Annotated in this window: 47 protein-coding genes and 1 pseudogene (2 of these 48 running past the window's edge); 30 read left to right on the top strand and 18 right to left on the bottom strand. The window is 40.9% G+C overall.

Going from position 1 to position 57,671, the window contains the following annotated elements; genetic code table 11:
• The 11 genes from NQ550_RS17575 to NQ550_RS17525 all read right to left on the bottom strand — a co-directional run.
• Positions 1-586: the beginning of a C40 family peptidase gene (locus NQ550_RS17575; protein WP_007037045.1), read on the bottom strand. It extends 1,484 nt beyond the left edge of the window; 586 of the gene's 2,070 nt are visible here — the first part of the coding sequence; its start codon is at positions 584-586; its stop codon lies beyond the left edge, outside the window.
• 35 nt (positions 587-621) lie between these two features.
• The gene (locus NQ550_RS17570; protein WP_006876012.1) at positions 622-1,581 is read right to left on the bottom strand and encodes a DNA-methyltransferase; all 960 of its coding nucleotides are present in this window, start codon (positions 1,579-1,581) and stop codon (positions 622-624) included.
• On the bottom strand, positions 1,578-4,016 hold the full coding sequence (locus NQ550_RS17565) for a VirB4-like conjugal transfer ATPase, CD1110 family (RefSeq protein WP_006876011.1): 2,439 nt from the start codon (positions 4,014-4,016) through the stop codon (positions 1,578-1,580). The genes NQ550_RS17570 and NQ550_RS17565 overlap by 4 nt, the downstream gene beginning before the upstream one ends.
• A complete protein-coding gene (locus tag NQ550_RS17560; protein WP_007037042.1) occupies positions 3,967-4,368 on the bottom strand; it encodes a PrgI family protein in 402 nt (133 codons plus the stop codon). Before NQ550_RS17560 ends, NQ550_RS17565 begins: the two co-directional genes overlap by 50 nt.
• Before the next feature lie 177 nt (positions 4,369-4,545).
• Positions 4,546-5,415 (bottom strand): VirB6/TrbL-like conjugal transfer protein, CD1112 family, encoded by an 870-nt coding sequence (locus NQ550_RS17555; RefSeq protein ID WP_002584320.1) that lies wholly within the window; start codon positions 5,413-5,415, stop codon positions 4,546-4,548.
• Between the two features lie 19 nt (positions 5,416-5,434).
• Positions 5,435-5,650 carry a Maff2 family mobile element protein gene (locus tag NQ550_RS17550; protein WP_002569168.1) on the bottom strand — a complete coding sequence of 72 codons (216 nt, stop codon included), beginning with the start codon at positions 5,648-5,650 and terminating at the stop codon, positions 5,435-5,437.
• 418 nt (positions 5,651-6,068) lie between these two features.
• Positions 6,069-6,239: a hypothetical protein gene (locus tag NQ550_RS17545; RefSeq protein WP_002569167.1), complete on the bottom strand. Its 171-nt coding sequence runs from the start codon at positions 6,237-6,239 to the stop codon at positions 6,069-6,071.
• Complete coding sequence (locus NQ550_RS17540) at positions 6,226-8,034, bottom strand: VirD4-like conjugal transfer protein, CD1115 family (protein WP_016289916.1); 1,809 nt, start codon at positions 8,032-8,034, stop codon at positions 6,226-6,228. The genes NQ550_RS17545 and NQ550_RS17540 overlap by 14 nt, the downstream gene beginning before the upstream one ends.
• On the bottom strand, positions 8,031-8,507 hold the full coding sequence (locus tag NQ550_RS17535) for a PcfB family protein (protein ID WP_002586631.1): 477 nt from the start codon (positions 8,505-8,507) through the stop codon (positions 8,031-8,033). The genes NQ550_RS17540 and NQ550_RS17535 overlap by 4 nt, the downstream gene beginning before the upstream one ends.
• 41 nt (positions 8,508-8,548) lie before the next feature.
• Complete coding sequence (locus tag NQ550_RS17530; RefSeq protein ID WP_002569164.1) at positions 8,549-8,770, bottom strand: DUF5348 domain-containing protein; 222 nt, start codon at positions 8,768-8,770, stop codon at positions 8,549-8,551.
• Positions 8,771-8,801: 31 nt separating this feature from the next.
• Positions 8,802-9,785 carry a DUF6017 domain-containing protein gene (locus tag NQ550_RS17525; protein WP_025577810.1) on the bottom strand — a complete coding sequence of 328 codons (984 nt, stop codon included), beginning with the start codon at positions 9,783-9,785 and terminating at the stop codon, positions 8,802-8,804.
• 324 nt (positions 9,786-10,109) lie between these two features.
• Here NQ550_RS17525 and NQ550_RS17520 point away from each other — a divergent pair, with 324 nt between their 5' ends.
• The 11 genes from NQ550_RS17520 to NQ550_RS17470 all read left to right on the top strand — a co-directional run bounded on the left by NQ550_RS17520 (position 10,110) and on the right by NQ550_RS17470 (position 24,112).
• Positions 10,110-11,498: a recombinase family protein gene (locus NQ550_RS17520; RefSeq protein ID WP_242833540.1), complete on the top strand. Its 1,389-nt coding sequence runs from the start codon at positions 10,110-10,112 to the stop codon at positions 11,496-11,498.
• Entirely contained in the window at positions 11,491-13,044 is a 1,554-nt protein-coding gene (locus NQ550_RS17515; RefSeq protein ID WP_008706407.1) for a recombinase family protein, read from the top strand. Before NQ550_RS17520 ends, NQ550_RS17515 begins: the two co-directional genes overlap by 8 nt.
• Before the next feature lie 48 nt (positions 13,045-13,092).
• Entirely contained in the window at positions 13,093-14,490 is a 1,398-nt protein-coding gene (locus NQ550_RS17510) for an AAA family ATPase (RefSeq protein WP_008706408.1), read from the top strand.
• A complete protein-coding gene (locus NQ550_RS17505; protein WP_008706409.1) occupies positions 14,468-15,130 on the top strand; it encodes an RloB family protein in 663 nt (220 codons plus the stop codon). Before NQ550_RS17510 ends, NQ550_RS17505 begins: the two co-directional genes overlap by 23 nt.
• 245 nt (positions 15,131-15,375) lie before the next feature.
• Positions 15,376-16,074, top strand: coding sequence for a DNA/RNA nuclease SfsA (gene sfsA, locus NQ550_RS17500; protein ID WP_025577814.1), 699 nt, complete (start codon positions 15,376-15,378; stop codon positions 16,072-16,074).
• Positions 16,075-16,441: 367 nt separating this feature from the next.
• Positions 16,442-17,281: a substrate-binding periplasmic protein gene (locus NQ550_RS17495; protein WP_025577816.1), complete on the top strand. Its 840-nt coding sequence runs from the start codon at positions 16,442-16,444 to the stop codon at positions 17,279-17,281.
• Positions 17,278-19,890: a hybrid sensor histidine kinase/response regulator gene (locus tag NQ550_RS17490; protein ID WP_025577818.1), complete on the top strand. Its 2,613-nt coding sequence runs from the start codon at positions 17,278-17,280 to the stop codon at positions 19,888-19,890. Before NQ550_RS17495 ends, NQ550_RS17490 begins: the two co-directional genes overlap by 4 nt.
• A gap of 97 nt (positions 19,891-19,987) precedes the next feature.
• Entirely contained in the window at positions 19,988-20,116 is a 129-nt protein-coding gene (locus tag NQ550_RS17485) for a hypothetical protein (protein ID WP_259838270.1), read from the top strand.
• A 505-nt stretch (positions 20,117-20,621) separates the two neighbouring features.
• Positions 20,622-22,586 carry an electron transport complex subunit RsxC gene (gene rsxC, locus NQ550_RS17480; protein ID WP_081026461.1) on the top strand — a complete coding sequence of 655 codons (1,965 nt, stop codon included), beginning with the start codon at positions 20,622-20,624 and terminating at the stop codon, positions 22,584-22,586.
• 1 nt (position 22,587) lies between these two features.
• Complete coding sequence (locus NQ550_RS17475; RefSeq protein WP_008706433.1) at positions 22,588-23,208, top strand: methylenetetrahydrofolate reductase C-terminal domain-containing protein; 621 nt, start codon at positions 22,588-22,590, stop codon at positions 23,206-23,208.
• 25 nt (positions 23,209-23,233) lie between these two features.
• Complete coding sequence (locus tag NQ550_RS17470; RefSeq protein ID WP_008706435.1) at positions 23,234-24,112, top strand: methylenetetrahydrofolate reductase; 879 nt, start codon at positions 23,234-23,236, stop codon at positions 24,110-24,112.
• A 205-nt stretch (positions 24,113-24,317) separates the two neighbouring features.
• Here NQ550_RS17470 and NQ550_RS17465 read toward each other — a convergent pair whose 3' ends face one another.
• From NQ550_RS17465 to NQ550_RS17455, 3 genes are all read right to left on the bottom strand, one after another.
• Positions 24,318-24,971, bottom strand: coding sequence for an RloB domain-containing protein (locus NQ550_RS17465; protein ID WP_025577822.1), 654 nt, complete (start codon positions 24,969-24,971; stop codon positions 24,318-24,320).
• Positions 24,971-26,269 (bottom strand): AAA family ATPase, encoded by a 1,299-nt coding sequence (locus tag NQ550_RS17460; protein WP_025577824.1) that lies wholly within the window; start codon positions 26,267-26,269, stop codon positions 24,971-24,973. The genes NQ550_RS17465 and NQ550_RS17460 overlap by 1 nt, the downstream gene beginning before the upstream one ends.
• A 447-nt stretch (positions 26,270-26,716) precedes the next feature.
• The gene (locus NQ550_RS17455; RefSeq protein WP_025577825.1) at positions 26,717-27,853 is read right to left on the bottom strand and encodes a site-specific integrase; all 1,137 of its coding nucleotides are present in this window, start codon (positions 27,851-27,853) and stop codon (positions 26,717-26,719) included.
• A 301-nt stretch (positions 27,854-28,154) separates the two neighbouring features.
• On the opposite strand from NQ550_RS17455, the gene NQ550_RS17450 reads away from it, so the two are divergent.
• The 17 genes from NQ550_RS17450 to NQ550_RS17370 all read left to right on the top strand — a co-directional run bounded on the left by NQ550_RS17450 (position 28,155) and on the right by NQ550_RS17370 (position 50,327).
• Complete coding sequence (locus NQ550_RS17450; RefSeq protein ID WP_025577826.1) at positions 28,155-30,239, top strand: Helicase associated domain protein; 2,085 nt, start codon at positions 28,155-28,157, stop codon at positions 30,237-30,239.
• A gap of 37 nt (positions 30,240-30,276) precedes the next feature.
• A complete protein-coding gene (locus tag NQ550_RS17445; protein WP_025577827.1) occupies positions 30,277-32,238 on the top strand; it encodes a polysaccharide biosynthesis protein in 1,962 nt (653 codons plus the stop codon).
• Between the two features lie 7 nt (positions 32,239-32,245).
• Positions 32,246-32,470: a PglD-related sugar-binding protein gene (locus tag NQ550_RS23095; RefSeq protein WP_025577828.1), complete on the top strand. Its 225-nt coding sequence runs from the start codon at positions 32,246-32,248 to the stop codon at positions 32,468-32,470.
• A gap of 238 nt (positions 32,471-32,708) precedes the next feature.
• Positions 32,709-33,179 carry a PglD-related sugar-binding protein gene (locus tag NQ550_RS17435; RefSeq protein WP_025577830.1) on the top strand — a complete coding sequence of 157 codons (471 nt, stop codon included), beginning with the start codon at positions 32,709-32,711 and terminating at the stop codon, positions 33,177-33,179.
• A 57-nt stretch (positions 33,180-33,236) separates the two neighbouring features.
• Positions 33,237-36,284 (top strand): sugar transferase, encoded by a 3,048-nt coding sequence (locus tag NQ550_RS17430; protein WP_049947357.1) that lies wholly within the window; start codon positions 33,237-33,239, stop codon positions 36,282-36,284.
• Between the two features lie 43 nt (positions 36,285-36,327).
• Positions 36,328-37,293, top strand: a complete 966-nt coding sequence (locus NQ550_RS17425; RefSeq protein ID WP_025577832.1) for a glycosyltransferase family 2 protein — start codon at positions 36,328-36,330, stop codon at positions 37,291-37,293.
• A 13-nt stretch (positions 37,294-37,306) separates the two neighbouring features.
• Positions 37,307-38,410, top strand: coding sequence for a glycosyltransferase (locus tag NQ550_RS17420; RefSeq protein ID WP_025577834.1), 1,104 nt, complete (start codon positions 37,307-37,309; stop codon positions 38,408-38,410).
• Between the two features lie 39 nt (positions 38,411-38,449).
• Positions 38,450-39,409, top strand: a complete 960-nt coding sequence (locus NQ550_RS17415) for a glycosyltransferase family 2 protein (protein ID WP_025577836.1) — start codon at positions 38,450-38,452, stop codon at positions 39,407-39,409.
• Positions 39,410-39,424: 15 nt separating this feature from the next.
• Positions 39,425-40,588, top strand: coding sequence for a polysaccharide pyruvyl transferase family protein (locus NQ550_RS17410; RefSeq protein WP_025577837.1), 1,164 nt, complete (start codon positions 39,425-39,427; stop codon positions 40,586-40,588).
• Positions 40,589-40,611: 23 nt separating this feature from the next.
• Positions 40,612-42,024: an oligosaccharide flippase family protein gene (locus NQ550_RS17405; RefSeq protein WP_025577839.1), complete on the top strand. Its 1,413-nt coding sequence runs from the start codon at positions 40,612-40,614 to the stop codon at positions 42,022-42,024.
• A 6-nt stretch (positions 42,025-42,030) separates the two neighbouring features.
• Positions 42,031-43,020 carry a glycosyltransferase family 2 protein gene (locus NQ550_RS17400; RefSeq protein ID WP_025577841.1) on the top strand — a complete coding sequence of 330 codons (990 nt, stop codon included), beginning with the start codon at positions 42,031-42,033 and terminating at the stop codon, positions 43,018-43,020.
• 2 nt (positions 43,021-43,022) lie between these two features.
• Complete coding sequence (locus tag NQ550_RS17395) at positions 43,023-44,177, top strand: O-antigen ligase family protein (protein ID WP_025577843.1); 1,155 nt, start codon at positions 43,023-43,025, stop codon at positions 44,175-44,177.
• A gap of 542 nt (positions 44,178-44,719) precedes the next feature.
• Positions 44,720-46,000, top strand: coding sequence for an IS4 family transposase (locus tag NQ550_RS17390; RefSeq protein WP_055058306.1), 1,281 nt, complete (start codon positions 44,720-44,722; stop codon positions 45,998-46,000).
• A 291-nt stretch (positions 46,001-46,291) separates the two neighbouring features.
• Entirely contained in the window at positions 46,292-47,410 is a 1,119-nt protein-coding gene (gene glf, locus NQ550_RS17385) for a UDP-galactopyranose mutase (protein ID WP_025581333.1), read from the top strand.
• A 362-nt stretch (positions 47,411-47,772) separates the two neighbouring features.
• Entirely contained in the window at positions 47,773-49,053 is a 1,281-nt protein-coding gene (locus NQ550_RS17380; protein ID WP_055058306.1) for an IS4 family transposase, read from the top strand.
• 354 nt (positions 49,054-49,407) lie between these two features.
• Entirely contained in the window at positions 49,408-49,551 is a 144-nt protein-coding gene (locus NQ550_RS17375) for a hypothetical protein (RefSeq protein WP_173704898.1), read from the top strand.
• 215 nt (positions 49,552-49,766) lie between these two features.
• The gene (locus tag NQ550_RS17370; RefSeq protein WP_259838254.1) at positions 49,767-50,327 is read left to right on the top strand and encodes an asparagine synthetase B family protein; all 561 of its coding nucleotides are present in this window, start codon (positions 49,767-49,769) and stop codon (positions 50,325-50,327) included.
• 17 nt (positions 50,328-50,344) lie between these two features.
• Here NQ550_RS17370 and NQ550_RS17365 read toward each other — a convergent pair.
• Positions 50,345-51,108 (bottom strand): annotated as a pseudogene (locus tag NQ550_RS17365) (IS5 family transposase).
• A 49-nt stretch (positions 51,109-51,157) separates the two neighbouring features.
• Here NQ550_RS17365 and asnB point away from each other — a divergent pair.
• On the top strand, positions 51,158-52,525 hold the full coding sequence (gene asnB / locus NQ550_RS17360; protein WP_025579261.1) for an asparagine synthase (glutamine-hydrolyzing): 1,368 nt from the start codon (positions 51,158-51,160) through the stop codon (positions 52,523-52,525).
• A 184-nt stretch (positions 52,526-52,709) separates the two neighbouring features.
• On the top strand, positions 52,710-54,404 hold the full coding sequence (locus NQ550_RS17355; protein ID WP_025579259.1) for an IS1634 family transposase: 1,695 nt from the start codon (positions 52,710-52,712) through the stop codon (positions 54,402-54,404).
• A gap of 139 nt (positions 54,405-54,543) precedes the next feature.
• Here the strand turns inward: NQ550_RS17355 and NQ550_RS17350 are convergent, their stop codons facing one another.
• The 3 genes from NQ550_RS17350 to NQ550_RS17340 all read right to left on the bottom strand — a co-directional run.
• Positions 54,544-55,407 carry a carbohydrate ABC transporter permease gene (locus tag NQ550_RS17350; RefSeq protein ID WP_022380254.1) on the bottom strand — a complete coding sequence of 288 codons (864 nt, stop codon included), beginning with the start codon at positions 55,405-55,407 and terminating at the stop codon, positions 54,544-54,546.
• 14 nt (positions 55,408-55,421) lie between these two features.
• On the bottom strand, positions 55,422-56,330 hold the full coding sequence (locus NQ550_RS17345) for a carbohydrate ABC transporter permease (protein WP_025579256.1): 909 nt from the start codon (positions 56,328-56,330) through the stop codon (positions 55,422-55,424).
• A 78-nt stretch (positions 56,331-56,408) separates the two neighbouring features.
• Positions 56,409-57,671, bottom strand: partial view of a type 2 periplasmic-binding domain-containing protein gene (locus NQ550_RS17340; RefSeq protein ID WP_025579254.1) — the 3' portion only. It continues 66 nt past the right edge of the window; 1,263 of the gene's 1,329 nt are visible here — the last part of the coding sequence; its start codon lies beyond the right edge, outside the window; it ends in the stop codon at positions 56,409-56,411.

The following is a 57,671-nucleotide window of genomic DNA, read 5'->3' as shown; positions in this document are numbered from 1 at the left end:
CGAAAATACCCGCTTCCTGTGCGGGGCGGGATAGCGGGTTATTGTGGGGCTTATTCCTTCCTATGGGCTTTTCCTGTTCCTCAAAATGTAGGCGGGTCTTGCCTTTCCCGGTGGCTTCATCAAAGGTGCGCTCCCGTACAAGTTTCTTTTCTTTGGGGATAGCCGCCTTTGCCGCGTCCAGACGGTCGGCTGCTTTGTCCGATTTTCGGATATACCTTTCAAGCTCCGGCGTTGCCCGTTCCTCGTCGGTAAACTGCAAGCGGGAAGATTTTTCTTTTGCTGTGGCTTCTGCCTGTGCTTTCCTCGCCGCCTTTTTGCTCGCCTTTCTGGTACGCGCCCCGTCGATACGCTCCAAGACGCGCTCGGCTGCGGCGGTGTCCTGTTCCCGTTCTGCCCCCGGCGCATGGGGAAGCGGCGGCGCGGCGGCTGTGGGCGCGGGAGCTGCGCCGCCCGGTATGGTCTGCGCTGCCTGTTCCGGCGGCTGCGGTGCTTCGGTCTTTGCAAAGTCCGCGTCCCTTATCCGCTTGCTGATACGTTTCTTTTTCCCGGTGGCGGCGTTTACCTCGACAGCCCCCTCGCGGGTCATTTTCTGCGTGACTTTCTCACGCGCTCGATACTGTTTTATTTTTCTGTCCCTCCAATCCGCGCCCTTGCAAGGGCGCAATACTCGGCGTTTATCTCAATGCCTATATAATGCCTGTCAAGCTGCCTTGCGGCTGCTCCCGTCGTGCCGCTGCCGAAAAAGGGGTCAAGCACAACGCCGCCTTTCGGACAGCCCGCCTTGATACAGGTTTCGGCAAGTTTTGGCGGGAACGCGGCGAAATGCCCGCCCTTGTAGGGTACGGTATTGATAAGCCACACGTCCCGCCTGTTCCGCATGGTCGGCATGAGGGCTTCGTCGTAGTAGCTGCCGCTTCTCGCCCGGTTAAGCCCCTGTACTTTCCCCTGTCCGGGTACTTCGTCCGCATATTTCTGTCCCGCGCTGCGCCCGGTGCGGTACCGCGCCGCCGTTGTGGGGGCTAACGGCTCGGCTATGGCGGCTGCGTCATAGAAATATTTCTTTGACTTCGTAAGCAGAAAGATATGTTCATAGCAGCGGGTAGGGCGGTCTTTCACGCTCTCCGGCATGGGGTTTTCTTTCTGCCAGATAATGTCGCTCCGTAAATACCACCCGTCAGCGCGTAGGGCAAAAGCTAAAAGCCAAGGGATACCGATTAAGTCCTTTTGTTTGCAGCCGGAAACGCGGTTGTTTTTTGCAATCTGCTGTCCGTTTCTGCCTTTCGGGTTCTTCGGGTCTGCATGGTAGCCCTTGTTCCCTGTGCCGCAGTAGGTGTCCGCGATATTCAGCCAGAGCGTACCGTCAGAACGCAGTACCCGGCGCAGCTCGCGGAAAACCTCGGTCAGCCTGTCAATGTACTGCTCCGGCGTGTCCTCCCGCCCAATCTGCATATCAAGCCCATAATCCCTAAGCGCATAGTAGGGCGGGCTTGTGACGCAACAGTGTACGCTTTCCTCTGGAAGCTCCCGCAAGGCATAGAGCGCGTCCCGGTTGATGATGGTGTCAGTTTTCAGCCCGTTCATGCTTCGCCCACTTCCTCCGGCTTCGTCGTCATTACCCGGTAAAGCTCGGTGTCTTTCGGGAAGCGGTCTACAAAGGGCAGCACCACGTTCCCGTAGAAGATAAGCCCCTCGCCCGCTTCGGTGTGGGTGACATATTTCATCTGCTGCGGGGAGATGTTGAGCTGCTTCGCAAGGATAGCCCGGTCGCCCGCCGCCTGATTGAGCATGAGGACAAAATCAGAGTTTTCAAAGATATTCTCCACTTCGCGGGAAGCAAGCAAATCCTTGACATTCTGCGTAATGGCTGTGGGTATGCCGCCCCATTTTCTGAAACGCTTCCAGATTTCAACGGAATAGGCGGCGGTCTGTTCCTCTTTCAAGAGAAGATGAAATTCGTCCATAAAATACCGGGTGGATTTCCTTTCTGCCCGGTTGACGGTGACGCGGTTCCATACCTGGTCCTGCACAATGAGCATACCTAACTTTTTGAGCTGCTTCCCAAGCTGCTTGATGTCAAAGCAGACAAGGCGGTTGTTCAGCTCCACGTTGGTACGGTGGTTGAATACGTTAAGGCTCCCGGAAACATACAGCTCCAACGCCGCCGCAATACGCGCCGCTTCCGGCTCCGGCTGCTTCAAAAGCTCGTTGTAGAGGTCGCCCAAGATAGGCATTTTCTCCGGGTCGGGGTCTGCAAGGAAAGGGCGGTACACGTTCCTAACGGCGCGGTCAATGACGGTCTTATCGACGGGCTGCAAGCCCTCCTTGCCGCCTATGACAAGCTCGCAGAGGGAGAGGATAAAGTCGGATTTCAGCGCAAGGGGGCTGTCGTCCTCGCTGTAATTGAGGTTAATATCCATAGGGTTCACATACTGGGGCTTCCCGTCAATGCCCTTGCCCGTAGGGGATAAGCGTATCACTTGCCCGTCAAGCCGCTGCACAAGAGAAAAATACTCTGCTTCCGGGTCGCAGATAATTATGTCGTCGTCGGTAATGAGGAAAGCGTTTGTCATTTCCCGTTTGGCGGCAAAGGATTTCCCGCTTCCCGGCGTACCCAAGATTAAGCCGTTGGGGTTCTTTAGCTGCTTGCGGTCGCAGAGTATCATGTTGTTACTAAGGGCGTTTAAGCCGTAGTACAAAGCCGCGCCCGTCTGGAAAAGCTCCTGTGTGATAAAGGGGATAAAGATAGCGGTGCTTGACGTGGTAAGCCCTCTTTGAATGGGGATAAGGTTCTCCCCAAGCGGTACAGAGGACATAAGCCCCGCTTCCTGTTGGTAGTCAAGGCGGGTTAAGGCGCAGTTGTTCTTCTGTGCAATGCCCGCCGCCGCGAATACGTCATTTTCCAGTTTCCGCTTCGTGTCCGCCATGTTCACCACAAGGAACGTCAAGAGGAACATTCTTTCATTCCGGCTCTGCAAGTCCTGTAAGAGATTCTTCGCTTCGCTGCCGAAAGTGGCAAGGTCGGACGGTATAATATCCATGTCATAGCCGCTGCGTACCGCTTTCTTCTGTTCCTCGATTTTCATTTTGTCAAGGTCGGTAATCTTGCGCTTGATTGTCTTTATGGCTTCGGTCTGGTCGATACTGTGGATATGCAGATTGACGATAACGCCCGTTTCCAAGTCCAGAATGTCAGATAAGATACGGTCGTTTAATTCCGGCGCAAGGATTTCAAGGAATGAAACCGCGCCGATTTTGCGCCCCATGCGGAAATAACGCCCCTCGCCAAAACGGAAAGAGGACGGGGCGATAAAGTCCTTTGTGGAAAGCCCGGACGGGGCAAGCCATGAAAAATCAAAGGCAAACTGCCCGCCCTCCGGGTGGAAAATGCCATGCAGCATTTTAAGGCGTTCATAGCCTGTCATGGGGCGGGCAGACACGCCCAAGAGCTTAAAGTTGTTGAGTACGTCCGTTTCGATACGGGCAAGGCGGGATTTCGCCGCGCCCAGACTGTCGGCTTCAATGGCAAAGGTGATATATTTTGCTTTGACAAGCCCGTTGTTGCCCTTTGCAAGCTGGTTTTTCAGCATATCCCGGTATTCTGTGCGGATAGAATTGAAAGCGTCCTCCTGTGCCGGGATATTGACCGCCTTTTCCGCTTCGCCGCGCTGCGTCCCTTGATTGATGAAAGAAAGCTGCACCGAAACGGAAGCGTCAAAGTAGTTGAGGAAGTCGCACCAGTTCTCAAAAATGGCGGTCTTGTCGTCTGCCTGTGCAAGCTGATAGTTAATATCTTCAAAGGCGACGGTCTTTGAGTATTTCCGTCCCGTAACCTTGCAGATACCGTCCGGGTACATCTGGATATAGGGGATTGTCTGCTGCGCGGTGTGGGCTTTCCCGTCGCCCTTTGCCTGTCTGATGATTTCCGCAATCTGCTTTTTCTCGGCGCGGGTGAGCTTGCGGGGCGGGTTAGGCTTTGTGCTTCCCGCCGCGCTGTTTCTTCGTGTTTCCTTTTGCAATCGCTGATACCTCCTTTTCAAGTTTTCTCTGCCGTTCTAAGACGGAATAAAAGTTGTCTGTCCTGTATGGTCGTTCTTTGGGGGCTATGAATTTTGTCCGTATGATGTTCTTCACCACCACTTCAAGGGGCTGTCCATGCTTCTCATACATGGCAAAGAGGAAACAGGGCAGCATGACGGCAATCATAGCCATAGACGCAAGGCTTGTGCCTGTGCTGTCTTTGAGCAGAAAGAAAAGCGGCAAGCCGAACAGGAGAGCCGCCGCAAAACATACAATCTGCCGTTTGGTAAGGTTGAAAGCTACTTTTGTCTTGACTTTGGATAAGTCTTTGGGTACGGGTACATACGCCAAGTGAAAACCTCCTTTCTCTGGGTTTGGTGTTGCTGTAATTTTCCATAAGGGTAATCAAGGCAAAGGTCAATCTATGCCCTTTGCCCGCCCGTATTATATGGGGGTTATCCGCGTCAAGGTCGGGTCGTATTTTCGCCGCTTCGCTCTGAAAATCTCCACCCTGCCCTTGACACGCCGCTAATGCGCGGAGAATATCGACTTCGCCAGTGCGCCGGATTTGAACAGGGAGAAACAGAGGATAACGGTATAGGCTGCAAGGGAGAATATCGCGCTGTGCAGATTGTCCGCTATTATCATGTTGTTTACCAGAACCGCGTAAATGCCGACGCATATCATAATGAGGAAGCCTTGAAAACCGATAGCGAACAGGGATTTTAGGTAGTTGTTTCCTATCTGCCCCCATTCCCGGTTCGTCATAGTTGCAAACGGGATAGGCGATACCGAACAGTAAAGGTAAATTTCTATCATGCGCCCGTAGAGGATAACGGTTATCAGTACGGACATGATTTTCATGCACAAGCTCACAAGGCTTGTTTCCATGACAAGTAAGAGCAGTTCGGGGATTTCCATAGCGTCAAGCCCGCTCTGCATGGAAGCAAGGGCGGCGGCAACATCAATCTCTGTGCTGCCGCCGATTACCCCCGCCGCGCCGGAAACAACGTGCTGCGCCATATCGAACACCGCCATAGTAATGTCAAAGGTGTGCGTCACAAGGTAGACTGCCACAAACGCCTTGAACACCCACTTGAAGAACATGGAAGTGTCAACGTCGTGCATATTGTTCTTTTCCGTTACCATGCTGATAAGCTCATAGCATAGGACGTAGGTAATGACAAGCCCCGCAATGGGTACGATTACATTTTCACTAAGGGTCTGTATCATGGAGAATATATTTGCGTTCCACCCTTGCGGGGTCTGCCCTACCTCTGCGGCGATAGTGCCGACTTTTTCGTTTACGTCCCCGAACATAGTTGACAGATTACCGTTTATGGCTCCTATGAGGATTTCCTTTATCCATTCGTTAATCGCGTCAAGTATGCTCTGCATAAGCCTTTACCCGCGCTTCTTAACCGAACAAGCCGGAAAGCAGCGGTACAAGGGTCATGCCGATAAGGGCAACGCCGCCGCCCGCCATAAGCTGCTTCATGCCCTGGCTCTTCGCGCCCGGATTGTCGTTGCCGTAGCCCTCCATGAGATTGATAACGCCCCAGATACCAAGCCCGGCTCCAAGTGCTACAACAAGGGTCTGCAAAACGTCTACTGCGCTATTGAAAAATGCCATAAATAAATCCTTTCTGCCGCGTCTGCGGCTGTCCGGCAAGCGGACAAAAGGCGGTCAGCGTATGCCGCCGCATAAAAAAACCGCCCTCTGGTAAAGGCGGCTGTCCCCGCGCTGCGTAAGTTCTGCGGCGCGGCGGTATTCAGTTGTAGGGGGGTGCGGCTCCTGCCGCTGTGTGCTGCGCCGGAAAGTAGGGGCGCGTATCATGTAGCCGATATTGATATATGTGATTGCTTCGATTCCTCCTTTCGGTGTCCCGCTGTGCTGCCGGACGGGTATTATTCAGACTTGCGGGAAGTGAATAGCTTGCATAGCAAGGTGTTCGCTTCCCGCAAGTTCACAAAGGGGTAGCTGCCGCAAGGCAGCGTAGGGGAAGTGTAGCTTCCCCTGTCCCCCCCCTCCCCGGCGGTCTGCCATGCTGTCACTGTTGAGGGATAAGCCCCCGGCGCGTGACATACTCCGTTGCAAAACGGCGGTGTTCCGCTTCCTTTTCCCGCCAATACTCCCATAATGCAGCGTCGGCGGCTTCCGCAACATTCATTAAAAACCGTTCAAGCTGCTTTTGTTTTTCCTCTGCGCTACGTTTCCTCATGGTCTGCGTCCTCCTGTAAGTCTGCTGCGTCAATCTCGTAATAGTCAAAAACCTCGTCGGGCTTGACAATGGCGGGGCGGCGTTTAAGGTGCTTTTCCATGTCAAAGGCGTTCTTCGGGTCTGCGTCGGATAGGTACTTGTATTTCGGGTGTTTCGTTATGTCGAATTTGTCCGAAAAGAACGGGCGCACCCCGCGTAGCTGCAAGATACATTTCCCTCCGTCCATGACTGCGATTTCATCTTCCGTCATAAGCTGCTTTCCCAATTTCTGATAGTTCAGCCCATGCGAAAGCTCCCGCCCCCTTGTTTCGGAAGTGTTGAAGCTGTCTATCGTTTCCTTGCCTAAAATCTCCGATATTTCTTTGAGCGTGGTTTTTTCCTTGCCGCCCAAGAAAAGCGTGGTGTCGCAGTTGCCGACTATGGTATCGGCGTTGTCCTTGTAGATTGCCTTTAGCTGTGACTGGCTCTGCAAGATGATTGACGCGGAGATTTCCCGGCTCCGTATGGTTGCGATTAGTTTCTCAAATTTGGGGATTTGCCCGATATTCGCAAATTCATCAAGTAAGCACCGTACATGGACGGGAAGCCGCCCGCCGTATTCATCATCTGCTTTGTCGCACAAGAGGTTGAATAGCTGTGTGTAGAGAATACTCACGACAAAGTTAAAGGTGTCGTCGGTGTCGCTGATAATCACGAAAAGGGCGGTCTTTCTGTCACCTATGGTGTCAAGCTCCATTTCGTCGGTTTCCATAAGCTCCCGCAGCTCCTTAATGTCGAATGGGGCTAACCTCGCGCCGCATGAGATAAGTATGCTTTTTGCGGTCTTGCCCGCCGCCAGTTTGTATTTTTTGTACTGCTTGACTGCAAAATGTTCCGGGTCTTTTTCTTCCAGACGTTCAAACATGAGGTCAACCGGGTTCTGGAAATCCTCGTCGTCCTCGCGGGCTTCCGACGCATTTATCATTTCAAGCAGCGTCGTGAAGTTCTTCTCGTCCTCTGGGGCTTCATACCAGATATAGCCGATTAGTGCGGTGTAGTAGAGCTTTTCCGCTTTCACCCAGAAATCCTCGCCGGATTTTTCCCCGTCGCCTTTGGTGTTGGCGATAATGGTATTGACTAACTTCAAAATGTCCTTTTCGCTCCGCAGATAGGCAAAGGGATTGTATTTCATGGATTTTTTGAAGTTAATCGTATTTAGCACTTTGATACGGTATTTGTACCGCTGTAACATTTTCCCGGTTTCCAAAATCAGTGTTCCTTTCGGGTCAGTGACGATATACGACGTTGGAAAATCCTTTGACGTACATTGCATGAGCGACGGTTTCACAAAGAACCGGGTCTTGCCGCTGCCGGAACCGCCGATTACAAGGATATTTTTGTTTCTTGCGTATTTCGGCTGCTTCGGGCGGCTGTTCATGGTGAGCCGTTCCGTCTGCGTTAGGGGGATATTGTTCTCAAATACCGGGTCTGTGTACGGCTTTATGTCGTCAGCCCCGCCCCAACGCGCCGAACCGTATTCTGTCCCGCGGCGGTATTTCTTCGCGTTCTTGCCTTTGGTGTAGATAATCAGCCGGACAATGACCGCCCCCGCAATGCCTAAAGCTAAGTCTGCCGGGTGGAAGCTCGGCGCGATACTGGAAAAGGCGGCGGTAAAACCGTCCCCAAGATGTAGCAGCTTTGCGCTTGCGTCCGCGCCGGGGGAGAGCCGGACAGCCGCGCCCACTTTATCAAAGAGCCAGACAAAGAGCAGATACGGGAGATTTAGGATAAGCAGCTTCTTGATTTCCGGCTTCATAGCGATACCTCCCTGTCCTTGTTCTTGACCTTTGCCCGTTCCGCGTTTCTGCCCTGTGCAGCTTCTTTGAGGGTAGAGAGCAGCTTTCGGATTGAGGGCTTTTTCTCCTGTGTCAGCTTTTTTGCGGAAAATTCCTTAAAGGCTGCGGTCAGCACGTCCGCGTCCCGCCCCTTGAAGAAAACCAGATAGCGGGGCGGGCTTTCCGTCGCGTCCTTTTTCAGCGCAAAGTCGATACCGTACTTTTTCGCCGTACTCTCAAAGGCTTTGATATTGCCCTCGGTAATCTCAATGTTGGAAACGCCCGCGTTCTGCTTCATAAGCTGCTTTAAGCTCTGCTTGCCCTGTGGCGGTTTGGAAAGCTGCTTTTTTCCCTTTGACAGTATGGCTTTCATTGCCTTTTGGAGCGTCTGGGCGGTCAGCTTCCCGGTCTTGATGTAAAGGGCTATGGTCTTTTCGTTTACTTCGTCCTGCAATTTCTCGCGTCCTCCTTTCGCTTTTCTTTATGGGGCGGCGGTCAGATACGCACCCGCAGCCCGTTCAAGTCCTCGGCTCTGATACCCACAAGATACCAGTTGTCGCCGTACTCAATCCGGGTCGGCTTCCACTTGCCCCGCACGAATACGTCAAAGCACTCGCCGCAATGCAAGCCCCCGTAGTAGCTGTTTAAGTCAAAGCGGATGTCGTAACGGTCGGTGCGCTCGTCAAATACCAATGCTCCTGTCATTTTCTGTGCCATAATAAAATCCTCCTTTTGTGGTTGTGGGTGGTTACAGGCTTTCGCCCTCGTTGCATGAATAATAGTCCGGGTCGCCGTACTGCGGCTTCTTCGGTGACAGTGCGCCGCTTGCCATGTCATGGGCGACAAGGGAAGTGTAATAATTGCCGATAGTGGACGGGGCGTTGAAAAGGGCTGCTTTCAGATATTGCTTGATGTTGCGGATTTTCGTTGTGTTCTCCCGCATACAGTCAAGCACAAAGCGGATATGCTCGCCGTCCAGTTTCATAAACTTAGATTTCACAAGCTCTGCCGGGTAGTCGTCCCCTGCAATCCGTACCCGCTTTCTGGCGGTGCATACGGTTTCAAGCATGAGGTCTACAATCTCGTCAAGCCTGTCACTGTCAAACTTCATGTCCTGTTTGAGAATGTGGTAGTCGATATTGTCCTTGATGATTTCCCGGTATATATCAACTGCGCTCTGTGCTGTCGCTTCCGTTCCTTTCCGTTCCGGCGGCGTAGCCGCTTCTCTGCAAGGAGAGGGGGTAGGGGAAAGGATAGGAATGGAATGGGTACTTTGTTCATCAGTAATTATTTTTTCTTTTTTTGGTAAGTCAGTTCTTTGTATATCTTTATTTAATTGCGTTGGATTTTCCAACGTAGGTTTTTCCAATGTTGGTTTTTCCTGCGTTGGATTATCCAATGTTGGATTTTCCAATGTAGGTAAATCCGGCGTAGGCGGCTGCGGCTGCTCGAATATCACATAGTCCGCGCCCCGCAAGCATCCTTTCTCGTCGCGCTCCCTTGAACGGACGATATACCCGGCGCGTTCAAGCTCCTTAATGGCTTCGCGGATAGCGTCTATCTTCTCCCGGTTGATAAGGGATAAGCCTTTCAAGGTGTAGTCCCAATCTTCGGGGAGTGACAGCATTTGCGACAACAGCCCCTTTGCCTTTAGGGAAAGCTCCTTGTTGCGTAGGTGGTGGTTGCTCATTACGGTGTAGCCCTTGTTCCGTTCCACTCTGAAAACTGCCATAGTTCATAGCTCCTTTGCTTTGGATTTGTTACGCAGTAGAAGCGCGGTTTCGGGGAATAAGGTATAAATCCCTTGCCGCGCCAGATACACACCCGCAAAACCGCTTGTAGCAAGGCTTTTTCTGCCCCTACTGCGTAACAAAGGGCATGAAAAAAGCGGCGTTCCTGTTCTCCCATGTAGAGAGTAAGAAACGCCGCTTCTGCGTCGTATTCAGTTTTTAGTACAATACCCTGCTTGTCCGTCGCTCGAAAAACCTTGATTTTCCAGTGTTTTCAAAAGTATCGTTATCTAACGTCAGCTTTTGACAGACCGGGATTTGAACGGATGATGAATGATGTCAGGGCAGGTAAAATAAACTGTATTCTGGTAAAGGATTTCTCACGATTTGGAAGAAATTACATTGAAACTGGTAACTATCTGGAAAAGATTCTTCCTTTTATGAAAGTGCGATTTATTTCTGTATGTGACAACTATGATTCATTTGCACCGGGTGCTAAGAATCAGGAATTATCCATGAATATCAAGAATTTGGTGAATGATGCTTATGCAAAAGACATTTCCGCAAAAGAACGGGCGGCGAAACGTATTGCACAAAAAAACGGTGAATATGTGGGATCTACAGCTCCATACGGATATTGTGTGGAAAAGATAAATGGAATTTGTAAGTTGATTGTGGAACCGGAAGCTGCAAAGATTGTCCGCAGGATTTTTGAAGAATATGCTTCGGGAGATGGCATACAGAGCATTATTGACAGGCTGTTTGAGGATAGGGTACATCGGATTTCGGACTATAACCAATATCATCATGTGTACTGTCAGGATGGAGAGAATCTTCATCAGTGGGGAAATTCTTCGATACGTGCGGTTTTAAATCGAAATAATTATTATGGTGATCTGGTTCAGAGAAAATACGAATCCAGATTTCAAAGAGGTGAAAAATGGTGTGACATACTGGACCAGAGTCAGTGGATTATTACGCCAAATGCTCATGAGCCGATTATCAGCAGAGAACTGTTTGACAAAGCACAGGTCAGGTTAAAAGTAGCACAACAGAAAGCAACAAAAACTACAGTAGGATGGGAAGAGGATGAAAGAGCATTTTACAATGTATTGTATTGTGGAGATTGTAAGCGAAAAATGTGTACACGTAGATACAGAGGCAATGTGTATTACTTTTGCAATGCTGCCTGGTATCGGGATGAAAGAAAATGTAGTCACAAATCTATTTCCGAAGAGAAGCTGCAGAAAATTGTCCGTTCAGAGCTGACCAGACAGTTTCAGTTATCTGACTTACGGAAAAAGGATATGTCTGCTATAAGCAGTGCAGTATTTCTTACCAAAATCAAAGAAATTCAAGCAGAGATCAGGAAACTGGATGCAGATATGGAAAGACGTTCAGAAAAACTGGCACAGGCATTTATGCAATATAAAGAGGGCGAACTTTCCAAAGAAGCCTATATAGAAATGAAAGATGACCGTAATAACTGGAAAGTGTTCTGTGAAGAGAGGAAGAAGTCTCTGGAGCAGACTATACGTAAACTGGAAAAACAGCAGAAAAAAGAAGCCAGATTTTTACGAAGTCTGTTGGAACTGGATGGGACAACCAGAATCAATGCGGAACTTGCGGAGAGCCTGATTGAAAGTATGTATCTATATGGTGATAACAGACTGGAAATCAACTTCGGGTTTAAGGGGGCGGTAGAATATGAGTAATCAGAAACTGATTATTGGATATTACCGTCTTTCCATGGAAGATGATTCAGAGGGAGAAAGCAACAGCATTATCAATCAGAGAAAACTGGTAAAAGATTATATTTCCAATATTCCGGAACTGGCTTCTATGCCATTTCAGGAGTTCTACGACGATGGATATTCTGGTTCTAGTATGGAGCGTCCGGCAATTAAACAGGTTTTGGAGCTTGCCAGAGAGAATAAAGTGCAGTGCATTGTGGTAAAAGATTTTTCACGTTTTGCCAGAAACTATATTGAGATGGGAACTTATCTGGAGCAGATTTTTCCATTCCTGGGAGTACGATTCATTTCTATCTCAGACCGATATGATTCTAAAGATTATAAAGGAAAGAGTTCAGACATCGAAGTACAGTTTAAAGGATTGATCGCAGACTTCTATGTGAAAGATCAGTCTGTAAAGGTAAAGGCAGCAGTCAACACCAGACGGGGAAAAGGTGAGTATTGTTGTGGTTCTGCACCTTATGGGTATCGAATCAATCCAGAAAATAAGAAAGAACTGGTGATTGTAGAGGACGAAGCGGAAGTGATTCGCAGAGTATTTGAACTGACCAATCAGCGATATTCAAAGATGGAGATTTGTCGGTTGTTTAATGAAGAGGGGGTACTGACTCCCTTGCAGTCTATGAGTAGACGACAGAAATCAGACAGCAAGAAAGCTGCATCAAGAGGACTGCAGTGGACGAGTGATATGATACGGAAGATTGTGGATGATAAAACTTATATAGGCTGTATGGTCTATGGAAAAACAAAGATTCCAGATCCCGGAACTGGGAAAGAAGTACCGGTACCGAGAAATCAGTGGAAAGTGATGGAAAATCATCACGAGCCGATTGTATCAAAAGAAGTTTTTGAAAAAGCACAGTCCCTTCAGATCAGATACACCAAGAAAAGCAAATTTGACAGGGAAACAACACTATTAGGTGGCTATGTAAAATGCGGGAATTGTCGCAGAAGCCTGACTTCAAGCAGTCCGATTCATGGTCATATTCTTTATAGCTGTGCTTACAGTAAAGGAAAAGAAGATACAGGATGTTTCGCCGGGAAAGCGGATAACAAAATGCTGGAGCATATCGTGCTGGCAGAAATAAAGGCTTACTTACGTCAGAATATCAGCCAAGAACAGATGCAGCAATCCATGAGAAAACAGCATGAGGACAGTATAGAAGCCTATAAGACGGAAAGTGCAGATTGTGAAAAGTGTCAAGAACAAATAAAAATCCAGAACCGCCAGAACTATGAGAAGTATCACGAGGGACAGATGAACCAGAACCAGTTTATGGAAGCCAAGAAGCAGTTGGAAGAAGAAAGAGAACGACTGCAGAAACGTGTACAGGAACTGGATGAGTTGATAAACGACGAGAAAGAAATCCTGATGAAAAAGAATGTTCCGGTGGAGCAAATGTTGAAGTATTTAGGCTATGAGAATCTGACACGAGAGATGCTGGAAGAATATGTGCAGGGAATATATGTGTATGATGACGGGAGAGTGGGGGTGGAGTATAAATAGCAACAAATTAGCATATAATAACAATAAAATTGTTGATAAAAAGCAATAATGATGTATAATTATATAAAGAAATGGAAAGGAGATGCAAAAAAAATGTTGTTAAACTTTAAAATGGAAAACTTTAGGTCATTTAAAGATGAGACTTTTTTTACAATGCTTTCAAGTAAACAGAAAACGCATAATGATTATGTGATAGATAAAAGTGTAAATGGTAATAAGTTAAGAGTATTACCAATGACTGTCATTTATGGAGCAAATGCATGTGGAAAATCCAACATTGTGTTGGCAATGGATATATTAAAAAAAATGGTTATGAAAGGAACCTTAAATTGCAAAGAGCTGGAATCTTATAAAAGTATGTTATCTTTTATTAGAGATACAAGTTGGTATGATCCGGTTTCTTTAGAAATTACATTTTCCACTCAAAATAATATTTATAGATACGGAATTAAGTTTACGGATATTGATGTATATAAAATTGAAGAAGAGGTTCTTTATGTTAATGATGACTTGTTCTTTTCACGAGATGATGAAAATCAAATTTATGTGGATGTAAAGAAATTAGTAAAAAAAGGTTATATTAATAAGGATGATGCGGATTTTTCTGAACGCTTGATTCACAAATTGAACCAGACATTGGATAAACAAAAGTTAGTTGTAGCAGGTGCAATTAGCAATTTGTTTGATAAAAAATATTTTGAGGATTTTAATTTATGGTTTGAAAAATTTAATGTTATTATGAATGCAAATGACATGAATTTTAGACAAAAAGACTTAAAGACGATATTTAATAAAAAACCAGATAAAGATATTCGTAGAAATATTTTCGAAAGTGCCTCAGTTAAAGAAGTTATGAATATAGCTGAGTTTGGAAATCAAAAAATTGGATTTATGGCAGAAACAGATAATGATGAATTATCTATGTGTTCAATGTATCAAGTACCATTAAGAAAAGATGAGCAACCACAAAAAAAATATGCAATATCCATGATTGTAGATTCAGAGCTGATGGAATCGAGAGGAACTATCCATTTGATTAGATTGTTACAACCGTTTATAGATGTTTTAGATAATGGCGGGGTCATTGTTTTGGATGAAATGGATGCTTCATTGCATTTTGAAATTGTTGTATCGCTGATAAGAATTTTTAACAATAAAGATATCAATAAAAATAATGCTCAGTTAATTTTCAATACGCATAATCCAATATATTTAGACGGTGAATTGCTTAGACATGATCAAATTGTAATGGTTGAAAAGCGAAGGAATGATATGGTGAGCGAGATATATTCTTTAGCAGATTACAAATTACGTCCAGAAGAAAGAATATTAAAAAATTATTTGAATGGAAAATATGGAGCATTGCCACATATGGATTTGGAAATTGCATTTAAGCACATATTGGAAAGAGAGGCGAATAATCTTGAATCGTCCAAAGAACAATAAAATACGAAGACCACAATTCCTCTGCATTGTAGGATGTGAGGGAAAAAACCAGGAAAGAATATATTTTGATAAAGTAGCAGAATTAGTGAATTGCGTTGAAGAAAGAACGCATGATTTAGTATTTGATTATGCGGAACCATATGGCGGAAATCCTAAGTGTGTGGTAGAACGAACTATTCAGAAATCTATTGGTAAGGAAAACAAAGTATCTGTTTTTGATTATGACGGAAAAAAGGATAAGTATGAAGAAGCAATAGATTTGGCAATAGAAAATAAGATTGAATTAGGATATACAAATTATTGTTTTGATTTATGGCTGATTCTTCATAAAGAAGACTATTTTGATATAGTACAAAATCAGGATGCATATGCTGATAAATTACGACAAGTTTTTGGGTTAGCAGCAGATGCAAACATAAAAAAAGAAAAAAGGGTAACGGAAATAGTCAATCAAATCGGATTATCTGATATAAAGAATGCAATTCAAAGGGGTAAAAAAATATCAGAGGATAATCAGGGTAAAGAGGCAAATAAAACGCCAAAAGAAAACAGATATTATGATAATCCAGATACGCAAATGCATGTGTTGCTACAATTTTTATTTGCGAAAGTAGGAATAAATATTGACGCATTAGGATAGAAAAGATGTAGCAATGACGTTACATCCTCCCCACCTACTTTGTGACAATTATATAACGTCCTCTATACAGAAATATGCGGTTTTAAGCCATTTTGGTGGCAAAAGAGCCGCATATTTTTTGTAGCAATGACTTGACATCCTCGGGGGCACTTTGTTTGGAGAATAGTTTTCCAAAATGAAAATGTTGTAGGTATGAGGAAAACATGTTATGGTATGTATACAATGCGTAAAGAGGAGCAGAAAAAATGAAGTACGAACATATCACAGAGGGCCGTTTCATAGATCGTCCTAATCGGTTTATTGCACATGTGGAGATCAATGGGCAGGTGGAAACGGTTCATGTAAAGAATACAGGCAGGTGCAGGGAGCTTCTGGTCCCGGGTACACAGGTTTTTCTGGAAAAGAGTAGCAATCCGGCGAGAAAGACAGCCTATGATCTAATCTGCGTAAATAAAAAGGGCAGGGGCCTGATTAATATGGATTCTCAGATTCCCAATAAAGCAGCACTGGAGTGGGTAAAGGCAGGACATCTTTTTCCGGAAAAAGTTCAGGTAACGCCGGAGAAGACCTATGGAAATTCCAGATTTGATCTTTATGTCTGTTCAGAGAAACGCAAGGCTTTTATAGAAGTAAAAGGTGTCACTCTGGAGTCGGATAATATAGCACGCTTCCCCGATGCACCGACAGAAAGAGGTGTGAAACATCTGAAGGAGCTGATCCATTGTATGCAGGAAGGATACGAAGCTTATCTGCTTCTGGTGATCCAGATGAAGGGAGTTGACAGGTTTGAGCCCAACTGGGAGACTCATCGGGAATTTGGAGAAACATTACAGGAAGCGGAAAGGGCAGGAGTGCATATTCTGGCCTATGACTGCCTGGTAGAACCTGACAGAATGGAAATTCATGATCCGGTACCTGTATGCTTTGCTTCTGACTGGAAATAAAAAAGTATTCCCGCAATCAGCAGGTCCTATTCAAAATTCCATTGCCGCAGGCAATCTGGAATGAATTTTGGCTACGTTACTGTGAACAGTAACGTGTGTTTTATACTTCAGAGCAGTAAATAATTGTAGACATGAAAGTATATGAAATGTATAATATGTATCAGAAGTTTTGTTGACAGATTTATAGGCAGATCAGTCAAAAACCTGAGATGACTATGAAAAAAGTTCCTGTAAAAGTTTTTTACGTGGAACTTTTTTTGCATCGTTTCGATGTTTATCCGAATCGGATAAGCCCTCTGTTTCAATTGAGGAAAGATGGTTCTGACATGCAGGTTATGAAACAGTAATAAATGGAAAGGAACTGGATATGAGAAAAAATCGAAAGAATGACTCCCATACCCGCAGAAAAAGAATTTGTATTGCAGCATTTCTTCTGGCAGGCAGCCTTATACCGGGAGGATGTGGAATAAAGAAAGAGAAAACATCGGACAGTGAACTGCCGGAGATTGTTATCGGAATAGATTATTTTGAACCTTACAGCTATCGGACGAGTGATGGCGAGTATAAAGGTATTGATGTGGAACTTGCAGAGGAAGCCTTTCATAGGCTGGGTTATCAGCCTGAATTTGAGAAGGTTGTCTGGGAAGATAAAGAGAAACTTTTGTCAGATGGAACAATAGACTGTCTGTGGAGCTGCTATTCCATGAATGAAAGAGAAAACAAATATCAGTGGGCAGGACCGTATATGTACAGTCGTCAGATGGTGGTTGTAAGAGCCGAGAGTGAAATCCGGACACTTCAGGATCTGAAAGGGAAGAGGATTGCAGTTCAGGCGACTACAAAAGCAGAAGATCTCTTTCTTCATAATATAGAATCAAATCTTCCGCAGGCAGAACAGGTGAACTGTTTTTCTTCGTCGAATGAGCTTTATGCTGCACTTAGAAAAAATTATGCAGATGCGATTGCGGGACATGAGGCAATGCTTGGCAGTCTGATACAGGATGGCAAGGGCGCTTACCGTATGCTGGAGGAAAGTCCTTATAAATCAGAACTTGGAATTGCTTTCAAAAAAGGAACTCACGAAGAATTGGCAGAAGAACTTACAGAAACGCTTACAGAGATGCAAAATGAAGGGATTACAGAAAAAATAGTTACAAAATACGGATTGGACGCGGATGAAACTCTGCCGGGAGGAGAAAGTAAATGAGCAGACAGATAAGAAGGCAGATACCGCAGAAACAGAAGAAAAAGAGAGTCGACAGAAATGCGTGTTTGCTTGTGTTTATTCTGATTTTTTCCGGAATACTGACTTTTCTTCTGCTGACAGCGAGAGATAATAGCAAGCTGAACAGTACTCTGGATGAGACCTTTGGTTTTGTAAAAAACCGAATTGAAAGTTATGAGATTTATAACACCAATGATCAGGTGAAAAGCCTGGTACGTCTTTTGGACAAAACAACAGAATTAAGCAGAGTCATAGAACAGGAAGGAAATCTCAGTACAGAAATGCTGGACGAATATGCCAGGGAACAGCGCCTGACAGGAATCCTTGTACTGGATCAGAATCTGAAGGTGACAGAACAGAGTGCAAAAGATGGAGATACTATGTCGCTGTGGCAGAAGCTGATCAAAAGTGATTATGTACGTGATATTGCAGAGCATCCGGAAAAGACTTATACCACTCGTCTGAGAAATAAAGGAAAGATCTATGATTTTGCGGCAGTGGCAAGACAGGATGCAGCAGGTATCCTGATCACATATGCGCAGAAGGAGGAAGTAAATGAGCTTAACGGAGATCTGACGATGGCATCGTTATTTTCTGACTTTCCTTTTGAGATGAATGGAAGTGTTGTGATCTGTGATGATGATAAGGTTGTCAGTACAAACAGACAGGAGCTGACTGCCCGCTCTATAGAAGAAGCAAAAAGTCAGTATAAAAATAAATTTGAGGTAGATGAGAATGGAATTGTCCATCTTCGTTCAGAGACAGGAAACTGGTTCGGACGTCGGGAGAAGATCAAAGACTACGATGCATATATCTTTTTCCCGGAAAGTCAGGTGTACATCACACGAAATATTATATGTGTGATTTATGTGCTACTTGCACTGCTTCTTTTCTTACTTTATCGGGTGAACAGGAGCAGAACAGAAAAGAGAAGTATCCTTCAGGACCAGAAAAGACTTCGGGTGATCAATGCACTGGGGCATGCATATGCCTCTATCTCTCTTGTGAATCTAAAAACAGAGGAAATCGAAATCCTGAAATCTTCAGGAAATATGAAGCCAGATCAGAAAGGGGATATGCTTTTCAAAGCGCATCAGGAAGAACTTATAAGGCAGGTGATTGCAGAGCCATTTCAGAAGGCATACTGGGAATTTGTCGATATAAGTACGGTGGCAAAACGTCTGGAAGAACGTGAAACGCTGAGTTTTACAGCTCGGACAGTGGATGAAAGATGGATGACAATGATCATTGTGCCACAGGGATATGATAAAGATGGGAAATTGTGTACAGTTCTGGTTGCAATCCGTGATGCGACAGAAGAAAAAGAACGTGAGATTGCGCAGGATAGGAATCTGAGAAATGCACTTGCGGCTGCAGAACATGCGAACAGGGCGAAGACTGTGTTTCTGAATAATATGTCTCATGATATCCGCACGCCGATGAATGCGGTCATTGGATTTACTGCGCTTGCGACAACACATATTGACAATAAGGAGCTTGTTCTGGATTATCTGAAAAAAATCCATATATCCGGTCAGCATCTGCTCAGCCTAATCAATGATGTGCTGGATATGAGCAGAATCGAGAACGGTTCCGTACGGATTGAATATACAGTTGTACACCTGCCGGATATCTTGCATGACTTAAATACAATTATACAGGAATCTGTACATTCTAAACAGCAGGAGCTGTATATTGATACACAGGATGTACTCCATGAAGATATCATTACCGACAAGTTGCGCCTGACGCAGGTGCTTCTGAATATCAGCAGTAATGCTGTGAAATTTACACCGGTCGGGGGTACGGTTAACATTCGTGTTTCTGAGAAACCATGCAGAAGAGACGGATGTACAACAGTGGTATTCAGTGTGAAGGATAATGGAATTGGGATGTCGCCGGAGTTCAGGGAGCAGGTGTTTGACTCATTTACAAGAGAACATACCGTTACGGAGAATGGAATAGGAGGAACCGGTCTCGGAATGGCAATCACCAAAAACATTGTGGATATGCTGGGCGGTACGATTCAGGTTGAAAGCGAAGTAGGAAGGGGAACGGAGTTTACGGTTATGCTTGAATGTGAAATATCAGGGACGACTGTGAAGGAGGAACCTGATCCGGAGCAAAGAGAGCCCCTTAAGAATGAGAAGCAGAAAATCCGGGCAGAAATCCAGAGGCGTTATGAAGGGAAGAAAGTTCTTCTTGTAGAGGATAATGAGCTGAACCGGGAGATCGCAACAGCGATCATGGAGGAAATTGGTCTGGATGTGGATTGCGTTGAGGATGGTACAGATGCTGTGAATATCATGTCATCTGCAGAAGGCAGAAAATATGATCTGATCTTCATGGATATTCAGATGCCGAAGATGGATGGATACACCGCAACCCGGGAAATCCGTACATTGAATGATCCGAAATGCGCAAATATACCAATCATTGCGATGACTGCCAATGCTTTTGAGGAAGATCGCAAAAAGGCAATCAAAGCGGGTATGAACGCTCATATTGCCAAACCAATCAGTGTAGATATAATTCTGGAAAATCTGGAGAGAATGCGCCAAAGCGTGTCTGAAAATTCAGACACGTTCTAATGCTTTTGACGAAAACAGAAAGTACTTATAATAAACCTGCTAAGAAAAGTTAAAAACTTTTCAGCAGGTTTATCTTTCCGTTCCTCTTGGTTATCGTATGTGGCAGAAAAAAGAGTCTAAACTGGAACTGGCAGTCTCCATGATCCGGCAGGTTATGCCTGAATTTCACAGCAAAGATCATGTCATCATCCTTTGTGACAGCTGGTATACTTTGCCACTTTCGTGAAAAATATCGAAACACATATAAAATCAAATGCTATAACAAAGGCCTTAAAACAGATGATTCATTAACAAGTCTATCATTTATAAAGTTGTAAACGGGTGTTTTTCATATAAACACGCTTCTTTCTGATAAATGAGTGGTCTGGGGATATTGCAGATATCCTCTTTTTTTATCATATCATATCTTTTTGTAGTCTGCATTAGCATACTTTGTGGAATCGCCATAGTTACTATAGAATAAAGTATATTGTATACAATTTGCTGATTTCATATCTTTTACAGTACAAATATCTGCACTTCATAGAATTTTAGGATGAAATCATAGAAGAAATTTATAAAATTTGCTAATAAAACTGGATAAAATGTGCATTTTATGTTACATTTAATAAGGTATATGTATTGAACTTATTTATCTGGTTTTATTAGCCCTTTTTTGAGTGCAGAGATGGAGGGAACGGATAAGAACAGATATCATAAGGATAAAATTTTATCGTGAGGAAGGTGAGCAATTGGAAAACTATACTAAGTACAAACTGAAAAGCAGTGATGAACTTGCATCAGTGCTTGACGGTAAGGACAACCTGTTTGTGATTGCCTGCAACAAATGTTTCAAAGAATTTGAAACTGTTGACGAACCGGATTGTGACGAATTCCTGAAATTCGCTGCAGATCAGGGAAAGAATGTTACAGGCAGTGCAAAATTTGATTTCTTATGCAACAAGATGCACACAGAAAGAAAATTACAGGATCTGATTCCGGAAGGTACAGAGAATGTAGTAGTAATTTCCTGTGGCCTTGGTATTCAGACCGTTGCGGATCTGGCAGGTAAGCCGGTAGTTGCTGCAAGCAACACCCTTAACTACAGAGGTCATCATGGCATGGCACTTACCAAGAAGAGCTGTGACGCATGTGCGCAGTGTTATCTGAACATTACCGGAGGTGTCTGTCCGATCGTTGACTGTTCAAAGAGTCTTGTCAATGGGCAGTGCGGTGGAGCAAAGAATGGAAAATGCGAAGTAGATCCGAATAAAGACTGTGCATGGGAGAAGATTTACCAGAGACTTGCAAAACAGGGACGTCTGGAAGAATTCTTAAACCAGCCTGTACAGGTTCGTGATTTCTCCAAAGTTAATTTCAAAGTGATCAACGACTATGTGAAGTCCATTAGAGAAGACAGACTGGACGGATATTACGGCGGTGTTCATCCGTCAGAACGCAAGGAATTCAGTGAGCATATCGCTCTGAAGAAATTCCCGGATCCGAAGACAGTTGTAATCTCCATGTCACAGCATCTGGGCGCACCGGCCAATCCGATCGTTCAGGTTGGTGACACTGTAAAAGTTGGTCAGAAGATCGGTGAAGCTGCCGGATTTATCAGTGCTCCGGTACATTCCAGCGTAAGCGGAACCGTAGTTGCTGTTGAACCGCGTATGCATGGCACACGCGGAAGCGAAGTGATGGCTGTTGTCATTGAATCGGATGGAAAAAATACTCTGCACGAATCCGTACAGCCACATGGTGAGCTTGACAATCTTACTCCGGATGAGATTATTGATATCATCCGTGAAGCCGGAATCGTTGGTATGGGCGGTGCAGGTTTCCCGACCTGTGTCAAACTTAAACCTGCCAAACCGGTAGATACCATCCTTCTCAATGGATGTGAATGTGAGCCTCTGTTAACAGCAGACCACAGAGTACTCCTTGAGTATGCAGATGACATTATTTTTGGTCTGAAAGCAGTCCTCAAGACAACAGGTGCCGAAAAAGGTATCATCGTTATCGAGGATAATAAGCCGGATGCCATTGAATTAATGCAGAAAAAAGTTGCTGACATCGGAAACATGGAAGTATTTGTTGCAAAAACCAAATACCCGCAGGGTGCTGAGAAAACTCTCATCAAGCGCGTTATGGGAAGAATTGTTCCAAGCGGCGGTCTTCCGGCAGATGTCGGCGTTGTTGTAGATAATATCAGTACAGTAAAAGCAATCTCCGATGCGATCCAGACAGGAATGCCTCTGATTGAGCGTGTTGCTACAGTAACAGGCGAGAAGATCAAGAATCCTGGAAACTTCGTTATCAAGATCGGTACAAGCGTAAGAGAGCTGATCGATTACTGCGGCGGATTTACAGATGACGATGTTCTGGTTAAGATGGGCGGACCAATGATGGGATTCCCTCTGAACACACTGGATGTACCGATGATGAAAGGCTCCAATGGTATCATTGCCGTTGAACCGGATGAGACAAAAGAACAGCCGTGTATCAAGTGCGGACGCTGTGTAGATGTCTGTCCGATGGAACTTTCACCTCTGTATTTCGTGAAATATGCGAAAGACGAGAACTGGCAGGGCATGAAAGACATGAACGTTATGGATTGTGTTGAGTGCAGATGCTGTCAGTATATCTGTTCTTCCAAGATTCCGATCATTAACAGTATCAAAGCCGGAAAAAATGCAGTAAGGGGGATGAAATAATATGTTGATTACCCAGTTAAAAGCAAAAGAAGCAATTACATCACTGACAGCCGGAAAGAAAGTTTTCATTATCAACTGTCATGGATGTAAAGAAGTTCGTTTTCCGGAAAAAGAAGCTGCCCGACTTCAGAAGGAACTTGCTGCTGAAGGAAATGTGACAGGAATCATGACAACTGATTACATCTGTAATCCGGAAAATATGGAATTACGTCTTAAGAAACATATGAGCAAGATCCAGGAAGCAGATCTGGTTCTGGTATTCTCCTGCGGTGTTGGTGTACAGACCGTTTCAGAATATCTGGAAGACAAGATGGTCTGTGCAGCCTGCGATACATACCCGGTACCTGGTTTCCAGGGCGTGACACCGTTAGAGTACAAATGTGACCAGTGCGGTGAATGCTACCTGAACCTGACAGGCGGGATCTGCCCGATCACAGCATGTTCAAAGAGCCTTGTGAACGGCCAGTGCGGTGGTTCCAAGAACGGTAAATGTGAAGTGGACAGCGAGATGGAATGTGGATGGGAACGCATCTACAGACGTCTGAAAGAGATCGGACGCCTTGACGCGCTGAAATGTCCGACACAGATTCATAACTTTGCAACAGACGATGAATTAAAATAGATTATAATGATTGGAGCAATGTACAATGAAAATGAAAGAATTATTCGACCGTGGTGAATTTGTAGTTTCTGCAGAAGTAGGACCGCCAAAAGGAATCCACGTAGATGAACTGGTAGAAGAAGCAAAAACATACCTCAAGGATGTTCATGCAGTTAACGTAACTGATAACCAGTCTTCTGTTATGCGTCTTGGATCTCTTGCAATGTGTAAAGTTCTCAAGGATGCAGGCATGAATCCGATCTTCCAGCTGGCATGCCGTGACAGAAACCGTATCGCTCTGGAGTCTGATCTTCTCAGCGCTGCAATGCTGGGTATTGACAACATCCTCTGCCTTACAGGTGACCATACAAAGATGGGTGACCACCCACAGGCAAAACCTGTATTCGACCTTGACTCCGTATCCCTTCTTCACACAGTGAAGCTTCTGGAATCCGGTGTGGATCTTGGCGGAAACGAACTGGTTGGTGAGCCGCCAAAATTCTCCAAGGGTGCTGTTGTATCTCCATGCAGCGATTCCGTTGACGCACAGCTTGCAAAAATGGAAAGAAAAGTAGCTGCAGGTGCAGAATACTTCCAGACACAGGCAGTATTTGAGCCGGAGAAATTCATCAAATTCATGGAAAAAGCAAAACAGTTCGGAAAACCTGTACAGGTTGGTATCATCATTCCGAAGTCCGCTGGAATGGCTAAATTCATGAACAACAACGTTGCCGGCATTCATGTTCCGGACGAAATGCTCGAGGAACTGAAAGCAGACAAAGAAAAGACAAAAGCAGGTATCACAGGTGTTGAGATTGCTGCACGTATTATCAAAGAGTGCAAGCCATACTGTCAGGGTGTACATATCATGGCACTTGGCTGGGAATCCAAGATCCCGGATCTGCTGAAACTGGCTGAGATCTAAGAAATTAAATATTACTCTATCTGAGTAATTCAGAGAGCTGTCTGAATTTCGGATGCAGAAATCTGCATTCGGGGCGGACAGCTCTTTTTACTTATAGACGATACTGATTTAGAAGAGATAAAATTCTTCTTCGCCAAAATCGTACATTTTTTCGAGGGAGACATGCTGATGATTATAGTAAAGTGCTATAGATCCATCATATTTATCAATTCTGGTTTTGTAAAAATTCAATTGCTTCATATACATTAGAAAATGTGACGCTCTTTGTATTTAACCATTGGTTTCTGACATCTGTATCATCTATTCCCGGCAGTCCATCTGGCAATAATGCTTTTACAGTTTTCTTTGAATTTTCTACTGCTTTTTGATAATTGACTGCAATCTTCTCTGTTGCCGCAGAATTTCCTTTTACGTAAGTTGGGATTAATTTTTTAACTTCATTAATAACCTTTTCCTTTTCAGGAACGGTAATGAGTTTCGGAGTATAGTATTTGTAATGCAACATAAACCAATACTCAATACATCCACTAGTCATTAGTAATCTTACCCGTATTCCTTGTTTTTTTCTCAATTTACGAAGTTTCTTTATAATCGTAAACCTATCATTCCATTTTGAAATATCCTTTTCTTCTACATCATAAAAAAACCATATTTCATCTGTTACATCTATGCTGTTTTTATATTTGGGTGATTTTGAAAACTTTGCTTCTGCTTCCTCAAACAGTCCTGTATCTGGTGGCCTTTTTAAAACAGCAACGTCCGAGAAAGTCTTTTTTAAATAATCAGTGTATGCCTGTTCACTTTCACCTTCGCAAAATACATAGATTAGTGGTTTGGCAGATTTTACTTTACGAGGCATTATTCCACCTCCTCAATCTCAATATCAGGAGTTGCACCATATTTACCAAGCAAATATCCCTTTCTGATATTTTCTGTAGTTCTGGTACCTAATCCACTAATACTATAAAGCTCTGATATCCCATCTTCATTGCTTTTGTCTGCAAAGTACAACTGATCCTTACGCAGGATTTCCATATTCATAAGTTCCGTGTTATGAGTCGTAAAGATAAGCTGCGCTCCTTTTGGGTTAGACTGCTTACTCTGGAATTTTGCCACAACAAAATCTACCAACATTGGATGAAGTTCTTTTTCAATTTCATCAACGATAAGAACTCCGCCTTTTTTCAGTGCTGACTCGATTGCAGGTGCAATAGACATGAGTTTTCTGGTTCCGTCTGATTCATCCGATAATTCTAACGGGTATAAAACCGCTTCTCCATTAGCATTGATACCCTGATGTTTCGATATTGCTTTAACCTCATTCATTTTTAATCTTGTTTCTGAGTTGCTCGACGTATCTGCCAGAATATGCATAAACTGAATCAAGGCTGCTTTTATACCGTCTGGTATATTCTCGGGAAAACTTAGATTGTCCTTAATTTCCTTACTGTCAATTTCAAATTGCATACTTTCAATACCGAGATCCGCAGCTTTGGCATAATCCGAAATCGCCTGCAGCATATTGGCATCATTAGAATAATCCAACAGCTGTTTAGGAATATCTGAATAATCCCTTGAAAAATAAAGCAATTCCCGAAACCACTTCATTGCAGTTGCGCAAATAGCGTCATTCATTGTACAAGCCAACGAAAAGAACAACTGATTCGATGCAACGGTTTCGCTGATTAACTTTCTCTTTGCCTTTTCTTCTGTAAAAATAAATGATTGATTTTCTCTTTTAAAAACTAACGCTTTTTGTCCCTTTGGTGCGTGGTATAAATACTCTTTATATATCTTTTCCTTCGTTGCGGCAAAGGAATACCAGTATTTAATTCCGTCTAAAGTATAGATGAATTCAAATTCTGTTGGTTCATCTTCAGAATAATCATTTAAAGCAAATGGTATTACTGGTATTTTTGCGTTTTCGTGCTGTGTTCTTTGCGCATTTTTAATGAATTGCACAGCCAGCCAAAACGCCCGAATTACATTACTTTTACCTCCACCATTTTTTCCATATATAGCAACGCTCGGTAATAAGTTCAACGAACCATATGAAATCAAGCTCTTTTTGAAGGGGCCAAGCCCCGTTGCTTCCATAGATAGCGTTGCCTCATCACGAAATGATCTATAATTCTTGAACCTGAATTCTATCAGCATAATTATCCCTCCAAATTCATTTTCTATTAGTATATACTTATTTCAAAATATATTCAAACAATATTATCAAATAATGTGATATTTTTGCTTTGATTTCAAACATAAATCGACAATCATCCGGATGATCCGATGTGATTTTCGAAAATTTATAAAACACCCGCTGCGGACAGATATGTATAATATCTTTTGTAGCGGGTATTTTATTTATACAGAGATATTTTAGAAAGCATGTCCATGGCAAGAACGATAGAACGATAACTGTCTGATATTTTACTTGCGTGAAAGAGCAGAGTATAATATAATAAAAAGAACAAATAGTTCTATAACAACAGAGAAAAAATCCATCCGCGCATCTAAAAAACGCCGGATGGACTACTCACGTACAGAGATTTCGCAGATTGTTTTAATCTGCGAAATGGGCACCGGAAACGTGCATGAGATCAAAGATTAAGAAATGATCCGACCACTGATCTGACCATTTATAGATGAGATAGAAGAAAGCGAATCCAGAATGTTCCGCTTGGTATCCATAGATGGATGGACATATTTATTCAAAGTGATATTTACATTAGAATGGCCAAGCATTTCGCTGACACTCTTGACATCAGCCCCATTGCTGATACAGTTTGTCGCAAATGTATGGCGCAGTGCGTGAAAGTGAGACTTCTTTATATATGCTTTATTCAGATAAGAATAAAACTTATACTGGTAAGTACGTGGTTCCATCGGGGAAAATTTATTCAACACATAACCCCCCTCATCCTTACAAGAGAGAAGAAGTGGAAAGAGAAATTCCGGAATCGGGATCTCACGGACAGAGCAGAGCGTTTTGGGCGGTCCTTCATACAGAATCGTTTTCTGATCCCCCTGCCCGACCTGAATTCTTTGGACAGTCCTGTTAATATGAATCGTTTTTCTCTGGAAATCGATATCTTCCCATTTTAAGGCACAGATTTCCCCGAGTCTCAGTCCCATATACAGGCATATCAGAATGCCAAGCTTGCATGAATCAAGATCTGAGAGCAGATAGCGGCATAGCTTCTGCTGGTCCGTAGCGTTTATTGTCTGCACAGGTTTGGGAACTGTCCGCAGCTTTTCTGTTTTTAAATGAATTTTCGGAGTGCCGCAGTATCGGTTTCCATAAGATAAAATCTGATTCAGTACACAGTAGATACTTTTATATAGACTGGCGGACATCTCCTTTGGCAGGGCTTTCTCTATGATTTCCAGGCTGATTTCGTCTGCTGTCAGACTGCCAAAAATATCCTGGATATGCATATCATAGATGTTGGCATATTTTCTGTAGGTGGAGTACTTGCGATTATCCTTAATATAAATAAGCCACAACTGACCGATTTCATCAAGACTCATATCAGCACTGGCGTTTAGGGGAGCTGTCTGCTCTTTTTGGGAGAGCAGAGTAATCTCAGATTCTTTCTTGCTGTTAAAGAGTTTCTGTTTTACTTCATTATAAGAAGGGGCATATACGGAACGATATTTTTTGCTTCCATTTATATGGATCAGATATCGGCCTTCCCATCTGCCGTCACTTCTTTTTCGTATGTTTTCTCCTCGTCTTGCCAAAATAAAAAACTCCTTTCTAGGGCTCCTGACCACGATTCTGACCCGTAATGGAGATACTTTCCAGCAGTCAGATTGATTTTCTTACAAAAAGCACTAAATAAATTGGTCAGTTTATGTTATAATGAACTAAATAAATCGCCATTTATTGACAAAATGACTTATTCAGCATATTATATTAGCAGTGATTTGATAAGAAATTTAATAAAATTGGGGAGGTTGGCGCGTATGTGCCCATTTCGCAGATTAAAACAATCTGCGAAATCTGAATTCCTCTTTTTGTGTACTTTGGAGGAATACCGAAATGAGCATACATCTTTTCAAACACAATCAGGAAGCATATAACTCAGTTACCGCCATGCTTGAGCGGGAGAAAATGGCAGCAGTCATCCACCCTACAGGCACAGGGAAATCCCTGATCGCATTTAAGCTGGCAGAGGAACATCCATCAGAGAAATTCCTATGGCTTTCACCAAGTGAATATATCTATCAGACACAGCTGGAGAACCTCGGAATGGAATTCGATAACATCCAATTCATGTCCTACAGCCGTCTGATGAAGAACGAAGACAGCATTGAAACCCTGCATCCGGATTACATCATCCTGGATGAATTTCATCGCTGTGGTGCCGCAGAATGGGGCAAAAGCGTCAGGAAGCTTCTGAACGCCTGTCCAAATGCGAAGAGACTCGGGCTGTCTGCGACCAATATCCGCTATCTGGACAACCAGAGAAATATGGCAGAGGAGATTTTTGATGGAAAGATCGCATCCGAGATGACACTCGGAGAAGCTATCGTCCGGGGAATACTCCCGGAACCGAAATATGTGATAGCCATGTATTCATATAAGAAAGAACTGGATCAGTTAAAGAAAAGAATCCAGGCGTTATCGAATCAGGGCCTCATCACAGAGAACCAGAAACTGCTTGAGCAGCTGCGCCGCGCACTGGAACAGGCAGAGGGGCTGGACATTGTGTTTGAGAAGCACATGGAAAAGAAAAATGGAAAATATATCGTCTTTTGTTCCGGTAAAGAACATATGGACGAAATGAAAGGGCAGGTCAGTACGTGGTTTCGCCGGGTAGACCGTGAGCCGCGGATCTATACAGCGTTTTATAACGATACTGCTACAGACAGAGAATTCAGGGAATTTAAGAAGGATAACAGTGCACATCTGAAGCTTCTTTTCTGCATTGATATGCTCAATGAAGGGGTTCATGTGGATGATGTGGACGGTGTGATTCTTCTGCGTCCGACGGTGTCGCCGATCATTTATCTTCAGCAGATCGGGCGTGCATTGTCAGCGGGCAGCGGGAAGACACCGGTTATTTTTGACCTGGTTAATAATTTTGACAGCCTTTCTTGTATTGACTGTCTGAAGAAAGAAATGGAAGAAGCATTTGTGCTGTTTCCGACGACGTATGGGAAGGGGTTCCGCTTTAGTGAGCGTTTCCACATTACGGATGAGACGAAGGACTGCAGGATGCTTTTCCAGAAACTGCAGACGAATTTAAGTTCCGCCTGGGAAACCTATTATATTGCCGCAAGGCAGTATTACCGGGAGAAAGGGAATCTGAAAGTTCCGAAGAGTTATCTGACGCAGACAGGGCTTACGCTTGGAAGCTGGATTCAGACGCAGCGCAGGGTCCGTGCGGGTTCGGTGAACGGGAATCTGAGTGAGGAGAAGGTCAGGAAGCTGGATGAGATCGGGATGGTCTGGGACAGTAAGGACCAGAGCTGGAATGAGGCGTTGAGAGAATTGCAGGCTTATTTTGAGGAGCATGGGAATCTGGATGTTAAGGCTAGATATGTGACGGAGAATGGGTTCAGGCTTGGGAGATGGGTCTGTAATTTGAGGACGAAGGTGAAGAATAAGGGACTGGATCAGGCGCTGACGAAGGAACAGCAGGGAGAGTTAGAGAAGTTAGGGATGATTTGGGACCGGAATGGGGAGAAATGGGAAGAGTACTTCCGGGAGGCACAAAGGTATTATCTGGAGCATGGGGAGTTGGAGGTTCCGGTGAAGTATGTGACGGAGAATGGGGTGCCGCTGGGAAGATGGCTCGCGGAGATTGGGAGCCAGTTTGGTGAGAAAAATGCATGTCGGAGTTCATTGGAAGAGAGACAGTTGGAACGGCTTAGGGAGATTGGTTTTAAGACGGAGAAGAAGACTGTCAGACAGTGGAATGAGAAGTATTCGCTGGCGAAAGATTACTATGAGGAATATGGGAATCTGAATGTGCCGGTTTCGTATAGTGTGAATGGAGTGAAGCTGGGGAGGTGGATCTCGAATATACGGGCGAAGAGGAAACATCCTGAGGGGAGCGGGATGGTGTTGGATGAACATAGGATTAGGCAGTTGGACAGCATTGGGATGGACTGGAAATAAAAAGGACAAATAAAAAGAAAAATATGGAGAAATACAAATGAGTAACAGTATGACAAAGATGAAGAAAAAACTGGAACACTGGGAAATCGTATCCCTGTTATTGATGGTATATGACTTTACAGCGATTCTGGTGTCATATTTTGCAGCACTGTGGATTCGGTTTGACTGTAAATTTGGCGGAATCCAGAAAGACTATCTGCAGACATATTTTCACACAGCATGGATTTATGCAATATTCTGCGTAGTGGTATTCTGGTTTCTGCGTCTTTATAAGAGTATCTGGCGTTTCGCAAGTTATGCAGAACTGATCCGTGTGATTATGGGAACGGTATTTACAGGAGTCGTTCATTTAATTGTAGTGAATGCATGTATACACAGAATGCCGATTTCCTATTATGCGTTCGGTATTATCATTCAGTTCTGTCTGACACTGGGAATCCGGTTTGCATACCGCTTTATCCTGCTGATTAGGGGAAAGAGAAATACAGACGCAGCATATGAGAAGAGAGTCATGCTGATCGGCGCAGGAAGTGCAGGTCAGATGATCTTTCGCGATATTAAACATGCCAAAGAGACAAGTGAGAGAGTTTACTGCTTCATTGATGATAATCCAAATAAATGGGGCAGATACATAGATGATGTTCCGGTATTCGGCGGTAGAGAGAATATCATGGAAGCGGTAGCGAAGTTTGGAATTGAGAAAATTTATGTCGCCATTCCAAGCGCAAAACCGGAGGATAAAAGAGAAATCCTCAGAATCTGCAATGAGACAGGTTGCGAACTGATGAACCTTCCGGGAATGTATCAGCTTTATACCGGTGAAGTATCCGTAAGCAAGATGAAACCTGTTCAGATTGAAGACTTGCTTGGAAGAGATCCGATTAAGACGGATATGGATGAAGTATTCCGGTATATCACAGGAAAAGTGGTTCTGGTTACAGGTGTTGGTTCTATCGGATCTGAGCTTGCAAGACAGATCGCGGCACACAATCCGAAACATCTGATTTTGTTCGATATTTATGAAAACAACGCGTATGACATTCAGCAGGAATTACGGAAGAAATATCCGGATCTGAAACTGGATACGATTATTGGATCCGTTCGTGACAGCAGAAAGATATTCAAAGTATTCGATGAATACAGACCGGAGATCGTATATCACGCAGCGGCGCATAAGCATGTACCTCTTATGGAAGACAGTCCATGTGAAGCAATTAAAAATAATGCGATGGGAACTTATAAGACTGCATATGCAGCGATGGCACATGGATGTAAGAGATTTGTGCTGATCAGCACAGATAAAGCGGTAAACCCAACCAACATTATGGGAGCATCCAAGCGTTTGTGTGAAATGATCATTCAGGCTTTTGACTATAAGATTAAAGAAGGAAAAGCGAATGAGATTCCGCAGCTCTTCACTCATGGTATGGATGACGTGATCGTGGATCCGAAAGTGGCAGAAGGATTAAAGAACGCCCAGACGGAATTCGTGGCAGTCCGGTTTGGAAATGTGTTAGGAAGTAACGGATCGGTTATTCCGCTCTTTAAGAAACAGATTGAGGCAGGTGGACCGGTTACGGTTACACATCCAGATATTATCAGGTATTTTATGACGATTCCGGAGGCGGTGAGTCTGGTGCTGCTGGCAGGAACCTATGCGAAGGGCGGAGAGATATTCGTGCTGGATATGGGCGAGCCGGTGAAGATTGATACGTTGGCTAGGAATCTGATCAGGTTGTCGGGGTATAAGCCGGATGTGGATATTAAGATTGTTTATAGCGGATTGAGACCTGGAGAGAAGCTGTATGAGGAGAAACTGATGGCGGAGGAAGGGTTGAAGAAGACGAAGAATGATCTGATACATATTGGGTGCCCGATTCCGTTTGATGTGGAGGAGTTTTTGGAAGAACTGGATGGGTTGCTGGAGGCGGCTTATAAGAATAAGGATGATGTGAAGGAGAGAGTACAGAAGGTTGTGGCTACGTATCATCCGGCGTAAAAGAAAAATGATAGGGAATGTTTATGAAAAGAAAACTTTTAATAATCGGTGCGGGCGGTCATGGACAGGTTGTTTCAGAAGTCACAGAGGATTGTGGATATACGATAATAGTGAGAAAGCTATTGAAAGAATTTCTGATTTAGAAAATTTTAAAGAAGAATATGCAGATGCCTTTATAGGTATTGGCAATAACAAATTAAGAGAACAGTTATTAGAAAAATCAAAGAGATAGGATTTACTATACCTGTTCTGATACATCCATCCGCTTATGTTAGTAGAACTTGCGAAATACAGGAAGGAGTTATTATTGAGCCTAAAGCAATTGTGAATGTACATTCAACCATTATGGCAGGGGGCATTATAAGCGTTTGTTTTTAGTAGAGGGCTATTTGAAACAGACGATGTGATAGGCAACACTATCGGATGTTTGATAGGGGCATAATTGCTTTGTTGAGGAGTGCAAAAGAAAAATGAAACTATTAATAGTTGGAGCTGGAGGCTATGGTCTATTGGTTAGAGAAATGGCAGAAGCTCAAGGATATAAAGTTGATTTTCTAGATGACAACAGCCCACTTGCAGTGGGGAAGGTTGAGAATCTTGAGAAAATTGAGGGAGAGTACGATGGCTCAATTGTGGCTATTGGTAATCCAGAAATCAAACAGAAGATATTAAGAAGAATGAAGAACTTGGTTACGCTTATTCACCCCACGGCTTGTGTTAGTGTGAGTGCTGTTATTGGCACTGGTTGTGTGATTGAAGCGAATACAGTTGTTAACTCAAATGCTGTTGTTAATGATGGTAGCTTCATTTGTGCCGGTGCTGTTGTTAACCATAATGCAGTTGTCGGTAAGTTTTGTCAGATTGATTGTAACGCCGTTGTGGCAGTGGGAGCTAAAGTACCAGAAAGTACAAAAGTTCAGAGCTGCACAGTATTTAAATAGATTAGATGAAAAAAGAAATAGTTTAGTAAAGTTTCTTTTAAGGAGAGTTTAAGGATTATGAGCTGGAAAAAAGTTGTTGGAATTGTTGCAGCGACACTTGGAACCGCATTTGTAACTACAGCTGTTGTGGCTAAAGTAAAAAAAGATAATAGTCAGTATAAAAATGAGCCAGATCAGAAGAATCCAATGGAGGGCAAAAAGGTAATCTTTGTTGAGGATGAAAATGATAAAGAAAATGCCGATGGTATGAGGGGGCATCTTGAAGCAGTGGGTGTAACTGGTCATAAGGCGGGTGTATATGAAAAGTATGTTAAGAGAGGAATTGATGTAGTTCTATCTTTTGGCGGACTTGTAGTTCTGAGTCCATTATTATTAGGAATTTCAATAGCTATCAAAATTGATGATCCAGGTCCTGTTCTGTTCACACAGAAGCGAGTGGGAGAAAACAAGAGATATTTCAAATTGCATAAGTTTAGAAGTATGAAAATGTGCACACCACACGATAAGCCAACACATATGTTGGAAAATCCGGAACAGTACATAACAAAGGTTGGCAAGTTTATCAGAGCACACAGTTTAGATGAGCTTCCTCAAATTTGGGATATCTTCATTGGTAATATGTCTGTGATTGGTCCGCGTCCAGGTCTTTGGAATCAGGACTTTCTGACAGCTGAGAGAGATAAATATGGCGCTAATGACATCAAACCAGGTCTGACCGGATGGGCACAGATTAATGGACGTGATGAAATTGAGATTCCGGTGAAGGCTAAACTTGATGGCGAGTACGCTCAGAAGATGGGTCCCCTTATGGATGCTAAGGTATTCTTAGGAAGTTTACATGTTTTCGGTGGCGATAATTCTGTTGTCGAAGGAGGAACTGGCGAGATGAAAAAGCAGACTGTTGGTCGTCACTATACAGACGGAATGACTTCTGAAGAGTTGATTGGCCACATTGGCTTTGGTGAGCCAGTTGAAGTAGATATAGAAACTGAGAAGAAAGTTCTTATTACAGGCGCAGGTTCTTATATTGGAGAAGCATTCCAAACTTATGCAACAGAGCATTATCCAGCACTCAAAGTAGATGCGGTAGATATGATTGATGGATCGTGGAGAGAGAAGAATTTTTCATCCTACGATATTATCTATCATGTTGCTGGAATCGCTCATGCAGATGTTGGAAACGTGGATGAGGCCACAAAAGCAAAATACTACGCAGTTAATACTGATCTTGCAGTAGAAGTTTGTGAAAAGGCAAAAGCTGAAGGAGTGAAAAATTTCGTATTCATGTCATCTATGATTGTATATGGAGATTCTGCTCCTTATGGTAAGAGCAAGGTTGTAGATGAACACACTGTTCCTTTTGCTGCAAATTTCTATGGTGATTCTAAACTACAAGCAGATGCAGCGGTACGAGAATTAGCAGATGATTCGTTCCATGTTTTTGTTTTGAGACCACCTATGATTTACGGAAAGGGCAGCAAAGGTAATTATCCTACTTTAGCCAAGTTTGCAAAGAAACTTCCTGTATTTCCAAATGTAGATAATGAACGTAGCATGCTTCATATAGATAATCTATGTGAGTTTCTTTGCCAGATTATGATGGTTAAGGAAGTTAAGGAGAATGCAATTGTTCTTATTCCACAGAATGGTGAGTGGACTAAAACCAGTGAGATGGTTAAAGAGATCGGTGAAGTAACCGGTAAAAAGGTTAGATTGATTGGTGGAATTATGAAGCCAGCTGTCTTACTTGGCGGCAAGGTGCCTGGTAAGATCGGTGGGCTCGTTAATAAAGCATTCGGAAATTCTACTTATGCTCATGAAATGAGTATTTATGAAGGCATTGTTTATCAGACCACATCCTTAAAAGAAAGCATACAGAAAACAGAAGGAAATATGAAAATGAAAAACAAGAAAATTGCAATTGTCTCATCACAGTATTTTTGGCTGCCGGAAGAAGCAGGTCCATCACGTTTTTATTCAATAGCTAGAACTTTTAAAGATAATGGTTATGATGTAGATGTTTATACTAGTAGCTATGAGCATCATGAGAAAAAACAGAGAGATAAATCAATTAGTACAGATTTGAATGTAATTTATATAGATTGCATATCTTACAAGAAAAATATTGATCCTCGCAGAGAAGTCAGCAATATTATGTTTTCTGCAAAAGTTTCGAAAGAATTGGAGAAAAGAATACTGGATTATGAAGCCGTTTATTGTTCGATTCCACCTAATAATATTGGAAAGACTGTGGGAGCAATTTGCAAAAAACATAATGTACCGTTTATAGTTGACATTGAAGACCTTTGGCCTGAAGCTATGTCAACGTTATTCAGCAAGCCGTTCCAAATACTAACGAAGCCATATTATTTCGATGCTGAAAAAACATATGCATACGCTAATGGAGTTGTTGGTACATCTGAAGAGTATACATCTAGAGCTTGGAAAAATAATGTAAGATCAATTCCTAATAGAACAGTATATGTTGGTACCGATATTAATGCTTTTGATGAAGAAGTTGCCAACAATATTACTAAAGTTATTAAGCCAGAAAATGAGTTTTGGGTCATATATACAGGTTCAATTGGTCATAGTTATGCAATTGATAATGTCGTTAGAGCTGCAAGTCAGATAAAAGATAATGAGAGAATTAAATTTAAAATCCTAGGTGATGGTCCGTTGAGAGTAGAATGCGAAGAATTAGCTAAAAAATTGAATTGCAATAATATTGAGTTCCTTGGATATGTCACACATCCTGCCATGGCTGCGTATTTAAGTAAATCTGATGTTACTATTAATTCGTTTGCTAAAGGTGTTGCTCAAAGTATTGTAAACAAGGTTGGCGATTATCTTGCAGCAGGAAAACCAATGATTAATACATTAGAGAATAAAGAGTGCTGTACATTAATAAATGATAATGTTGTTGGAATAAATGTTCCGGCTGAGATCCCAAATGAATTGGCAAACGCTATTAATAAGATGTTCTCGTCCGAAGAAATGCGCGTATCATACGGAAATAATGCACGACTGCTAGCGGAAATGAAGTTTGATAGAAAAACTTCGTATATGGAGATAATTGACTTGATTTCATCTTTGAAAAAATAATTGATGATAGAGTTGATGTTCTAGAATAGGAGCGAACATATTTATGAACAAATCAATATTAGGTCCAGATCCTAAGATAAGTATCATTATTCCTGTGTATAATGTCGAGCAGTATTTAGGAAGATGTATGGAATCAGTCTTAAATCAAACATACAAGAACATAGAAGTTATATTAATTGATGACGGTTCTAAAGACAGATCTTCAAGCATGTGCGATGAATGGAAAGCAAAGGATGATAGAGTTGTTGTTATACATCAAAAGAACGCAGGTGCGGGTGCTGCAAGAAATGCTGGATTGGCAATTGCAAATGGTGAATTGATTGGATTCGTTGATAGCGATGATTGGATTCAGTTAAATATGTATGAAACATTAATTAACGCAATCAAGAAATATCCAGAAGCTGATATCGCTGAATGTAAAACAACTCGAACAGATGGAAGAAAGGAAATTCCTACCGACGGAGAAAAGAATGTATCAGTCTATTTGCAATCGCAAACACAAACGCTTGAAAATTTTTTTAGAATACATGGCGGGGAAAGTAATTATGGTATTTATACTAAGCTAATTAAAAGAAAAGTTCTAGATCAATTTAAATTTGTTGAAGGTACGATTTCTGAAGATGTGATGGCGTCGTATTATTTTTATACTCATTGCGAGAAAGTCGTGAAAATTGATAAGAAATTATATAATTATTTTCAGAACCAGGAAGGTGTAACAAGAAAAAGCGTATCTAAGAGAGACTTAGAGTACATTGATGCCTTTGAGAGAATTCATAAAGATGTAAAAAAGAAATGGCCTGAACTTGCAGAGTATTCACAGATAAATTATGCAAGAGCAAATTTTACAATATTAGGAAAAATGAAACTATGCGGATATGACAAGGCAGACGTGAATCTTACTTGTGAGTTTGCCAAAATGAAAAAAATAGTGCGTCAAAATTTTAAGAAGTTATTGTTTTGGAAAATGTCAGTTAGCAGAAAGATTCTCCTAATATGGGTATGCATATGATCGGAGATTACCTATGAAAAAAATTCTAGTTATTGGAATGACTAGTACGCCAGGTGGTGTAGAGTCTTTTCTTATAAATTACTGTTTAAACAAGAATATGACAGGTATACAATTTGATTTTTTATGCCCGTCAGAAAATAAGATTGCTTATTCGGAAGAGATTGAAAAACAGGGAAATGTGTACTATGTTGTTCCTAAAAGTAAAAATATGTTTTTACATAAAAAACAACTAAAAGATTTTTTCAAGACGTATTCTAAAGAATACGTAGCAGTTTGGGCAAATTTAAATTCATTGATGAATGTGGATTTCTTAAAAATTGCTAGAAAATCTGGGATTAAACATATTATTGTTCACAGCCACAATTCAAGTAATATGGGTGGATTATTACAGAAAATATTACACACGAAGAATAAGTATTTTATTGGTAAAATAGCTACAGAGTTTTGGGCATGTTCTAGCGGTGCGGCAAAATGGTTCTATCCAAATAAGCTCCCATCTACAGTTATAAACAATGCTATAAATGTTGACAAGTATGAATTTGATCAATTAAAGCGCGAAAATATTCGTAAAGAATATGATTTAGACGGATGCAAAGTAATAGGTCATATAGGAAGGCTGCATTTTCAAAAAAATCAAAGTCAATTGTTGGTAATTATGTATCAGTTAATTCAAAAGGATGAATCATATAGATTGGTTTTAATTGGTTCCGGTCCTGATAAGGAGATGCTTGTTAGAGAGATTTCTCAAATGGGATTAGAAAAGTATGTAATCTTTGCAGGAGAGCAAAAAGATATTGGCGGTTGGCTGAGTGCATTTGATGTGTTTGTTTTTCCTTCAAGATTTGAGGGGCTAAGTATTGTTGGATTAGAAGCTCAAGCAAATGGAATTCCTATTATTGCGTCTACAAATGCAATTAATGATGAAGGACTTATTAATTCAAATGTTATAAGAATTAGTTTAGATAACTCTGTAGAGGAGTGGTGTCATGCAATTGAACAGTCAATTGGAGAAGTGAGATGTGAACACTCTATTATAAAGGAAAGGTTTAGAGCCAAATGTTTTGATATTGATGTAGAGGTTGGAAAAATGTCAAAGTATTTTAATGCATTAGAATGATAAAAAATTGTATATTAGAAAAATGAAGAGGGGATTTTTATGGGAAAAGACAAGATAAGTATTATTATGCCTGCTTACAAAGTGGAAGATACTATAGCACGTTGCATACAATCAATAATTAATCAAACATATTCAAATCTGGAAATAATATTAGTAGAAGATGGTTCTCCGGATAGGTGCCCTGAAATATGCGATGAATATATGAGAAATGATGCAAGAATCAAAGTTATTCACCAGAAGAATGGAGGATTATCTAAGGCAAGAAATGTTGGATTATCTAATGCAACTGGTGATTGGATTCTTTTTGTTGATAGTGATGATTATATTGATTATGAATTATGTGAAAAAGTACATGATTGTGCAGTGAAAAACAAAGCGGATATTGTTATGTTTGGGTTTACTAAGTTTAAAGACGGTGAACAGATTAAATGTAGTGTTGTGGAAAGTGTATCTCGTCTGTTAAACAAAGATGAGGCCATGGGGCTTTTATCCGACCCTAATATTGGAAACTTTTCATGGAACAAGTTTTACAAGAGAAGTTTGTTTAATGATATTAAGTATCCAGAAGGTAGAGTTTATGAAGATTTAGCGACTACTTATAAAGTTATTGATAGAGCTTCGCAAATCTGTTTATTGGAAACAAAATTGTATTATTACTATCAATCAGATAACAGTATTACGCATACGATCACTAAAAAGCATGTTACTGATGAATTCGAGCAGAGATTTGAACAGTATAATTTTTTGATAGAACATAATTATGAAGCGGCTAAACTTGTGAGAGAAGAGTTATTTGCTGATGCATTACAATATTGTATTTACTGCCCGTATGAGCCAAGTAATCCTACATATGCAAATGCCTCAAATGTTATATTAGGCTCAAAGGAAGTTAGACAAATATTTGGTGGAACGTATAAGATTATGTACCATATGTACACTATCTCGGTCCATCTATTTAATTTTGTATGTTGTTTATTAAAAAAACGATTAAAAGTTTAGAAGTAAGGTGAAAGAATGGATAAGAAGACTGCCAAGATTGGAATATTAACTTTTCACAAGGCCATAAATTATGGGTCTGTTCTACAAGCATGGGCTTTACAGAATACCTTGAAGATGAATGGGTATGATTCTGAAATTATTGATTACGAACCCAAAGAACTAAGGCATTTATATGAAACAAGCTTAAAAGATGCTAAAGGATTTAAAAGGAAGCTTAAAAGAATTCTTTCTTTTAAAAGAAAAGTATCTATGCAAAGAGATAAGTTTTTGTGTTTTAGAAAAGAAAATTTACATTTGAGTAAAGAAATGTATTTTTACGACTCGGATTTCAGAGGCATTGCGGATAAGTATGATGTGATAATTACGGGAAGTGATCAAGTTTGGAATACAAACATAGTAGATTGTGATCCTATTTTTTTTCTACCATTTCCTTTTAATGGTAAAAAGATTGCGTATGCTTGTAGTGTAAATGATGGTCAGGTGAATGAAAGATTTCCGGCAGATTGGCTTGAAAAATGGCTCAGGCAGTATGATTTCATTTCGGTTAGAGAACAAAGCGGAGTAGAGAAATTATCTTCATTTTTAAATTATAATATGAAGATTTATAATACCTTGGATCCAACATTATTATTGGACAAAGAGATGTATACTTCGTTACTTGGAGATAGAATTAAGGATGAGCGCTACATATTCTTGTATAATATGTGGACAAAAATGGAAGGAATACAAGTAGCTAAAAAGGTATCTGAAAAATTAGGCTTACCGGTATATACGATTACTAATCAAATGGATATGATTAGAATTGTTAAATATAGCCGTAATGGTGTTAAAGTTGACTTACAGCATACAGGGCCTAAAGATTTTCTGAATTATATTTACTATTCGGATTTTATAATAACAGATTCATTTCACGGTACCGCATTCTCTATTATTTTTAATAAAGAATTTTTGACACTTAATACTCATATGGATAATGGGCAGTATAAAAACGATGAACGTCTTATAAGCATATTAAGTAATGAAGCGTTAGTAGAGCGCTTTGTAAAAATAGATGACATTGACTCTTTGGATTTGCATAAGAGAATAGATTATACGAGAGTAAATGAATATAGAGAAGATTTAAGAACGCAATCGCTTGGTTTGCTACTGGATGCAATTGAGGGAAAAATTAATTTGTAAGACGGGAATAAGGAGGTAAGTGTGTGGAATCACGAAATAGATATTTGGCAAAAAATACGCTGATATTTACAATAGGCAATTTTGGATCAAAATTTATTGCCTTCTTCTTGGTACCTCTTTATACAAGTGTTTTACGAACTGAAGAGTATGGAGTGGCAGATCTTATCACCACATTATGCGCAGTGATTGCACCGGTCTTAATTTTAAACATTTCTGAAGCAATAATGAGGTTTAGTCTGGATAAGGATGCCGATAGAGCGGTAATTACAAAGATTGGTATTAGAATTTTTGAAATCTCTATCATTTTAGGCGTATTACTTATTCCTGTGTATAGTTTGTTTGCACCTATTAGAGAGTACTGCATATATATTTTTATATATAATGTTTCAATTGGTGCTAGTACTGTATTTTTGTATGATTTACGAGGTAAAGAGTTATTGCTTCAGTATTCTATTGGAAGTGTAATTCTTACTCTGACATCAGCGTTGTTTAACATTTTGTTTTTGGTTGTTTTTGATTGGGGAGTTCGTGGATACATTTCTGCATTTATTTTTGCAAATATTGTAACTGCAGTGTATGCGGCGGTAGTTGGAAAAAGTTTTAAAGGATATACAAAAACAAGAATAAACACAGCGAAAATGAAAGAAATGGTGAGCTTTTCGGCTTTTTTAATTCCTAATACGTTTATGTGGTGGATTATGAATTCATCAGATCGAGTTATGGTTACAGCTATGGTTGGAAGTGCAGCTAATGGTATTTACGCAATTTCATATAAATTGCCAACACTCATTTCGACTTTAACAGGGATTTTTAACCAAGCATGGGGATATTCCGCTATTAGGGAGAATGGTGCCGAAGATGAGAGTGAATATAATAATGGCGTTTTTAAATCATTAATTTCAATAGCAATGCTAATGGGAATTGGTCTGATTACAATTATGAAGCCATTTCTAAGTATTTATGTAGAGAAATCATATTATGTTGCCTGGAAATATACACCTTTTTTAGTGATTGGTTGTGTGTATTTGACGTTAGGCACGTTTATGTCAACAACTTATAATGTTCATAAAGATAGTAAAGGATTTTTAATTTCGGCAACTATTGGAGCGGTAGTAAACATTGGCTTGAATTTTCTTTTGATTCCAAAATTCCGAGTATATGGTGCTGCTATTGCTACATGTATTAGTTATATTGTTGTATTCTTGTTTAGATATTTTCATACTCGTAAGTATATACGTTTTAATATTAAAAATAATGAATTCATCATGGGGACTATTTTATTACTAAGTTCATCGCTAATAATGTTTATTGATAATTATGTTGGCATAACAATCCAGATTATACTTCTAGTAATTGCTATGATTATTTATGCCAATTATTGGACCACTATTCTGAGAGGAATTATCAACAAGTTTGTGAAAAGAAAGGTGGGTTAATCTATAGTGAAAAAAGAACCTTTGGTTAGTATCATCGTGCCAATATATAATGTTGAAAAATATATTGTTAAGGGCGTCGAGTCATTATGTAATCAGAATTATAATAATATAGAAATTATTTTAGTTGATGATGGATCACCAGATAGATCTCCTGAATTAATAGATGATTTAGCTCAGAGAGATAAACGAATAAAGGCAATACACAAAACAAATGGAGGCGTATCCTCTGCTCGAAATGTAGGAATTAATCATTCAAATGGTGATTACATTATGTTTGTCGATGGAGATGATTGGGTTGATCCGTCATATGTATCATTTTTTGTAAATATGATTGTTGAATCGAACCATTCAATTGGAATGAATTATAATTATTATTATGATTCCGGCAGAACAAATATAGACAGTAATGATTTTACTATTATAGATAAGAATATAGCAGCTGGATCCATATACAACGGAGATATATTTGTAGCAGTTTGGAATAAGATTTATAGTAAAGTTTTTTTAGATAAAAATCAAATTCGATTTAATGAAGCAATATGGTTTGGGGAAGGAATGTTATTTAACATTGAATGCTTAAAATACACAAATGAGATTGCCGTTTGTAAGAAATCCTTGTATCACCAAACTCCAAATCAAGAAAGCGCTATGCGAGCCTTCAATTTAAAGAGTTTTTTATGTGGAATTAAATCAATGGAATTACAGAAAGAAATAATAGATTCTTTTTCTGATAGCGTTAAAAATGAGTGGGAACTGCATTTGTATGGATACAACCATAGCATTATTGACGGGCTTGTAAAAACGAATTCTGTTGATGATAATGAAGAAGTATACAAAAAATATGTTAAATTGTTACGTCGCAATATTGGTATTCCTCTTAAGTATGAAAGGAGATTTAAGAATAAAATTGCGTGTATTTTATATTTTATTTCACCAAGTATTATGTCAAAGGCGATGCTAAAAAGAAATAATAGAAGGCTTAAGAGCGGTGATTAGCTATGTTGTTAAAAATAAAAAAGAATAATATATTATTACTACTATATGTCATGCTGTCTGCGTTTTATACATCTCCTTTATTTAATATCGGATTGTTTGATTATGTTTTGTATGTACTCTTTCTGTTTAATTGGTTTTTCATTATATGGGGGTTATTTTATGCTTTAAAGAATGATGATGCAAAAGTTGTACTTTCTTTGGCTTTAATTATAGTCGTTATTTTTATGGTATGTATGCTGAATGGTACAAGCCTTAGGCAATGCAATGTTATTCTGACATTGATAATTGGCATGTATTACACTACGAGCATATCATACTCAAAAGCTTTCTATCAGTTAATTAGCATAGTTGGATTGATTTACAACGTACTTGCTTTAATAAAAAGCCCGAATTATTTTGTGAATTGGGAAGCATCAGGTCAGGCAACAATGAATCCTAACACAATTGGAATTATGAATTTGTTTTTTGCTATAATTATAAATTCATACATCCATTTGTTTGTGCCGGACCGGAGAAAAAAATATTGCTATATGTTCTATAATGCATTGCTATTATATATATTGTTTATGTATAGAAGCCGAACGGCACAAGTTGCATTTTTGGTTTTTGTGATAGTATTTGTCTTATTAAAACGAGAAATACTTAATAAACCTAAATTACTATTTATAATTACCTGTGGACTATCAATTATGGGTACAATTGCACCTCTATTGTATTTAGCAATGCCGAAACAAATCATGGATTGGATTGCAAATACAACAGGTAAGTCATATTTTTCTGGGCGTGAAATAATATGGGGGCGTTTTTATGCTGCATTAGCAGATTTTAAGACACTTGTGATAGGACCGGGGATGTGGAGAAAAGAACAATATACATCACTTTGGAACAATGGTCGAGTTTACTCGATGCACAATAATTATCTTGATATTATTTTATGTTTCGGTCTTATTGGTCTAATTATTTTTACTCTTTTTATTGCTACACGTATATATGGTTTAAGTAAACGGAAAGTGTTAAATAACTATGTGTGTTTGTCAGGATATTTTTCATTTATGATCTTGGGATATACTGAGAATAACTTTAGTTATGCCTTTTTTGTAATGCTATATAATATACTGATTGGTTTGGCTATATATGCAAATAAGCAGCTAGAATGAGGAACTCAGTTGATTAGAATTTATTAGAAAAATTATAAGAATACATCTGCTGGAGTTTGAAAAATTGCAGTAGCGATTGTAAAGAATATTATGGAGTGTTTGTATGATATCAGCGCATAATGACAATGATATGGTAATCAACAGAAAAAAGTGGATTGATTACCTTAGGGCTATGGCAATTGTGTTAGTTGTGATTAGCCTTAACTTCCTGAAAAAGTAACACTCAAAAAATGGCAGATTGTAAAAAACCTTGAAAAATAGGGATTTTCCTTAATTTCCAGCCCGAAATAGCCCTAAAAGCATCTCAGGCTGGAAATTTACATGTTATTGGCACCTTGAATCTGAAGAAACTTCCAGGGTCTGACCCCAATGTGGTCAACTTAAGCCCAGAATGCTGAAAATTCAACGATTCTGGGCTTATATTCTGGATTTTTTTATATAAATATCTTGACATATCCTCCTAAATATGTGGTTTATAGATTAAGCAATATTACGTTACCGGCGAAATATTTATCTATTCCAATACGTAGGAGGTATGCCATATGAATCGAACTAATATTTGTAAAAATATCGTCCAATCCATTAAAGATTATATCACAGATCAAGTTAAACTGGAACCCCATCGGGTGGAAAAACATTTTGTACGGCGAAGAAAACTTTCACTTTTGCAAGTTATTATTTATCTGTTCTTTTCTTCAAAAGCTTCCATGTTCCAGAATCTTTCACAGATCAGAGAAGAACTTGGCACACTTTCTTTTCCGGATGTTTCAAAACAGGCACTTTCCAAAGCCAGACAGTTCATTAATCCTTCACTGTTTAAGGAACTTTATTATCTTTCTGTTGATCTGTTTTACAGCCAGATCCCTTCAAGAAAGCTGTGGCAGGGTTATCATCTTTTTGCAGTAGATGGTTCCAGGATCGAACTTCCGAATTCAAAATCAACTTTTGATTTCTTTGGTGAAATGTCCAGCTATCCTGATCCAAACCGACGTTATACCATGGGACTGGCTTCCATAATTTATGATGTTCTGGATGATTATATCCTTCATGCATCTATCCATAAATTTCTTTCCTCTGAACGAGCAGCTGCATTAGAACATCTTAAAGTTCTTGAAGATATGGGACTATATAACAACAGTATTATTATTTTTGACAGAGGTTATTATTCAGAAGATATGTTCCGCTACTGTGTAGAGCATGGGCATCTCTGTGTTATGAGACTGAAAGAGGGAATCAATTTATCTAAAAAATGCAATGGTGATATGATTTCCATTCTTCAGGGAACTTCAAAAGAAGGTACTTCCGATGTACCTATACGTGTCCTTGAGATTCCGCTTGATGATGGCACAAAAGAATATCTTGCAACAAACCTGTTTGATCCTGCTGTTACAAAAGATATGTTCCGGGAACTTTACTTCTACAGATGGCCTGTAGAACTTAAGTACAAAGAACTAAAAAGCCGCTTTGCCATGGAAGAGTTTTCCGGTGCTACTGCAGTGTCTATACAGCAGGAATTTTATATAAATATGCTTTTATCGAATCTGGCCTCCCTTATAAAAAATGAAGCAGATGAGGAAATACAGATTTCTGCCAAAAGCACAAATAAGTTCCGTTATCAGGCCAATCGTGCATTTATCATTGGACGGATCAAAAGTATTGTTCCCAAAATACTCTGCGGACTGTTTGAGCTTTCAATTATTGAACAGTTATATACAGATGCTGTACGCTGCAGATCACAGCTCCTGCCCGGCAGGTCGTTTCCAAGGAAGAAATTGAAATCCAAGGGACGTTCACATTTTCGAAATAAAAAAGCTTCTTTTTAAAATAGAGCCAGCATTCATCAATAGGCTTATTTAAGTGCGGTCATTTTTATAAATCTTCTAGTTTCCAACAAAACAGCAACTGTTTTCTAGCATAAACCGATTTGTTTTGTAGTTTGCATTGGAGGCTATTCGCTAATATGCCCCTAAGTTGACGCTAGGTTGACCACATTGGGGTCTGACCCTATGAAGTTATTTTCAGTGGGTATCATTTTATTGATGATATTTTCTTTTAAAAGCTATTTTATATTTGTGTATAAATCAATAATATCTAAGATAAGAAGGTAAATAAATATGTACGATTATTTAGTAGTAGGATCTGGTCTTTACGGAGCAGTATTTGCACAGCAAGCAAAAGCAGCAGGCAAGTCTGTTCTTGTAATAGATAAGAGACCTAACATAGCAGGAAATGTTTATACAGAAAAAGTGGAAGGCATTAATTTCCACAAGTATGGAGCACATATTTTTCATACTAATAATACAAAGGTTTGGAATTATATTACACAGTTTGCGACATTCAACCGTTTTACCAATTCGCCTGTGGCAAACTACAAGGGTGAGTTATATTCCATGCCATTCAATATGTACACATTTAATAAAATGTGGGGAGTAGTAACGCCGGAAGAAGCTGCTGCTAAGATTGAAGAGCAGAAAAAAGAAATCACAGGTGAGCCACAGAATCTTGAAGAACAGGCAATCAGCCTTGTTGGTAGAGATATTTATGAGAAACTTGTGAAAGGCTACACTGAAAAACAATGGGGAAGGGATTGCAAAGAACTTCCGGCTTTTATTATCAAGAGACTTCCGGTAAGACTTACTTTCGATAATAACTACTTCAATGCTTTGTACCAAGGTATACCGGTTGGTGGGTATACAAAGATGATTGCAAACCTTCTTGATGGAATCGAAGTAAGACTTGGTGTGGATTATCTTGAGAATAAGACTGAGTATGACGCAATGGCAGAAAAGATTGTTTACACCGGCGCTATTGATGCGTACTTTGATTATAAGTTAGGTAATCTTGAATACCGATCGGTCGGATTTGAGAATGAAGTTCTTGATCAGCCAAACTTTCAGGGTAATGCCGCTGTAAATTACACGGATCGAGAGACTCCATGGACAAGAATCATTGAACATAAATGGTTTGAATTTGGTAAAGATGAAGATGGAAATGATATTCCGAAAACAATTATTAGTCGTGAATATAGTTCTGAGTGGAAACCAGGAGATGAACCGTATTATCCTGTAAATGATGAAAAGAATAGCAAGCTTTATTCTCAATACAAAGAGTTGGCTGAAAAAGAAGACAAAGTCATTTTTGGCGGTCGCCTTGGAGAATATAAATACTATGATATGGATGCTGTAATAGATGCCGCACTTGCTATGGCAGAAAAAGAATTAACTATTAAATAGAAGTAGCAATAAATAAGCAAAAATATGATATAGAATGAGCGGCTGTTGTAGAAGTGCTAAGGTTTAGAGGAGTGATAGGCGGTGATCATATTGCGTTACAAAGTATTTTTAGACTCAAATGTGTACGATGGAGCAAACTATTCTTTCAGAAATGCGCTATTTACAGAATACCTCCGGGGTCTGGCCCCAATGTGGTCAACTTAAGCCCAGAATGCTGAAAATTCAACGATTCTGGGCTTATATTCTGGATTTTTTTATATAAATATCTTGACATATCCTCCTAAATATGTGGTTTATAGATTAAGCAATATTACGTTACCGGCGAAATATTTATCTATTCCAATACGTAGGAGGTATGCCATATGAATCGAACTAATATTTGTAAAAATATCGTCCAATCCATTAAAGATTATATCACAGATCAAGTTAAACTGGAACCCCATCGGGTGGAAAAACATTTTGTACGGCGAAGAAAACTTTCACTTTTGCAAGTTATTATTTATCTGTTCTTTTCTTCAAAAGCTTCCATGTTCCAGAATCTTTCACAGATCAGAGAAGAACTTGGCACACTTTCTTTTCCGGATGTTTCAAAACAGGCACTTTCCAAAGCCAGACAGTTCATTAATCCTTCACTGTTTAAGGAACTTTATTATCTTTCTGTTGATCTGTTTTACAGCCAGATCCCTTCAAGAAAGCTGTGGCAGGGTTATCATCTTTTTGCAGTAGATGGTTCCAGGATCGAACTTCCGAATTCAAAATCAACTTTTGATTTCTTTGGTGAAATGTCCAGCTATCCTGATCCAAACCGACGTTATACCATGGGACTGGCTTCCATAATTTATGATGTTCTGGATGATTATATCCTTCATGCATCTATCCATAAATTTCTTTCCTCTGAACGAGCAGCTGCATTAGAACATCTTAAAGTTCTTGAAGATATGGGACTATATAACAACAGTATTATTATTTTTGACAGAGGTTATTATTCAGAAGATATGTTCCGCTACTGTGTAGAGCATGGGCATCTCTGTGTTATGAGACTGAAAGAGGGAATCAATTTATCTAAAAAATGCAATGGTGATATGATTTCCATTCTTCAGGGAACTTCAAAAGAAGGTACTTCCGATGTACCTATACGTGTCCTTGAGATTCCGCTTGATGATGGCACAAAAGAATATCTTGCAACAAACCTGTTTGATCCTGCTGTTACAAAAGATATGTTCCGGGAACTTTACTTCTACAGATGGCCTGTAGAACTTAAGTACAAAGAACTAAAAAGCCGCTTTGCCATGGAAGAGTTTTCCGGTGCTACTGCAGTGTCTATACAGCAGGAATTTTATATAAATATGCTTTTATCGAATCTGGCCTCCCTTATAAAAAATGAAGCAGATGAGGAAATACAGATTTCTGCCAAAAGCACAAATAAGTTCCGTTATCAGGCCAATCGTGCATTTATCATTGGACGGATCAAAAGTATTGTTCCCAAAATACTCTGCGGACTGTTTGAGCTTTCAATTATTGAACAGTTATATACAGATGCTGTACGCTGCAGATCACAGCTCCTGCCCGGCAGGTCGTTTCCAAGGAAGAAATTGAAATCCAAGGGACGTTCACATTTCCGAAATAAAAAAGCTTCTTTTTAAAATAGAGCCAGCATTCATCAATAGGCTTATTTAAGTGCGGCAATTTTTATGAATCTTCTGGTTTCCAACAAAACAGCAACTGTTTTCTGTCATAAACCGATTAATTTTGTAGTTTGCATTGGAGGCTATTTGCTAATATGTCCCTAAGTTGACGCTAGGTTGACCACATTGGGGTCTGACCCCAATGTGGTCGAATCAAAAAACGTTTAGAAAAATTGCTTAAAAGAAACGATTTATTATTCATCTGAAAAAATACGCAGAATACCGGAACTCAGGCAGAATGCAGGTCTTACCACACCGCTTCTGGCAGGGCTTGTTCATACGAAACTGTATCTGCCTGCGACCGGGGCAGGCGTGCCATATACCAGTGGATTCAATACTGCGTCCGGTGTGGCATCAATTGTAGCAGCAGATGAAGGCGATGAAGAATCCAGAGTCCTTTACAATAACGGAGACGGAACCTGGATCGATGAGAACGGAAATCTTTATGAAGAGTAAATGAAAAGAAACGTTTTCCGTAAGCAAATAAGGGAATGGAAAACATTTCTTTTTTTATAAAATGTTATATGAGATATAAAAGCTATTTTGAAATATAATTATTTGATAAGAAAGACATTTTTATTTTACAACAAACAGACATTTTTATGATAAAATATCGATAAAAATAATTTTGGACTGTAACAAAAGTCGTTGCAGTGTCTAAACTACATCAAATGGATACGGAGGAAGAAATGTGCGGGATTTGTGGATTTACAGGTTACAGACAGGATCAGAAGACAGTAATTGAAAAGATGATGAAAGCCATTGAACATAGAGGCCCGGATAGTGAAGGCTCTTTTTGCAGGGAGAAGATTACGCTGGGCTTTCGAAGACTTAGTATTATTGATTTAGCAGATGGGCAGCAGCCTATGGAAAGTGCGGACGGAAACCTGCATATTGTTTTTAATGGGGAAATCTATGATTATAAGGAACTGCGGGCAGAACTTGAGGCTTCCGGCATTTCTTTCTGTACCCATTCTGACACGGAAGTTCTGGTAAATACCATTCAACAGTATGGTGAGAAGGCACTGGATAAGCTCAGGGGAATGTTTGGGTTTGCAGTATGGAATGAAAAAGAGCAGACTTTGATGCTTGCAAGGGATTTCTTTGGAATTAAGCCTGTGTACTATGCCGAAATAGATGGACACTTTGTATTTGCTTCTGAAATTAAGAGTATTCTTGCATTTCCAGGCTATGAAAGAAAAGTAAATCAGAAGGCCCTAGAGCGTGTCTGAAAAACATTTTAAATTGTTTATTTTAACCAAATTAATATTGAGGCGATACAAATAAATCCCAAGTAGGTTGCAGCTAATTTGTCATAACGTGTAGCGATTCGTCGGAATGCTTTTAATTTCAGAAAATACTTTTCTACTAAATGGCGTTCTTTGTATAACCACCAATCACAATGACGTTCAAATTTAGCTCCCTTTCGGGATGGAATGGTTGGCTCTCCACCGCGTGCGTACACATAATCAAGCAATTTATTACTGTCATATCCTCGGTCAGCTAACACATTGCTTCCGTTTATTTCAATTTGATCGAGCAAAGGGATTGCATAATTGATATCATTACGCTGTCCCTCACTGATCATTAAATAAACTGGATATCCATAGGCATCTACTACCGCATGGATTTTGGTGCTGGCTCCTCCACGACTATGCCCGATTTCATTTGAAGGCCCCCTTTTTTTGCACCGGCACTATGCTGGTGCGCCTGGATAATAGAAGCATCAATGGATAATTCTTCCAATTCTGCTTCAAGACTTAAAATACGGAAAATATTATCAAGGATACCATCATCGATCCATTTTCGGAATCGGCTATAGACAGTTTTCCATGAACCATAACGTTCAGGAAGATCGCGCCAAGGTGCCCCACTACGTGCAAGCCATACAATTCCATTCATAATGATACGATTGTCTTTCCTTGGACGTCCTTGTTTTCCAGTATTTTCAGGAGGTAATAAAGGTTCAATGCGAAGCCATTCTTCATCAGTCAACTCATATCGTCTCAACATAGTGAACACCCCTTTTTCTTTATTTTATCATGAAAAAGGGAAATAAAACATGCGTTTTGTGCAATTTTTATTTTTCAGACACGCTCTAGAGCAGTATTTGTCATTTCAATATGCCCCTCTGGAAGAGACCTTTTTTAAGGGAATCTATAAACTTATGCCCGGACATATGCTTTTATATAAAAACGGAAACTATGAAATAAAGACTTATTTCAAAACAAAGCTTACACCTAGCAAGTGGAACCGTAAGACGAATATGGATCAGCTGCGGAGCCAGCTTGCAGAGATTTTAAGGGATTCGGTGAAGCACCACATGTTAAGCGATGTGGAAGTCGGCGCGTTTTTATCCGGGGGAGTGGACTCCGGGTATCTGGCTTCTGCCTCCGGTGCAGATCAGGCATTCACAGTGGGATTTGATGAGGGAGACCGATATAGTGAAGTAAACAAAGCTGCCAAAGTGGCAGAAAAAGCAGGATTGAAACACCATGTGAAAATCATATCCAAGCAGGAATTCTGGGATGCCCTTCCAGATGTGATGTATCATATGGATGAACCACTTGGGGATGCCTCTGCAGTTGCACTTTATTTTCTTTCCAAAGAGGCTGCCGGACATGTTAAGGTAGTCCTTTCCGGGGAAGGCGCAGATGAACTTTTCGGTGGATACAATATTTACAGAGAACCTGAAGCATTAAAGAAAGTTGCCTGGATTCCGTTCGTGCTCAGACGCGCTGTCAAAAAACTGGCTGCAAAGCTGCCAGACGTGAAAGGACGGGATTTCCTTATCCGCGCAGGAATGAAAGTAGAAGAACGCTTCATCGGAAATGCATATATTTACTGTGAAAAAGAGAAAGCACAGATTTTGAAAAATAAAGTAACAGGACCTTCCACGCAGGAATATTTAAGTCAATTTTATGAAGAGCTTGAGTCAGAAAACAGAGGCTCACTTCAAGACATGGAAAAAATGCAGTCTGTAGATCTGAACTACTGGCTTCCTGGCGATATTTTGCAGAAAGCAGATAAAATGAGCATGGCACATTCCCTGGAAGTCAGGGTACCATTTCTGGATAAAGAAGTTTTTAACTTTGCAGCAAAGCTTCCGAAAGAAGCCAAGATTGCAGCAGGTACAACCAAATATATTTTCCGTAAAGCTGTTTCAGAATTTCTTCCACAGGAAACCAATGAACGGAAGAAACTTGGTTTTCCCATTCCAATCCGTGTGTGGCTGCGGCAGAATGACTGGTATCAGATGGTAACAGATTTATTTACCTCGAAAGAAGCAGAAGAATTTTTCCATACAGAGAAACTGCTCCAGCTCCTGAACAACCATAAAGATAAAAAAGCAGATAACAGCCGTAAAATCTGGACAGTTTTAACATTCCTTATCTGGTACGATAGATTTTTTACTACATGTTCGAAGTGAGAGAGTTGGTTATGAGACGGTAAACATGTAAATGTATGTGAACTTCCAGTAATTTTTCCACCTAAAGAAAAAAGAACGAAATAAAATCATAAAAAATCCCGGTTTTCTGCGGCTTTCCATTGCAGATAGCCGGGAAATATAGTACAATTATTTTAGGCGGATAACCGCCTAAAAGGAGGGCGCTATGTATCTGGATTTTTTAGTGAAAGTACCAACCGTAAAAGGCAAGATCACACGGAGAAAAAAGTCAAATGTTGTATATATAGAGTATGAGTATGACCGGGTTTATGATCCATCCCGGAAGTATACTTTTCCCAAAAGAGTAACGATCGGAAAATTGTCAGATATGGATCCGGAACTCATGAAACCGAATCAAAATTTCCTGAAATATTTTCCCGATGCAGAGCTTCCGGAAAGCAAAAACAGAACTTCCAGAAGCAGCTGTCTCAAGGTAGGAACATACTTTGTACTGCGTAAGATCATAGAAGAATGCAGCTTGAACGATATCCTTGGAAAGTATTTTGGATCGCGTGATATAGGGCTGTTTTTAGATCTGGCGGTTTATTCGATCATAGCAGAAAACAACGCAGCGCAGTACTATCCGGATTATACATACAACCATCCACTTTTTACGGAAAAGATGAAACAATACAGCGATTCAACCGTATCAGATTTCCTGAATTCAGTAACAGATGATCAAAGTACAGGATTTCTGAATACATGGAATGAGTCACGGAATTACCGCGAAAAGATTTATATTTCTTATGATTCAACGAATAAAAACTGTCAGGCCGGGGATATAAAAATGGTTGAATTTGGGCATCCGAAAGTAGATATGGGAGAGCCGGTATTTAATTATGCAGTTGCGTATGATACTCATAATCAGGAACCATTATTTTATGAAAAATATCCAGGAAGTCTGAATGATATCTCCCAGCTTCAGTTCATGCTGGATAAAGCATCCGGATATGGTTATAAGAAGATCGGATTCATTCTGGACAGGGGATATTTCAGCTGCGAGAATATACAATATATGGATAAATGTGGGTATAGTTTTGTTATCATGGTGAAAGGGATGTCTGCCCTTGTGAATGAACTGATCCTGGAAAATAAAGGGACATTTGAAAATAAGCGGGTAAACAATATCTATGAATATGGAGTTTACGGAAAGACAATACGGCACAAACTGTATGCAAGTGATAAAAAAGAGCGTTATTTTCATCTGTATCATAGCATTTCCAAAGAAAGCGCAGAACGGATAGAGATTGAAAATCGGATCAACCAGATGACGCAGTATCTGAAAAAGTACCAGAATAAGGTAAAGGAATCCGGTTCTGGATTTGAGAAGTATTTTAACCTTCATTATGATGAAAAGAGCCAGGCTTTTATACTACCAGAAGAACGGTGCAGTGTGGTAGAAAGAGAACTGGATCTGGCAGGATATTTTTGTATCATTACATCGGAAAAGATGAGTGCGAAGGAAGCAATCGAACTGTATAAGAGCAGGGATGTATCGGAGAAACTATTCCGCGGAGACAAATCATATCTGGGGAATAAGAGCATCCGGGTGTATTCAGAAGAATCAGCAAGAGCGAAGATATTTGTTGCATTTGTAGCCATGATAGTGCGCTGCAAGATGTATATAAAACTAAAAGAAGAAATGAAAAAACTGGATAAGAAACTGAACTATATGACTGTACCGGCGGCAATAAAAGAGCTGGAAAAAATAGAAATGGTACGTCAGTTAGACAATATATACCGTCTGGATCATGCAGTAACAGCGAACCAGAAAGTAATATTGAAAGCCTTTGGACTGGATGCGAATAGTATAAAATACTTTGCGTCAGAGCTGAGTAAGGAACTGAAAGAAGCAGAATAAGGAAGGAAAATAAAGATGGCAAACGAAGTGAAGGTGGTCGGAGGTCCGAACAGTACTGCAAATAATTAAAAAAGCTGTCTGGATTCCGGATGCATTTGCATCCGAAACAGGCAGCTTTTGTTGTATCAGTATTTAGTATTTAACCCTTGACCGCACCTGCGGAAACACCTTCTACAATGAATCTGGAAAGAAGAATGTAAACAATGATGACCGGGAAGATGGAAAAGGCGATCATTACATACACCTGTCCCATGTCAAACTTCAGGAAGTCTGCACTTCGAAGCTGTGCGATCAGTACAGGAAGTGTTTTCTTTTTATCTGAGTGAAGGACCAGCGCCGGAATGAAGTAATTATTCCAGCTCTGTACAAAGGTAAAAATTGCCTGCACAGCGATAGCCGGTTTCATAAGCGGGAATACGATTTTGTTAAAGGTATTAAATTCACCGGAACCGTCAATACGTGCTGCTTCCACAAGCTCCAGAGGAAGGTTGCTTTCCATGTACTGTTTCATATAGAAGAAAGTAACAGGAGCAGCAATACTTGGAACGATCAGTGGGACAAAGGAGTCGTCCAGACCTATTTTTCCCAACAGCTGAAGGAATCCAAGAGCAGTTACCTGAGTTGGGATCATCATGACTGCAAGGATAAATGTAAACATAAATTTTTTTGCTTTAAAATTGTATGCATGGATAGCGTAAGCAGTCATTGTTGAAAAATAGGTACATAAAACAGCGGAGCAGGTAGCAATGAAAATACTGTTGAACATACCATTCCATACAGGGAGTGTTCCTGCGAGAAGATTTTTCCAGTTCTCAATGAGATGTCCTCCGGGAATGGCTGTGAATCCCTTTTTCAGTGCGCCATTAGATCTGGTGGCATTGATAAACAGTACATAAAACCAGAACAGGCAGAAGAAGGAAATGATGATCAGTACGATATAGGCAAGAGTACGCTGACCTTTCATGCTCATTCCTTTTTTATTTTTGGAGTTTTTTTCATTCATTCTTCTCACCTCCATCAGTCTTTTATCTTGTTAAAGCGGAATACGATCAGGCTGAGCACTCCTGTGATAATGAACAGGAATACGGATAATGCACCACCCATTCCGTAGTTCTTGCTGAACAGATGCTTGTTCAGGAACATGATCAGTGTCATAGTGGAACGCATGGGGTCGCCGGTTCCGTTTGTCAGGATCTGAGGTACATCGAACATCTGCATGCCGCCGATCAGGGATGTGATCATAACATAGATCAGGATTGGACGAAGGAGTGGAAGAGTGATCTTTCTGAAAATCTGTGAGGAAGTTGCACCGTCTACTTCAGCTGCCTCGTAAAGCGAGGAGTCAATTCCCATCATACCTGCCATAAGAAGAATAGTTGTATTTCCGAACCACATCAGGAAGTTCAGGACTGCAACAAGGGTTCTGGCACTCCAGGCATGGCTGAAAAAGGAATATGCCTGTTTCAGTATTCCTGACTGCATCAGCATTGCATTGATGGGACCGCCGTCTGCAAATAAGGTAAAGAATAACATTGCAAAGGCGGATGCCATGATCAGGTTTGGCAGATAAATAACTGTTTTGAAGAAGCGCTGTCCCTTAAGCCGGAGGCTTGGATTGGAGAACCAGGCAGCCAGGAGCAGGGAAACCAGGATCTGTGGGATAAATCCCATTACCCACATGATCATTGTGTTTTTAAAATAAATCCAGATATCGCCACCCTGAAAGAGCTTTGCATAATTGGCAAGTCCCACAAAATTCGGTCCTATCTGCGTTAATCCAGATCTGTAATTTTCAAAGAAACTGTTATAAATTGTACTGATAAGCGGAACGAGCTGGAATATGAGATATACTACTACAAATGGTATCAGGAAGATATATCCCCATTTGTTATAGCTGACCGCTTTATGGTTATTATTCTTTGCCATTATCTTCCTCCATAGTCTGCTGTAATCCAAAGTGTGCCTGCCTGATGGTCAGGCAGGCACACAGGTTTCAATGTTTGATTAATAGGAAAGTTCCGGATATTTTTCTACAACTGCCTTATAGAACAGGTCGAGAGCTTCATCATAAGATGCGTTGCCTTCGAAGTAGTTCTTCATGGCATTCTGGAATTCTTCGTTGCAGCCCTGATCATAGATGCTCATGTTGCTCAGGTCGATCTTATCAGCGCCTGCACAGAACATAGCCAGAGGATTCTGTCCGCCGAGAACTGCATCGCCGTAGCTCTCGTCTTTAGCCATTTCTTCCATGGCAGGTTTATTGTTTACGAAGTCATTATCAGCAGTAACGATTTCTTTCATAACGTCAACGTTAGTTGTCATAGTTCTCATGATATCAGCAACCAGTGTAGGATTGTCTGTGCCTGTAGCTGCTGTGATCCATGTTCCGCCCCAGTAGAAGCCCTGTGGCCCTTCTGTTGCAGCCCAGCCGCCATCTTTACCAACTGAACCATCCTGGTCAGCGCTCATGGAGAAGTCGATGAACCATGCAGGTCCGAAATATGAGAATACATTGCTGTCTTTGAAGAAGCCCTTGCTCCAGTCATCACTCCACAATTCATAGGTAGCTGTTTCTCCGGCATCAACCATTTCCTTGGACATATCTACCCAGTTTTTGATATTGTCATCAACAGTGATCTTTCCGTCAACAACCCATGGGGAAGTTACATTATTAGAGAATACACGGTAGGCATCATTTACAGTGGAAGTCATCTGATAGCCTTTTTCCTTCAGCTCTTCGGCTGTTGCCTTAAATGTATCCCAGTCTGCAACTTTCTTCTGAACCTCTGCCGGATCATCGCTTCCGAATACTTCTTTTGCAATATCTCTTCTGTAGATCATAGCACCCGGGCAGCCCTGCCAGGAAAGACCTTTTAAGTTGCCATCCGAATCTGTCATAACATCTTTGGTGTACTGATACTGGTCTGCAACTTCCTCATCTGTGATTCCCAGATCTGCCACAGACATTGTATAATCTGTATTTACATATTTCAGTGCATAATCGGCTTCAACAAGGAAGAGATCGATTTTGTCATCTGCTGCTGCATCAGCCTGTTTCAGAAGAGTCTCATCCAGATTATTCTGATATGCATTGTCATCAGAAGGAGTAATGTTCCATACAACATCAACATCTCCGATCTTGCCATGAGTTCCGTCAACTTCTTCATATCCGGGATAGTGGTCAGTCAGACGGGATTTGAATTCTTCATTCCAGCAATAAATGTTTAAAACTTTACCTTCGTCAGCGGCTGCATCTTCAGCCCATGT

Source organism: Blautia wexlerae DSM 19850 (genome assembly GCF_025148125.1).
Taxonomy (GTDB): domain Bacteria; phylum Bacillota; class Clostridia; order Lachnospirales; family Lachnospiraceae; genus Blautia_A; species Blautia_A wexlerae.
This window is presented reverse-complemented; position numbering and strand designations above follow the sequence as displayed.

Excerpts from the sequence above, each read along its gene's own strand:
- NQ550_RS17570 (WP_006876012.1), bottom strand. The coding sequence starts at position 1,581 with ATGAACGGGCTGAAAACTGACACCATCATCAACCGGGACGCGCTCTAT.
- NQ550_RS17555 (WP_002584320.1), bottom strand. The coding sequence starts at position 5,415 with ATGCAGAGCATACTTGACGCGATTAACGAATGGATAAAGGAAATCCTC.
- NQ550_RS17550 (WP_002569168.1), bottom strand. The coding sequence starts at position 5,650 with ATGGCATTTTTCAATAGCGCAGTAGACGTTTTGCAGACCCTTGTTGTA.
- NQ550_RS17545 (WP_002569167.1), bottom strand. The coding sequence starts at position 6,239 with ATGAGGAAACGTAGCGCAGAGGAAAAACAAAAGCAGCTTGAACGGTTT.
- NQ550_RS17540 (WP_016289916.1), bottom strand. The coding sequence starts at position 8,034 with ATGAAGCCGGAAATCAAGAAGCTGCTTATCCTAAATCTCCCGTATCTG.
- NQ550_RS17530 (WP_002569164.1), bottom strand. The coding sequence starts at position 8,770 with ATGGCACAGAAAATGACAGGAGCATTGGTATTTGACGAGCGCACCGAC.
- NQ550_RS17525 (WP_025577810.1), bottom strand. The coding sequence starts at position 9,785 with ATGGCAGTTTTCAGAGTGGAACGGAACAAGGGCTACACCGTAATGAGC.
- NQ550_RS17520 (WP_242833540.1), top strand. The coding sequence starts at position 10,110 with ATGATGAATGATGTCAGGGCAGGTAAAATAAACTGTATTCTGGTAAAG.
- NQ550_RS17515 (WP_008706407.1), top strand. The coding sequence starts at position 11,491 with ATGAGTAATCAGAAACTGATTATTGGATATTACCGTCTTTCCATGGAA.
- NQ550_RS17510 (WP_008706408.1), top strand. The coding sequence starts at position 13,093 with ATGATGTATAATTATATAAAGAAATGGAAAGGAGATGCAAAAAAAATG.
- sfsA (WP_025577814.1), top strand. The coding sequence starts at position 15,376 with ATGAAGTACGAACATATCACAGAGGGCCGTTTCATAGATCGTCCTAAT.
- NQ550_RS17495 (WP_025577816.1), top strand. The coding sequence starts at position 16,442 with ATGAGAAAAAATCGAAAGAATGACTCCCATACCCGCAGAAAAAGAATT.
- NQ550_RS17490 (WP_025577818.1), top strand. The coding sequence starts at position 17,278 with ATGAGCAGACAGATAAGAAGGCAGATACCGCAGAAACAGAAGAAAAAG.
- NQ550_RS17485 (WP_259838270.1), top strand. The coding sequence starts at position 19,988 with ATGTGGCAGAAAAAAGAGTCTAAACTGGAACTGGCAGTCTCCATGATC.
- NQ550_RS17475 (WP_008706433.1), top strand. The coding sequence starts at position 22,588 with ATGTTGATTACCCAGTTAAAAGCAAAAGAAGCAATTACATCACTGACA.
- NQ550_RS17470 (WP_008706435.1), top strand. The coding sequence starts at position 23,234 with ATGAAAATGAAAGAATTATTCGACCGTGGTGAATTTGTAGTTTCTGCA.
- NQ550_RS17465 (WP_025577822.1), bottom strand. The coding sequence starts at position 24,971 with ATGCCTCGTAAAGTAAAATCTGCCAAACCACTAATCTATGTATTTTGC.
- NQ550_RS17460 (WP_025577824.1), bottom strand. The coding sequence starts at position 26,269 with ATGCTGATAGAATTCAGGTTCAAGAATTATAGATCATTTCGTGATGAG.
- NQ550_RS17450 (WP_025577826.1), top strand. The coding sequence starts at position 28,155 with ATGAGCATACATCTTTTCAAACACAATCAGGAAGCATATAACTCAGTT.
- NQ550_RS17445 (WP_025577827.1), top strand. The coding sequence starts at position 30,277 with ATGAGTAACAGTATGACAAAGATGAAGAAAAAACTGGAACACTGGGAA.
- NQ550_RS23095 (WP_025577828.1), top strand. The coding sequence starts at position 32,246 with ATGATAGGGAATGTTTATGAAAAGAAAACTTTTAATAATCGGTGCGGG.
- NQ550_RS17435 (WP_025577830.1), top strand. The coding sequence starts at position 32,709 with ATGAAACTATTAATAGTTGGAGCTGGAGGCTATGGTCTATTGGTTAGA.
- NQ550_RS17430 (WP_049947357.1), top strand. The coding sequence starts at position 33,237 with ATGAGCTGGAAAAAAGTTGTTGGAATTGTTGCAGCGACACTTGGAACC.
- NQ550_RS17425 (WP_025577832.1), top strand. The coding sequence starts at position 36,328 with ATGAACAAATCAATATTAGGTCCAGATCCTAAGATAAGTATCATTATT.
- NQ550_RS17420 (WP_025577834.1), top strand. The coding sequence starts at position 37,307 with ATGAAAAAAATTCTAGTTATTGGAATGACTAGTACGCCAGGTGGTGTA.
- NQ550_RS17415 (WP_025577836.1), top strand. The coding sequence starts at position 38,450 with ATGGGAAAAGACAAGATAAGTATTATTATGCCTGCTTACAAAGTGGAA.
- NQ550_RS17410 (WP_025577837.1), top strand. The coding sequence starts at position 39,425 with ATGGATAAGAAGACTGCCAAGATTGGAATATTAACTTTTCACAAGGCC.
- NQ550_RS17395 (WP_025577843.1), top strand. The coding sequence starts at position 43,023 with ATGTTGTTAAAAATAAAAAAGAATAATATATTATTACTACTATATGTC.
- NQ550_RS17390 (WP_055058306.1), top strand. The coding sequence starts at position 44,720 with ATGAATCGAACTAATATTTGTAAAAATATCGTCCAATCCATTAAAGAT.
- glf (WP_025581333.1), top strand. The coding sequence starts at position 46,292 with ATGTACGATTATTTAGTAGTAGGATCTGGTCTTTACGGAGCAGTATTT.
- NQ550_RS17380 (WP_055058306.1), top strand. The coding sequence starts at position 47,773 with ATGAATCGAACTAATATTTGTAAAAATATCGTCCAATCCATTAAAGAT.
- NQ550_RS17370 (WP_259838254.1), top strand. The coding sequence starts at position 49,767 with ATGGATACGGAGGAAGAAATGTGCGGGATTTGTGGATTTACAGGTTAC.
- asnB (WP_025579261.1), top strand. The coding sequence starts at position 51,158 with ATGCGTTTTGTGCAATTTTTATTTTTCAGACACGCTCTAGAGCAGTAT.
- NQ550_RS17355 (WP_025579259.1), top strand. The coding sequence starts at position 52,710 with ATGTATCTGGATTTTTTAGTGAAAGTACCAACCGTAAAAGGCAAGATC.
- NQ550_RS17350 (WP_022380254.1), bottom strand. The coding sequence starts at position 55,407 with ATGAATGAAAAAAACTCCAAAAATAAAAAAGGAATGAGCATGAAAGGT.
- NQ550_RS17345 (WP_025579256.1), bottom strand. The coding sequence starts at position 56,330 with ATGGCAAAGAATAATAACCATAAAGCGGTCAGCTATAACAAATGGGGA.